Source organism: Arthrobacter sp. alpha11c (genome assembly GCF_054149985.1).
Genome location: NZ_CP196747.1, coordinates 402602 through 457813, shown reverse-complemented (window position 1 = coordinate 457813; position 55212 = coordinate 402602). Strand labels below are relative to the sequence as shown.

Genomic DNA, 55212 nt, shown 5'->3' with positions numbered 1-55212 from the left:
CGGGCGCAATGCCATACCGAGCGCCTTCGCGGCTTGATTGCTTCGCGATTGGAAGCCATCGTGGTCTGCCGGCAACCAGAGGGGAAGTGAGTCCGGCCCGGCCCAGTAGTCGACGCCTTGCTCCACCAGCCAGTCTTCGTCGGCCTGGACAGTTTCCTGGCCCAGCGCCGTGCGGCTGGATTCCGAAATGTACTCACTGAACGGAACTACATCTCCCAACGCGTTGTACGTGCCCGTCAGGTCCATCTCCGCCCCTTGAATGATCCACCTGGCGAGGTCACGGACGTCGATGATCTGGGTGGCGTCATCTGGAATGTTCGGTACCAGAACCGGCCCAGCATTGGCTGCGAAGCGCGCAGGCCAATAACCGTAACGGTCAGAGCCGTCCCCTGGCCCTCCAATGAGACCTGCCCGCACAATGTGGGCTTTCTGCCCGACCAGTGTGAGCGTCATGTGCTCGATCGCAGATTTTGATTCACCATAGGTTTCCGGAGTGCCGGCTTGTCCTTCAGGCAAAGGTTCAAGGAGCGCCGCGTTCTCGTCCGCACCAGGAACCGAATGATCCGCATACACCGAGCAACTGGACACGAAGGTCCAATGGCGCGCACTCGATCCCAACGCTTCAAGGGCATCCCAGGCCTGAACAGGATCCCTGGAAACGTCGATAACCGCGTCCCAGCTGCTGTTCACGTCCTCATAGGCTGCACTACCCAAGGCGCGGTCGCCACGGACCCAGGCCACGCCGTCGGGCGGGTTCGCCTGGGTGCCACGGGCAAGGCACGTGACGTCGTGCCCCAAGGCAAGCGCCTGCTTTGCGATTTCAGCTGACAGGAAGGCAGTACCGCCAAGGACCAGGATGCGCATACCGTCACGCTACGGCGATAGGGTTGGACGTGGACAGAGTGTTCCGCGCCCGGCGAACACGGGCCGACGACAAGGAGTTATTCCACCTTGACCTCCATCCCCCTGGCGGAAACCATCACCATCGAACCGGAGAAAATCGACTTCGTTTCGATCCTCATCACCTTGGGCGTGGGCCTGCTGGTGTGGATCGTTGCGCGATTCATCATCCTGCGCATCACGCGGCGAGTGTCCGCGGGCAGTTCATTCTTCAAGAAGCCCCACTTCAAATGGGTGCAACCGGCAATCCGCGCACTGGATCACGAACGCCGATCACAGCGCGCCGAAACCATCGGCACTTTGCTGACAAGCCTCGTGAGCGTCGTGGTTGTGGTGATCGTGATCATTTACGTCCTCAAGTTCATGAACGTGGACGTCGCGCCCCTGCTGACAAGCGTGGGAATACTGGGTGTCGCTATCGGTTTCGGTGCACAGCAGCTGATCCGTGACTTCCTCGCCGGTATCTTCATCACCATCGAAGACCAGTACGGAATAGGCGATGTGATCGTCACCAGCGAAGTGATTGGTACCGTTGAATCAGTGGGCCTGCGCATTACGCGGGTCCGCGCTGAGGACGGAGCCATCTGGTATCTGCGAAACGGTGAGATTCTGCGCGTGGGCAACCGCTCGCAGGGAGACTACGTTCCGTTGGAGTCGCCGGAAACCGACGACAATGATGCTGCCAAGAAGGCTGAGGAGAAGGCCAGTGAGTGACACGAACCCCCAGGCTGGTCCACGACGCCAGCTGATGCAGAACGATCCCTTCAGCCAACCCGCCTACACCGACAGCTTCTATGCAGCCGTGGGCGGGCACGATACTTTCGTGAAGCTGATCGACGTCTTCTACGACGGCGTTGCGCAGGATCCGCTCCTGCGGCCCATGTACCCCGAAGAAGACCTGGAACCGGCCAAACGGCGCTTCCTCATGTTCCTGGAGCAGTATTGGGGTGGTCCCACTACTTACAGTGAGGAGCGGGGCCATCCACGCCTGCGGATGCGCCACATGCCCTTCCGCGTCACGCCCGAAGCGAAGGACCGCTGGCTCTTCCATATGCGGACAGCAGTGGACTCGCTCGGGTTGTCGCCACTTCACGAGGGAACCCTTTGGGACTACATGGAGCGCGCAGCCCTGACCATGGTGAACAGCCCCTCTGCCGTCTAAGGCTAGAAGCCCAAACCCAAGCCTGCGCCCGTGCGGACCAGTACATGGCCACGAGGACCACTTAAGCGGAACCACCGTCCATTGCGGAACAGCTGCTGTTCGCCTTCGCCCAGGAATCCCAGGGCGAAGGCAGCGAAGGCCGCACCCGCAGGCAGGTCACTGAGGCCGGGGAGCTCTCGTCCCCACACGGCGGCCCGGGCTGTATTCACAACGGCAGCTCCGGCGGCAGTGGGCACCACGCCAGCCACCTCTGCAATGCCGGATTCCGCTGCTGACTTCAGGTCGGCGTCGAGCACCGTCCCCAGGATTTCCCAACCGCTCCTGGGCGCGCCGACGCCAGCCCATGACTCCGAAACCGTCGACGGCGGAATGGGCAACTCGACGTCGTCGGCACCCGAGCGGGCAAGACGGTCCATGACGGAGGCGAGCGTCACAGTGACATCGGCCTGCGCGGGTTCTGCAAGCGCCATGGTCCGTAACCCAAGGATTGTGGGAGTTGATTCGCCCAGGATGCGTGGCCTGAGCACACACACGTACGCGGCCAATACCTGGCCAGCCGCCTGAAGGCGGATGGCGCCGTCATCGATGCTCTTGGCACGCGTCACGTACGTCCGCAGGTCAACGAGGTCGCGGGGATCGGCAAAGCGGAAGGACTGGGTCAAGAGGTCTGTCACAGCATCGACTCTACCGGCATGTCCGCGGTTGAGAGGGGTCCGGGGGCCGTCTAGAGTCGAACCATGACTGACACGAACGCTGGCCTCAAGGTTGAGGCACCCGCAGAAGATCCGACGGAAGTCCTGATTGGCCTGTTGGACCTTGGTGACTTCGACGGAGCCCGGACCAATGAGGATATCTTCCTTGGACCTTCCCAAAAACAGCCCCGGCATCGTGTCTTCGGCGGCCAGGTTCTGGCCCAATCCATGATGGCTGGGATGCGAACCGTGGAACCGGATCGGGTGGCGCACTCCATGCATGGCTATTTCCTGCGTCCCGGTGACGCCAATAAGCCCATCACGTTCGGTGTGGAACGGCTGCGTGACGGTCGGTCCTTCTCGGCGAGGCGCGTTCATGCTTATCAGGACGGTGTCCCGATCCTTTCAATGATTGCCTCGTTCCAGGTTCAAGACGAGGGCCTGGATCATCAAGCGACAATGCCCGAAGGCATTCCAGACCCGGAATCCTTGCCCAGCACGGCTGAGTTGCTGGCTCAATTCGACCACCCCTTGGCACGGCACATGTCCTCGGAGCGGCCGTTCGACGTCCGTCACATCGACCCCGCACTTTACGTGTCACCGCCAACCGAGCACGTGGCCACGAATGCCGTCTGGATGAAGACGATGGGGCCATTGCCCGACGACCCCAAGCTGCACCTGGCCGCGTTGGCATACGCCAGCGACTACACCTTGTTGGAGCCCATCCTCCGCAAACACGGCCTCGCCTGGATGACACCGGGCATGAGCGTCGCAAGCCTCGATCACGCCATGTGGTGGCACCGGCCGGTCCGGGTGGACGACTGGTTGCTGTACGTCCAGGAGTCCCCCAGCGCGCAAGGGGCACGTGGGTTGGCTACCGGGCGGATATTCAACCGCGAAGGCCTGCACGTTGCAACCGTGGCACAGGAGGGGATGGTCAGGATTCCGTAGGCGGTTGGTGTGCTGAAGGGTTAAGACGCAGTGTTAAGCCAATGAGGGTTAAAGCAAAGAGGCCGGTCCCTGCTCGGACCGGCCTCTTTTGTGCCTGTGGCGACCCGGTTAGTCGCGGGTCAGGCGGCGGTGCGTCACGCGGTGCGGCTTTGCCGCATCAGCGCCGAGGCGCTCCACCTTGTTCTCCTCATAGGAGTCGAAGTTACCTTCGAACCAGTACCACTTGGAGGGGTTCTCGTCGTCACCTTCATAGGCGAGGATGTGGGTTGCTACCCTGTCAAGGAACCAACGGTCGTGCGAGACCACCACGGCGCAGCCAGGGAACTCGAGCAGGGCATTTTCCAGGCTGCTCAGGGTTTCGACGTCGAGGTCGTTAGTGGGCTCGTCGAGGAGCAGGAGGTTGCCACCCTGCTTAAGGGTCAAGGCAAGGTTGAGGCGGTTACGCTCACCACCGGAGAGGACACCAGCCTTCTTCTGCTGGTCCGGTCCCTTGAAGCCGAACGCCGAAACGTAGGCACGTGAAGGCATTTCGACCTGCCCGACCTGAATGTAGTCGTGGCCTTCGGAAACAACTTCCCAGAGAGACTTATTGGGATCGATGCCGCCACGGGACTGGTCCACGTAGGAGATCTTCACGGACTCGCCGATCTTGAGCTCACCATCGTCCAGGGGCTCCATGCCAACGATGGTCTTGAACAAGGTGGACTTGCCCACACCGTTCGGGCCGATGACGCCGACAATGCCGTTCCGGGGCAATGAGAAGGAGAGGTCCTCGATCAGGACACGATCGTCGAAGCCCTTCTTCAGGTTCTTCGCCTCGATCACCACGGAACCCAGGCGCGGGCCCGGCGGAATCTGGATCTCTTCGAAGTCGAGCTTGCGCGTGCGCTCGGCCTCTGCAGCCATTTCTTCATAGCGGGCAAGACGGGCCTTTGACTTGGTCTGACGGCCCTTGGCGTTGGAGCGCACCCATTCAAGTTCTTCGGTAAGGCGCTTGGACAGCTTTGCGTCCTTCTTACCTTGGACCTCAAGGCGGGCCTTCTTCTTCTCCAGGTAGGTGGAGTAGTTACCTTCGTACGGGTAAAGGTGGCCGCGGTCGACTTCTGCGATCCACTCAGCCACGTGATCCAGGAAGTAACGGTCGTGAGTCACGGCAAGGACGGCACCGGGGTACTGGGAGAGGTGCTGCTCAAGCCAAAGAACGCTCTCGGCGTCCAAGTGGTTGGTGGGCTCGTCAAGGAGCAGAAGGTCCGGCTTCTGGAGCAGAAGCTTGCACAACGCTACGCGGCGACGCTCACCACCGGAGAGGACAGTGACGTCGGAATCAGCTGGCGGGCATCGCAGGGCGTCCATGGCCTGCTCGAGCTGGGAATCGATATCCCAGGCATCGGCAGCGTCAATCGCTTCCTGCAACTTACCCATCTCATCCAGGAGAGTGTCGTAGTCCGCATCCGGGTTCGCCATCTCTTCGGAGATCTCGTTGAATCGCTGGATCTTGCCGTAGATCTCGCCAACGCCTTCCTGGACGTTGCCAAGGACGGTCTTTTCCTCATTCAATGGCGGTTCCTGCAAGAGGATGCCCACGGTGTAACCGGGGCTCAGGCGGGCCTCGCCGTTTGAAGGAGTGTCCAGCCCGGCCATGATCTTCAGGATGGTGGACTTGCCAGCACCGTTCGGGCCCACGACGCCAATCTTCGCGCCAGGGTAGAACGACATGCTGACGTCGTCCAAAATAAGTTTGTCGCCAACGGCCTTGCGAGCCTTGGTCATCGTGTAAATGAATTCCGCCATGCCCTTAAATCTAGTGGGTAGGCGGACAGATCTCACATTCGGTGCTATTGGGCATTGCCAGCAGCTCCTTGGGGCGGTGCTGCTGGTCTTTGGGGCGGTGCTCCTAGCGAACGCTGCCCACGAAGCATTTCCCGGTGGCAAGTACTGGCAGAACGCTCATCACGACGCCTCCATCCCGGATCTGGCCCATGACGCAACTATCCCCTGCGAGCGCCGCAGCTTCCAACGCATCGACATCAAGACCTGTGGGCGTCCGGCTGACGGACACTTCCACGTTGGCTTTGGGAATGCCCGCCGATACCAAGGCTGCGCGAACGGATTCCGTATCCGGCTTGGGGTTGGCGGCCACGATTTTCTTCAGTGCAGCCTCCACAGCCGTGCTCGTGGCCACTACTTCGGGGTCCATACTCGTTCCGCCGCCGGGCTGTTGGGATGCGGGGCTTGAAGAAGTGATGCCTGCCGTGGGTGTTTTGGGGGACGCGGCACATGCAGGCAGCGCCAGCGCAGCAACAATGACCAAGAAGGTCCCGACGGCCTTACCGTTCAACTGAAAATTTCTTGCACGACTCGGCTGCTCCACCCTGGTTCCCCTGCTCATCACAAAGCCATTCTGCCATTCCCATGGACGGCGGGCGGGCGTAGCGTGGGCCACGTGGTGGCGCGCCTGGACCGGCGGCCGCGGGAAGGAGAAAACCATGGAAGGAAAAATCCCTTATGCCGAGGCGTCGATCACCGTAGCCGCCCCGCGCGAGCAGGTATGGAAGGCCCTGACGGATCCTGGCCTCATCAAGGAATACTTCCTCGGAACCAATGTCGAAACGACGTGGCGGGTAGGCGATCCCATCACTTACTCCGGCGAGTACAACGGCAAGGCATACGAGGACAAGGGCACCATCCTGGCCTTCGAACCCTTGCAGCTCTTGAAAACCACTCACTACAGTCCTGCGTCGGGACTTCCGGATTCCCCCGGGAACTATCACACGGTCGAATACAGCCTGGCCGATGCGGACGAAGGAACATCCGTAACTATTTCGCAGGGCAACAACAAGAGCGAAGAAGAAGTGGAGCATTCCGCAGCGACGTGGCGCGTGGTGCTTCAGAACCTCAAGGAATTTCTTGAGTCGCAGCCCCAGACTTCTTGAGTCAGGGGCAAGGAGCCAGGCAGTTAAGAAAGCAGTCCCCCGGAACCCTGCAGGTTCCGGGGGATTTCTCGTGCCCCAGGAGGGAATCGAACCCCCGACCGGCGGATTAGAAGGCCGCTGCTCTATCCCCTGAGCTACTGGGGCGCACAGGCGCCAATACAAGCGTATTCCGCTGGCGCCACAAAGAGTTTACAGTGCATTCGCCACTGCAACCTGCCAGCCACGCCTACAGACACTTCCCCTCCACAACAACCCTGCGAGCCGGAGTTATTCACATAGGCCACGACCGCACTCCCCTACCTGGTTTGCATGGATGAAGCTAAGAGGGCCGGACGGGCACTTTCCTACATCGAGAAGGACCACCATGAACGACACCATTACTCTTCGAGGCTTTGTAGCCTCGGAAGTTAAGAGTTCGACCACTACACGCGGTACGTCCACTGCTTCATTTCGTCTTGGGACAACTGAACGCCGCTATGACCGGGCCAGCAATACATGGGTGGACGGCAATACCAACTGGTACACCGTGCAGTCGTTTCGCTACTTAGCCGGCCACGTCGGCTGCAGCGTGAAGAAGGGTCAACGCGTCATCGTCGTCGGAAAGCTACGCCTGCGGCAGTGGGAACATGAGGGCAGGATCTACCATGTGGCAGAAGTCGACGCGGAATCAGTCGGGCACGATCTCATGTGGGGCTCTGCGAACTTCACCCGGATGAACGGGACGTCGGCTCCAGCTGACTCGAACCCGTCCGGCGAGGCAGCCGGGAAGCTTGGAGATCCGGGGATTGAGTGGGAGTCCGGCGACAACGAACAAGCGCCCCCGGAGGAGGAGACAGAAACAATCGACGTCGATGACCCGGACGACGGTACCGGTCCGCTGGTGGTAAACACCACCACAGGTGAGTTGGTGGGTGCCGGGGCTTGAACTTCCGTGTCGGGGGACCGCGATGAAACTCGTGGGACCAGCCCCGCGGGTGGAGATTATTCTGGGTCCATGGCATACGACGCAGCAGCTCCCCAGCTGGAAGCCGCTCCTGCATCCTGGGAGGCCGTGGAAGAGCTATTCGGGGTCAAGGGCGAGCCATCCCGGTGTTGGTGCCGCTGGTTCGCCCTCCCCGGCAAGGAGTTCAGGTCCAAGGCACCAAACGAACTCAAGGAGCTCCTGCGGACACGCTTCGACGAGGATCCAGAGCCAGGGGTGCTGGCATTCCGGGGCGGTCAGGCGGTGGGCTGGTGCGCTGTGGAACCGCGGGCAAACTATCCCCGCATAGAACGGTCGCAGCTTCTTCGGGCAGCGGACCTGCCACCCGTTGACGTTGGAACTCTTTGGTCGGTGAGCTGTTTTGTGGTTTCACCGAATCATCGGCGATCAGGTGTTGCCGCGACGTTACTCCGGGCAGCCGTGAACCATGCCTTCAATAACGGGGCTACTACCCTTGAGGCGTATCCCATCGATACCGACCTTCGTCCAAAAGCTGGTCCCTCGGACTTGTATCACGGCACGGTTTCGCTGTTCATCGAAGGCGGGTTCTCTGTGGTTTCGACTCCCATTCCCGGACGCGCCATCGTTCGCCTCAACAGCAAGGCCGCATAAGAAACCCACAGAAGTAACCAGGGCAAAGTCCAAGGCGCTGCCAGGGTGGTCAACTGACTTCACAGCAGCTACGGCAGGGTGAGGATCATGGGTCCATCAGCTGTGATAGCGACGGTGTGCTCACTATGGGCGGCCTTGTTTCCGCTGGCTGAGCGCAGAGTCCACTCATCGTCATCGTGGTAGTAGTCATCCTTACCGCCCAGGATGAGCATTGGTTCGATGGCGATGACCAACCCCTCTTCAAGTTTTATACCCCTGCCCGGCCTGCCGATGTTGGGGACGGGCGGTTCAGCGTGCATTGTCCGGCCGATACCGTGGCCCCCGTGATCGGCCAACAAACCGTATCCAGCACGTTTGGCCTCGCCGCCGATTGCATAGGCGAGGTCGCCCATCTTGTTGCCCACACGGGCAGCTTCGATACCCCGGGCGAGTGCAGCGTCTGTGGCATCGATCAGTGCCTGGTCCACCGGATCTGCCGTCCCCACGATGAAGCTGATGGCAGCATCTCCACACCAGCCTTCAAGGAAGGCGCCGCAATCCACACTAAGAAGGTCCCCGTCCTGAAGGACGTAGCCATTTGGAATTCCATGCACCACCGCGTCATTGACACTGGCACAAATCACCCCGGGAAACGGGACGGCTGCCCATCGCGGGTGGTAATCCAAGAAGGCCGGTTTGGCTCCCGCGCCTTCAATAACGTACGCGGCAACCTCATCCAATTCCTTGAGGGAAACACCGACGTCCGCATGTTCCTTGACCGCTGCCAACGCCTTGGCCACCACGCTGCCGGCCTCGCGCATCACCGAGATCTGATCTGGTGTCTTCAGCATGGACATGGGATTCCTCCGTTTTTGCTGGGCGGGATCATTCGCTGTTGAGGATCATCGTGGGCCCGCTGGCCATTGGTTCCACTCTACGTGGGGCAGGTGGCTGCATGAGGTGGAGAACAAAGGGGAGTTCCCGGTTGAATAATTCCGAGGACGGCCGGTCATAGAGTTGGGGCATGGAGAACAAGGACTTGCTTGAGGCCATCCGGTCAACGCTTCGCTCCGCCGGGGACGCCGAGCGTGCCCGGGGAGCCCAGGCGTATATGAAGTCGGACATGCCCTCCTGGGGGATCCGGGTTCCTGAGGTGCGCAGGATCGCCAAGGCCGCAGCCAAGCAGTTTCCCATCTCTTCACCGGTCAGCCTTCGCGAGGCCGTTCTTGATTTGTGGCGGAATGCCCAGGCGCGCGAAGATCGATATGCAGCCATTGAATTGACGGGCCTGCCGATGGTCAAGGAAGACCTTGCCATGCTGCCGGTTTATGAGGAAATAATTCGCACTGGCGCCTGGTGGGACCTCGTCGACGGAGTGGCCCACCGTCTCTGCGCACTCCTGCTTGCCCACAGGTCCACCATGACGCCTCTTTTGCTCCAATGGTCCACGGACCAGGACATGTGGATCCGAAGGGCGTCCATCACTGCGCAATTGGCAGCCAAGGGCCTGACGGACCCGGGACTGCTGGCGGCTGTTATCAAACCCAACCTTGCCGACAAGGAGTTCTTCATCCGGAAGGCCATCGGATGGGCCTTGCGGGAGTACAGCAAGACAAACCCTGAGTGGGTCAGGGCATTCGCCGCAGAGAATGCTCCAGCCCTCAGCCCGCTCTCCACACGCGAAGCAATTCGGCTTCTTTCATCACATTAAGCATCCCGCCATGAGAGGTCAGAAGATTCAGGGAATCCTCAGATGATCGGGCGCAGGCCTGGCTCGTCGCGCTTACGGAAGAGGCTCTTCGTCTTCGGATCCACGAAGATCAAGTAGACGGCAAACAGGAGCGCGATGATGGCTGCCGCGTTCCGCGCCAGCGTCAGGGCAAGGCCAAGGTCCTCGCTCTGAAGATAGGGGAACACATCCAGTTGGTCTGAGATGGCGTAGACCATGAAGAACGACACCACGAAGTAGACCGCCTTCACCTGCCAGTCATTGCGTATGCCGGTCACAGCAAACAACGGAATAAGCCACACGACGTACCACGACTGGATCATCGGGGCCAGCAGGACGATCGCCGCAAAGGCCAGGGTGAGCCGGCGCATCAGGCGGTCGTGTTCTCCCCGGAAGACCTGCCAGGCAATGGCTCCCACCATCAGCACTTTGCCGGCGTCGTAAACCCACTTGGCCATGCCCCAGCCGTCAAGTCCAAAGACGTTGAAGATCGACGCGACAACCAGGCCAATCAGGCCGATGGGTGCGTACCAAATCCAGACGCTCCCAGGGGCAGACAGACCCTTCACCCACCCAAACCCAAATCCGTTGACCAGGCTCATCGCGTACAGGAGGCCAAAAGTCAGGGCGGCTGTCAGGAACCAGAAAAGGATCTTGCGCGGCCATGACGCACCCTTGCCCGCCCAGAGCAAGCCAATAAAGGGCAGGAAGACCACCGTAATTGGCTTGACCGAAATGGAGAGTGTCACCAGCACCAGGCCCAGGACCACCCGGCGGGTGGCGCAGTAGTACAGGCCTGCCAAGGCCAGCCCAATCATGAGGGCGTCGTTATGGACACTGGCAATGAAGTTGGTGAGAAAGAGGGGGTTGGCGGCTGTCAACCATAGTGCACGGTGCGGATTGACGCCGTGGAGTTCTGCCAGCTTGGGTACGTAGATGATGCAAAGTATGACGCCGGCAACTGCCACCAGCCTGAACAGCATGATGCAAGCCTCAGGTTGGACATTGGTTACCCAAACAACAAATTGTTCGATCCAAAGGAAGAGCTGACCGTAGGGAACGGGAGCTTCCGTCCACATCTTGTCGGCACCCAATTGGAAGTAGTTCGGGAGGGCTGAAATCCCGTTCTCGTAGGGATTCATTCCCTCAACCATGAGTCTGCCTTGCCCGATGTAGGCGTAGACGTCCCTGCTGAACAGCGGGACAGTGAACATCATGGGCAGTCCCCAGGCCACCACAGCCTGCAAGGTGGCCTTGCGGGCTTGGAGTCCCCAGACCCGGACACGTTGCCCCAGGCGCAGCCAGGCCCGGACAAGCAGCATGCCACCAACAGCCAGCAGGACGATGGACAGCGCGACGCCCACACCTTCGGTACGCATCCAGATGAAAAGCGGAAGCCGGCGAAGTTCAGACACTGGCGCGAGCCAGCCCACGCCCAGCGAGCCGAAGACAAGGAACATCGAACCAATGAAACCGGCGATCAGCGGGGACCTGGCGTTATCCACTTCGCTGGCAGCAGCATCCGCAGGCGGCGCTTCTTTCCCTGCCTTCTGGGCGGCGGGTACAGGCACCGTCATGTGGTCTTCATCCAATCGTTTGCCCGTTGCGTTCCGGGACAGAAATCTGAATCTCTGGGGGCTGTCCACGACAGGAAGAAAGGACACTGCCGTGCTCAAAAATCCTACCATCGGAGCACTTGGAACCGCCTGAACGATAGGCTAGGCGCGTGCCTATTACTAATGAACGCATCGTCTGGATTGACTGCGAAATGACCGGCTTGGACCTCAAGAACGACGCCCTGATCGAGGTTGCGGCGCTCGTGACGGACTCCGAGCTCAACATCCTGGGCGATGGCGTGGACGTCGTCATCAAGCCCGACGACGCCGCTATGGAGCAGATGAACGACTTCGTTCGCGACATGCACACCCGCTCTAAACTCCTTGACGAACTCCCCCACGGCAAGACGATGGCCGAGGCTGAGGCGCAGGTGCTTGAGTACATCGAGAAGTGGGTTCCGGACCCCCGGAAGGCCCCGTTGGGAGGCAACTCGGTGGGCACGGACAGGATGTTCCTGGCCAGGGACATGCCGAACATTGTGGAGCACCTCCACTATCGCGTCATCGATGTCAGTACCATCAAGGAACTCTCGCGCCGCTGGTTCCCGCGGGCCTACTTCCAGTCGCCGGCCAAGCATGGCGGACACCGCGCACTGGGAGACATCAAGGATTCCATCGACGAGCTCCGCTACTACAGGCAGGCCGTTTTTGTCCCAGCGCCGGGACCCGACACTGCCACGGCCCAACGCATCTCCAAGGACATCACGGCCACTGCTGAGACTCTGGGTTCAACAGAAACTATGTGATCTGCGCCATTTTTGAAGGTTTTTTCGTCGAAACCGGCAAAAGTGGACTTTTCACCCCAAAACAACAGGTAAGCTATTTGTCGTTGCCTTCACGGAATGCCGGTCATCCGGACAAACCGAAAAAGGCACATGGTGGGCGTAGCTCAGTTGGCAGAGCGCCTGGTTGTGGTCCAGGAGGTCGCGGGTTCAACCCCCGTCGCTCACCCCGCCGAGATTGGCTCAAAAGCCGGTTTCCACAAAGGCCGCACCGGTTATCCGGTGCGGCCTTTGTTTTGTTTTGGCCCGCATGCAGTCCCATGGGTTGCTTCCGGAACACAGCGATCGACTAAGGAAGAGCTGACATGACCGTCCTGCCAGTGACCATTTGGGGCGAACCCGTTTTGCACCGTCGGGCAAGTGAAGTCGAAGTATTCGATGACGATCTCCGAAAACTCATCGCGGACATGTTCGAAACCAATGAAGCCGCGAACGGAGTGGGCCTCGCCGCACCCCAGGTGGGAGTCGGGAAGCGCATCTTTGTGTATAAGTACGCCAACGACGACGACGCGCCTGAGCAAGGCGTTCTGGTCAATCCCGTCTTGACCCTCTCAAAGATCTCCGGAGCCCTCCCGGACCCGGAAGAGCACATAGAGGGCTGCCTGTCCTTTCCCGGAGAGCACTACCCTCTACAGCGCGCCGAGTGGGCCCGTGTCCAGGGCTTTGACGGTGACGGAAACCCTGTCGACTTCGAAGCTACGGGCTGGTTCGCTCGAGTCATGCAACATGAGTACGACCATTTGGACGGCAAGCTTTACGTCAACCGCCTTGTGGACCGATATGCCAGGAAGGCAATGAAGCAGGCCAAGAAGAACGGTTGGGGCGTTCCCGGATTGACATGGATGCCTGGCGTCGACCCTGATCCTTTCGGACACTGATTCGATGAGCCAAGCACGCCATGCAGAATTGTTTCAGCTCCTGGATATTAACGGCGAGGACGCCATGGAATGCGCCGCGCTCTTGGACAGAAACCCCAGCGGCCACGTCTTGGACGCATTGGAACTGCTGCAGCAACGGCTTGGCACTTTTCCAGCCGACAGTATCTCTCCCGACCAGCTTTCGCCCGACGCAGCTTCTCCCAACCAGATTTCTCCCGGCCGGCACCGCGAGACCGTCTGGATCGAAGCACTGCTCCGCTTCGCACCCAGAGTCCACGCATACCATCTGGAGTTGGGAATCAGCGTGGATGTGTCAGCAGCCACGCTGGCGGACGTGGGGCTCCAGCTTCGCATCAACCGACGCGTTCATGGACATTTCGGGCTGGACACCTGGAGTTGGCTGACGTTACATATGGCAGGAAATCTGTTCCGGCTCGGCCGGTTGCAGTTCCATTTGATCCGGAGCGGGCACAACGACGGGCCAGGGAGCAGCGTGGCATACGCATCCGCTTGGGTCCTGGGGGTCCACATTCCCGAGGACGGCGGCCTTTCCCCCGCGCTGGTAGATGCCAGCTTTGACGAGGCACGCTCGTTCTTTCCCCGCTATTTCCCGGACAAGCCTGCCACTGTGGCCACGTGCGAGTCCTGGATGCTGGATCCGTACTTGGTTGAAAGGCTTCCAAACAGCAACATCGCGTCCTTCGCCGGCCGTTTCACGCTGGATCGGTGCACCGACGCCCCCACTGATGCCGTGTACTTCACGTTTAGGCAGCGGGGGCTGGAGAACCTGGACAAACTACCCCGGGAAACTTCGCTCCAGCGCATAGTCCTTGAGAGAATCGCCGACGGCGGTACCTGGCAACTGGGACACGGTCACCTGACGCTGTAAATGGTCTGCTGATCCGGGCAAGAAGAGAGGACGCGCATCATGGCGTCCTTCTCCGCCTGCGTAACCCAGAGGTTGTAGGCTGCCTTGACGGAGATCTGCCGTGCTACGTAGTGACACCGGAAGTTCTTGTTCGGCGGGAGCCAGGTGGCGGCGTCGCCTGCGCCCTTCTTCACATTCTCGGGCCCATCAGCCGCAATCAGGTTCAAGGGATCATTTGCCAGCCTTTGACGCTGCTGCACCGTTAATTGCTTGGCACCCTTCTGCCATGCGTCGGCCAAGGCGACAATGTGGTCAATCTGAACATCAGCGCTGGTGTCCTGGCCCCGACGGAAGGTCACGTGGGCGCCCGTGTAGGGTTCGTGAAACTCTCCAGTGGCAACCTTGCATGAGGAACCACTGGTGAACTCCACTGACGACAGGTCCCTGCGCAGGATGTCGTTCCTGGTATCGCATCCGTTTCGGTCCGCATCCAGCCAGGCCTGACCGAAAGCGGTTCGCTCATAGTCTTCCTGGGATGCCCGTCCCTTAACTTCCAGCTGTCCCAGTGCCGCGCTTGCCTTCTCCGCGGGAACGGCCTCGATGCCGGTGATGGGTTTCATCCAAGCCGGATTGAATACCGGCGCATCACTGGGACCGGAGACCCATGGCTCGGCCGCGTTGAACTGGCCGGTGGTGAAGAACCAGGACAGTCCTGCCACGAGGGTGGCGGCCACTAATCCTAGAATGGCCCAGGCTTGGCGGGATCGTCTGCGCGCGCGTTTGTAGGCAGACCAGGTGATACTCAAGGGGCTCCGTCCAGTCGGGGTGGGTGGTGTCCTTCGAGCGTAGGACACGCCACCGACAGTCAGAGCCGATATCCACAGTGTGTAGGAGAAGTCACACTGCAGTAACGGGGAACTTCCCCGGGTTACTGCTCACGCATAACGCGTTGGAGGTCTTCAGCAGCCACCTCCAGCAGCGTACGCAATTGCTGGACGCGTTCGTCGCTGACGTCCCCCGCGGCGTTTGCTGCCATGGCCTGGTCCAGCAGTTTCTGCGCCTGCTTGTGGTTGGCCCGTGCTACATCCAGCGCGTGTTCCAGCGTTGTCTCGTGTTCCAAAGTCGATTCATTTTCCATGAACCCATTTTGGTCAGGTTTCCCGGCTGATACCAGTAACACAGCCGGGAAACCCGTGAATACTTCCCGGCTTAGGCGTTGGCTGCCTCAAGGACTGCAATAGGCGCCACGATGTCGCGGGCGGGGAAGGACGGTGGGTTGACGCCGGCCATTTCCTCCATGACACGGACCACCTGGCAGGAGTAACCGAATTCGTTGTCGTACCAAACGTAGAGCACGAGGTTCTTGTCGTTGGAAATAGTGGCCAGACCGTCAACGATGCCTGCGCGGCGGGAACCAACGAAGTCGGTGGAGACAACGTCCGGCGAGTCGATGTAGTCGATCTGCTTGCGCAACGGCGAGTGCAGCGACATTTCGCGGAGGTAGTCGTTGACCTCATCGCGTGTGGTGCCGTTGGCAAGGTTGAGGTTCAGGATCGCCATGGACACATCCGGGGTAGGTACGCGGATGGCGTTACCGGTGAGCTTGCCCTGAAGTTCCGGAAGCGCCTTGGCAACAGCCTTGGCTGCACCTGTCTCCGTGATAACCATGTTCAGGGCTGCCGAACGGCCGCGGCGGTCTCCCTTGTGGAAGTTGTCGATCAGGTTTTGGTCGTTCGTGAACGAGTGCACCGTTTCAACATGGCCGTGGATGATACCGAATTTGTCGTTGATGGCCTTCAGTACCGGAGTAATGGCGTTGGTTGTGCATGATGCAGCCGTGACGATCTTGTCGTCATCGGAGATGTCGGACTGGTTGATTCCGTGGACGATGTTCTTCAGATCGCCCTTGCCCGGAGCCGTCAGCAGGACGCGCGAAACGCCCTTGCTCTGCAGGTGCTGGGACAGGCCCTCCGCATCGCGCCAACGTCCGGTGTTGTCCACTACCAGGGCATCCTTGATGCCGTAGGCGGTGTAGTCCACGGTGGCGGGGTTGTCGGAGTAGATGACCTGGACCTGAACGCCGTTGGCGGTGATGGTGTTGGCTTCTTCGTCCACGCGGATGGTTCCTTCAAAGGAACCGTGTACGGAGTCGCGGCGCAGGAGGCTGGCACGCTTGACGAGGTCGTTCTCGGCGCCCTTGCGGACAACGATGGCACGCAGCCGCAGGCCATGCCCGCCACCGGCCTTTTCAATCAGGATGCGGGCAAGGAGGCGGCCGATGCGGCCAAAGCCGTACAGCACGACGTCGGTGCTGGTGCGGTCATCAGCGCCACGCTTTCCGACGATTTCGGCGAGCTCTGCCCGCAGGAACTCATCCAAGGAGGTGCCGTGGCCCTCGACGCGGAACTTCTCCGTGAGACGGGCAATGTCGATTGCAGCCGCACCGAGTTCCAGCTCAGCAAGAGCGTTCAACAGGGGTGCGGTTTCTTCGAGCAGCAGCTCGGTGTTGCTCATCCGGCGCGCAAAGCGGTGGGCCTTCAGGATGTTCATGGTCGACTTGTTAATCAGGCTCCGGCCGTGGATGCTCGTGACCACGTTGTTTTCCCGGTACAACCGGCCGATCACCGGAATCATGGCCTCGGCGAGAGCCTCCCGGCCCATCCACTTATCAAGACAAGAATCTGACGTCTGGCTCACAGAACTACCTTCCTTGGGTCAACCACATACGTCCTCGTATGCAGATGGCGGCCGCCCGGAGTAATCCTGCGGCACGGGCACTGGCCGGGCTTCGGTCCACCCACAGCGCCTTGAACGATTGCAAAGAAAAGACCGCCGGCTGCGAACGCAGTCCCGGCGGCAGAACATCTACGTTCATAACAAGTCTAAGGCGGAAGGGCGCCCTCTTGGGTGCCGGGGGGCGTGAAATCACTCACATGGCAGTCACAATGGACGTCATATGCCCGGGACCTCAGTGGCAAGTGTGGATGGGTTGACCGATACGCCGGGTTCTGTCATCCCTTGCCGTTGCCGGCAAAGGAGTGGCGGCCATCCATCTACGAACGCCGTTGCCGACGCCCTCCAGCAGCCTACCCGGACACTCGGGCGAGCAGCCCTCAAACGTGTCCTGTCTGGCCTTGCTCCGGGTGGGGTTTACCTAGCCTCCCCGGTCACCCAGGGAGCTGGTGGTCTCTTACACCACCGTTTCACCCTTACCTGCCGCGTGCTGATGCAAGCACCACCACGCGTAGGCGGTCTGTTTTCTGTGGCACTGGCCTGCGGGTTACCCCGAGTGGGCGTTACCCACCACCCTGCTCTGCGGAGCCCGGACGTTCCTCGAGCCACTTCCGTGACGCGCGACCGCCTGGTCAACCCATCCGCCGTACAGTCTACCGGCGTCGAGGGTTGCCTCGGTCCCCGGTAATATCGTCTGGTGCTGATTCTGCTGCCGCCTTCCGAAGGCAAGACCCCCGCCGTCAAAGGTCCCGCCGTCGAATGGGAGTCACTCAGCTTTCCGGAGCTTAACCCGTACCGCGCCAAGGTCCTGGAATCGTTGGGCACCGTCAGCGCGCACGAGGACGCCCTGGCATTGCTTGGCGTAGGCGCCTCGCTGAAGGACGACGTCGAACGTAATACCCGGCTGCACGCAGAACCGGCGGCTCCGGCCCACCAGGTGTACTCCGGAGTCCTGTATGACGCGCTCGGCTTCAATTCCATGACGCCGGCCCAACGACGCAAGGCAACCGAATCGATTCTGGTGGTTTCGGCACTGTGGGGTGCCATCGGTTTTGGTGACCATGTGCCGGCTTACCGGCTGTCCATGGGAACGGCACTGCCCGACGTCGGACGCCTCGCGTCCTTCTGGAAGCCGAACCTGAATGCTGCCCTCGCCAAACGGGCTGAAGGAGAATTGCTGGTTGATTGCCGTTCCAGCACGTATGCAGCGGCGTGGGCGCCCCCAGCAGCGCAGACCGTCACAGTGAATGTTTTCAACGAGGCAAACGGCAAACGCACGGTGGTCAGCCACTTCGCCAAACACACGCGGGGTGAGTTTGCCAGGCATCTGGTGAGCAGGCGCGGGAAGGCGCCCGCATCACCTGATCAACTGCTAAAAGCGGCCAAGGAGATCTGGCGGGCGGAACTGGTTCCCGGCACTGCCCGCAAGCCACATGCCCTTAACATCATTCTGGGCAGCTAGGTCAGTTCCACTCGGCCGAACGGACCAGGATGCATCCGGAGTCCGGGCAAAAAACGATGTCGTCGTCAGCCGCAGCCTTGACTTCTGCGAGGTCGCCGGGGCTGAGCATCATCCCTGAACCTTCAGATTTACCGTGGAAGAGCCTGGCGGCGCCGACACCGCGCCTGGCAATCGTCTTCTCATAGACTGCAAGCATTCCGGCGTCCAGAGCCTCCGCGAAAGCGGCACGTTGCCCGCGGACCACGGTTTCCACGGCCGCGATCTCAGCAATCGCTTCATCCAATTCGGCGCGAATGCCGGCAAATGAACCCTGGATGTCATCCACGATTGCCTGTTGCGCGGCCTGGCGTTCCCGCAGGGTGTCCAAACGCTCCAGGATTTCAAGCTCAACGTCCTCCAGGTCGGAGCGGCGCTTGTTAAGGGATGCGATGTCACTCTGAAGCGCCACCAGGTCCTTGGAGAGACCGGTTCCGCTGTTGAGCCTGGCTTCGTCACGTTCGATACGGGAGGCGACCTGCTCCACGTCCGCTTCGGAACGACGCAGTTCAGCTTCGGCGTCGTGCACTGCCATCTTGGCAGCGCCAAGTTCACCATTGGCTACGTTCAGTGCATCCTGCAGGTCAGCTATCCGCGGGTCTGTTTCCAGCACCTTCCGGCGGCCGGCCAACGATTTGAGCTTGGCATCCAGTCCCTGCAGTTCAAGCAATTTCAGTTGTTCTGCCGGTGCTGCTTTCGCCACGCTTACCTCCGCTTGTATCGCTTCCGGGCCTGGGGATCAGTTCCGGCTGGACGGCCCATGTTCATTGGGATCGTCCGTATCTTCTAGACTCTAGTCCCCGCCGGGAGTGAGTATGAAGTCCCAGGGATCGCTGTTGGTGCTGCTCACGCGGATCTCGACGTCGTAGCCCTGATCACCCAGTACATTGCCGAGCGCTTCCGCGGCTACGGGCAGCCACAGCCATTCGCTGGCAAAGTGCGAGACGTCAATGAGGTACGGACGGCCGTTGACGGCACCTTCCCGCGCCTCCGATGCCGAATGGTGCCGCATGTCCGCTGTCACATACACATCTGCGTTGCTGGCCCTGACGGCGTCGAACAAGCTGTCCCCAGCGCCACCACAGACGGCGACGCGCCGCAGCAGACCGTCCTTGTCGCCGGCCACGCGAACCCCTCCGGCCACCGCGGGGAGCATCCCAAAGACGCGGGCAGCGAAATCACCCAGGGTCATGAGCTCAGGAAGATCACCAACCCGGCCAATGCCTTCCTCGGGCAAGCCATTGGCGGCAGGGGTAAGTGGAGCAACGTTTTCCAGGCCAAAGGCGTCCGCCAACACGTCCGATACGCCCCCGACGGCGGAGTCACCGTTGGTGTGGACGGTCAGGAGTCCGGTGCCTGCTTCGATAAGCCGGTGCACGGCCAAGCCCTTCGCGGAGGTGGCCGCGACGGAGTTCACGCCTTTGAGCAGCAACGGATGATGCGTAATCAGGAGCCCGGCACCCCATTCAATGGCCTCGTCGATGACAGCCAGGGTGGGATCCACGGCAAAAAGGATTCTGGTGATCGGCGTGTTGGGGCGGCCCACCACGAGGCCTACCTCATCCCAATCCTCAGCCAAGGACTCCGGCCAGAGTTCCTCAACAGCAAGCAGCACCTGGCCAAGGGTCGGGTCCCCGCTTGCTTCCACTGTCCCGGCGTCGTCGCTGGAATCCGCATCAGAAATGGCGGTGTCTACTGCTTCCATACTCTTATTCTTACCTACTGGACCCGATGGGGCAGTTTTGGTTGCTGCCGTACCTGCCCAGCGGCGTTATTGTCCCGTAAGGTATTGCGGGAATCATCAGGCCCTCCAATCCATTGAAGAGATCATGAAAACTTTTGTACTTGGTGGTGGATGCTTCTGGTGCCTTGATGCCGTGTACCAGAAAACCCGCGGTGTCAGTTCCGTGGTCTCCGGCTACACGGGAGGCCATGTCCGCAACCCTGACTATTACGACGTCTGCTCGGGAACGACCGGTCATGCAGAGGTGGTTGCGGTGACATTCGATGAAACCGTGGTGCCGGAGGAAGTCATTCTGGACATGTTCTTCGCGTTGCACGACCCCACCACGTTGAACCGGCAAGGCTACGACACAGGCACCCAATACCGCTCGTCAATGTTCTACACCACGACGGAGGAAAAGATCCTCTTCGAAGAAGCCATCGAGCGTGCCCAAGCACTCTGGGCCGATCCGATCGTGACGGAAGTGAGCCGGCTACCTGAGTTCCATGAGGCAGAGGAAGTCCATCAGAACTATTACGCCAAATTCCCCTACCAGGGTTATTGCCAGGTCATCATCAATCCAAAACTGGCCAAAGCGCGGAAATATTACTCTGCATGGCTAACTGCTTAGCAGGGTTTCGATGCGGCTGGTTAGGCTGACCTCAGCATTCCCTCTTCAGAGATAGGCATAATCTTCATGGCAAGGATCTACGACGACGTCACCCAGTTGGTCGGCCGCACTCCGCTGGTCCGTTTGAACCGGCTGACCGAGGGCCTTGAGGCCACCGTTGCGGTCAAGCTTGAGTTCTACAACCCGGCCAACAGCGTGAAGGACCGCATCGGTGTGGCCATCATTGACGCCGCCGAAAAGTCCGGTGCCTTGAAGCCGGGTGGAACAATTGTGGAAGGCACCTCCGGTAACACCGGAATCGCGCTTGCCCTTGTCGGTGCCGCACGCGGGTACAAGGTCATCCTGACCATGCCTGAGACCATGTCCACCGAACGTCGTGTCATGCTTCGCGCTTATGGTGCAGAGATCGTCCTGACTCCGGGTTCCGAAGGCATGCGGGGCGCTGTTGAAAAGGCCCAGGAAATTGTTGCCAACACCGAGAACGCCATCTGGGCGCAGCAGTTCGCCAACCCGGCCAACCCGGAGATCCACCGCAACACCACTGCCGAGGAAATCTGGGCGGACACAGATGGCGAAGTAGACATCTTTGTTGGCGGCATCGGTACCGGCGGTACCGTGACCGGCGTCGGGCAAGTCCTTAAGGAGCGCAAGCCCGAAGTCCAGATCATTGCCGTTGAGCCCAAGGACTCCCCCGATCCTTAATGGCGGCAGCCCCGGTCCCCACAAGATCCAGGGCCTGGGCGCCAACTTCATCCCGGAAGTCCTTGACACCAACGTCTACGACGAAGTTCTCGACGCCACGCTTGAAGACTCGGTTGCCACCGCCCGCGCCCTGGGTTCCAAGGAAGGCGTCCTCGCCGGCATCTCCGGCGGCGCCGCAGTATGGGGCGCACTGGAAGTGGCCAAGCGTCCCGAGAACAAGGGCAAGCTGATCGTCGTGATCGTGCCGGACTTCGGAGAACGTTACATCTCCACTGTGCTCTTTGACGATATCCGCGGCTAACACTTCGCCCGCAAGCATTCATTTCCTGTAGAAAGGTCTTTGTGAGCTTCTTCGCAAAGGTTAAGGAAGACCTCGATGCCGCCCGGTCACATGACCCGGCGGCTCGAGGTTCTTTTGAGAACTTTTTCGCCTACTCCGGCCTGCACGCCATCTGGGCTCACCGCGTGACCCACAAGCTCTGGCAAAACCCGGCACTTCGCTTCCCTGCCCGCCTGATCTCCCAGTTGGCGAGATTCCTCACGGGCATCGAGATCCATCCCGGCGCAACCATCGGCCGGCGTTTCTTCATCGACCATGGCATGGGCGTCGTTATCGGTGAAACTGCTGAAATCGGCGAGGACGTGATGATCTACCACGGTGTGACGCTCGGCGGCCGGTCCCTTGCCAAGGTCAAGCGCCATCCCACCATCGGGGATCGTGTGACCATCGGCGCAGGCGCCAAGGTCCTGGGTCCCATTACGATCGGTGCAGACAGCGCGATTGGCGCGAACGCCGTAGTGGTGAAGAACGCTCCCCCGGAGTCGATCATCACGGGCATTCCGGCCACATGGCGGCACCGCGACGCGAAATCCGAAACCAAACCGGCGGTTGACCCGGCTGAGTACTACATCGAATACCGGATCTAGCTGAGTTAGCCGGTAAACCTCTTGTAGGAGTTCCAGAGAACGGCGTCAAAGACGCGGTCAGGAAGAACCCTCCGTAAGGCCAGGACGCTCCAGGCTCCCCTACCCACCGGGTAGCGGGTCTTGGGGCGTTTTGCCGTTGACGCGCGAACTATTGCTCTGGCCACTACCCTCGGAGGCGTAGATATCAGCTGTCCGGATGTTGACGCCAAGGCTGCTGCCATGACGTGGGCCTGCCCCTTGTATGGACCTCTACCGGACGCCGATAACAGGCCTTCCCCGGCAATGGTGCCCCATTCGGTGTCTGTTCCGGCAGGTTCAATAAGGACGACGTCGATGCCGTGCGGTTTCAACTCAAGCCGCAAGGAATCGCTCATCCCCTCCACCGCGAATTTTGTCCCGTGGTACCAAGCGCCCAAGGGCTCATAAATTCTTCCGCCGATGGACGAGACGTTGATGATCCGACCGGAACCGGCTTGCCGCATCCTGGGAATAACGAGTTGAGTCATCCTTGCCAGACCCATCACGTTCACCTCGAACTGGCGCCTGCCTTCGGCCAAGGGAACCTCTTCCAGGGAGCCGTAGGAGCCGTACCCTGCGTTGTTCACCAGGACATCTATGTGCCCGTGTGCGGCTTCAACAAGCGCCACAGCTGAGGCCATGGAGTCCTCGATGGTGACATCCAGGTGCATGACGGTGATTCCCTGTGCCTTAAGCGGATGCATCTTCTCCACCCGACGCGCGCCGGCGTAGACAATGAACCCTTCGGACCTCAGGGCACGCGCCGTCTCGAAACCAATGCCGGTAGACGCCCCCGTGACGAAAGCGATGCGTTCGGTCATGGCACTGGCTCCTTGGCTCGTGGCACCCGCGCGATGGCCCAGTACCCGTTCCGGCACGGCAAAGGCCGGCTCCTCCCAGCGTATCGGGGAAGAACCGGCCTTGCGGTGGAACTTAGTGGGTGTCGACGGCCGAGATTTCGGACTTGTCTTCGCCCCACAGCGTGTGGAACGTACCTTCGGCATCAACGCGGCCGTAGGTGTGCGCACCGAAGAGGTCGCGCTGGCCCTGGATCAGCGCAGCGGCAACGCGCTTGCGGCGCAGGCCGTCGTAGTACGCCAGCGAGGAGGAGAAGACCGGTACCGGGATGCCCAACTGGACAGCGGTGGCCACAACGCGGCGCCAAGCCGGGAGAGCCTCGGCGATGGCCTTGGTGAAAGCCGGCGCGAACAGCAGGTTGGCAGGCTTCTCCTCGGCAGCGTAGGCCTTGGTGATGTCCTTGAGCAGTTCGGCGCGAATGATGCAACCTGCACGCCACAGCGAGGCGATCTCGTCCAGCTTGAGGTCCCAGCCGTACTCCTTGGCAGCGGAGGTCAGCATGTCCAGGCCCTGGGCGTAGGAAACCAGCTTGGAGGCATACAGTGCCTGGCGGACGTCCTCAACGAACGTCTCGGGGATCTCCACGGAAGCCTCTTCGCCTGCCAGCAGTTCCTGGCCAAGCTTGCGCTGCTCGGCCTGTGAGGACAGTGCGCGGGCGAAAACGGACTCGGCGATGCCGGAAACCGGGGAGCCGAGTTCCAGGGCGGAGATGACCGTCCAGCGTCCGGTTCCCTTCTGGCCTGCGGCATCCACGACGACGTCAACGAACGGCTTGCCGGTCTTGGCGTCAACGTGGCCCAGGACCTCGGCGGAGATTTCGATCAGGAAGGAGGACAGATCGCCCTTGTTCCACTCAGCGAAAATCCTGGACTGCTCGGCGGGCTCAATGCCGGCGCCGGAGCGGAGGAGATCGAATGCTTCACCGATGACCTGCATGTCGGCGTATTCGATGCCGTTGTGGACCATCTTGACGAAGTGGCCGGCGCCGTCGGTGCCGATCCACGCGCAGCACGGTTCGCCGTCGACCTTTGCCGCAATCTTCTCCAGCAGCGGGCCGAGGGCGTCATAGGACTCCCTGGAGCCGCCGGGCATGATCGAAGGACCGTTCAGGGCACCTTCTTCGCCACCGGAAACGCCGACGCCAACGAAGTGCAGGTCCTTCTTGGCCAGCGCGGCTTCCCGACGGTGGGTGTCCTCATAGTGCGAGTTACCGGCATCGATGATGATGTCCCCGGCCTCGAGCAGCGGTTCGAGCTGCTCGATCACGTTGTCAACGGGAGCACCTGCCTTGACCATGATCAGGACACGGCGCGGCTTTTCGAGGGAATCGACGAGTTCCTGCAGCGTTTCCGTGCGGATGAAGTCGCCGTCCGTGCCGTGCTTTTCCAGCAGGGCGTCGGTCTTTTCCACGGAGCGGTTGTGGAGAGCCACGGTGAAGCCGTTGCGGGCGAGGTTGCGGGCCAGGTTGGCGCCCATCACCGCAAGGCCGGTGACACCGATGTGTGCTGACATCAAAACTCCAATTCGATCGTGTACAACGTGTACAAACAGTCCTGCGGGCACGCAGGAAGCGATTTCAAAACCAGGGGCTGTAATAAACCATACGTATTTAAGCCATGAGCAGGAAAGCGGCGCCCACGTTTTGGAACGGCGCCGCGTCATAAACAGTCTAAGATGTGCGGGACTTCCGCGGGCTCCGACGGGTGCCGAAAGGCATCAGATGCTACACGCGGAATGTCTTCGCCCCACTATGCTTACGTCTATGTCAACCAGCCTCCACCACCGCGCCGTAGAGCATCTGGGAACCCGGATTGTGGGCGGCGCCCTTCCCACCGGCCACGTCATGCTGGCCGAACATTTGGAAGACGAGCTCAACGTTTCGCGCTCGGTGGTCCGGGAGGCCGTCCGCGTCCTGCAGTCGCTGGGCTTGGTGGAGACCATCAAGCGTGTCGGAATCCGCGTCCTCCCGGCACATCGTTGGAATCCCTTTGATCCGTTGGTCATTCGCTGGCGCTTGGCTGGCGAGGGCCGCGGCGCCCAACTGAGGTCGCTCGCGGAGCTGCGTTCCGCCGTCGAGCCTGTTGCTGCGGAACTCGCAGCTGGAAACGCTCCGGAAACCCTGCGCCGGGAACTCGTGGATATTTCGCTGGCGATGAAGGAAGCCGGCGACGCCGGAGACATGCCTCGCTTCCTTGACCTCGATATCCGGTTCCATGCACTGGTGCTGTCAGGCTCTGGAAACGAAATGTTTGCCAACCTGATTGGCCAGGTAACAGAGACCCTCACGGGACGTACGGTGCACGGACTCATGCCGGAGCACCCGCAGAAGCAGGCGCTGCAGTGGCATATCGACGTCGCCCACGCCATCGACGCCGGTGACGGCCAGCAGGCCAGGGATGCGGCCGGAAAAATAATGCGCCAAACGATCGCGGAGCTGGCCCCCAGCTGGAACGACCAGCCCCGCGTCTTCGTACCGGTGGCGAAAAACTAATCCTGGAAGTTCAGCAGGACTTTGCCGGACTCGGCTGAGTTCCTGGCTACTTCGAATGCCTCGAGGCCGTGCGCGAGGTCGAATTCGTGCGTTATCACTGGGTCCACGAACAGGGACCCGTCGGCCAACGCTGCGATGACGTCGTCGATTTCGTTGTTGAACCGGAAGGATCCCAACAGTTCCAGTTCGCGGGTGATGGCCAGGGAGATGAAGACCGGCTGCGGGCCCGAGGGCAGCAGCCCCACCATCACCACTTTCCCGCCGCGCGTGGCTCCCTTGATCGCCGAGGCAAGACCGTGATGGCTGCCGGAGGACTCAATGACGACGTCGGCGTCCACCGCTGCGATGGCGTCCGCTTCGTCACCCTTGAGGACCGCATCGGCTCCGACGGCTTGGGCGATTTCCAGCGGTTTGTCATGCATGTCGACGGCAACAATCCGGGCCGCGCCGGCGCGCTTCAGGACGGCGACGGTCAAGGCACCGATCGGGCCGCTGCCGATCACGAGGGCCGTCTTTCCCGCCACGTCGCCAGCCCGGGCAACCGCATGCCAGGCCACGCTGGCCGGTTCCACCAGCGCCGCGGTCCGCAGATCCAGGGTTTCCGGAAGGGCACGGAGCATCCTTGAGGGAAGGGTGGCGTAGCGGCTAAAGGCGCCGTCGGTGTGCGGAAACCGTGCCGCACTGCCCAAATACGTGCAGCCCGGAGAAAGGTTGGGCCGCTCTTCCGGGTAGCGTGCCCCGCCCGGGCCCGGCGTCGCCGGGTGCACGGCCACCGGGGTGCCGGCCACAGGGCCGCTGCCATCGGGCGCCTGCTCGAGGACGACCCCGACAATTTCATGGCCCAGGACCAGCGGGGCCTTCAGGATCGACTCCCCCGCGGCACCATGCAACCAATAGTGCAGGTCCGAACCGCAGATCCCCCCGTAAGCGATCTCCACGATCGACTCATCCGGCGCCGGGGTCCTCAGCGGGACGTCTTCGATCCGCAGGTCCCCCTTGGCATGGGCGACGACCGCGGGGCCGGAGGCTGGGAGGGTGATGCCCATCAGACCACCACCGTCATTCCGCCATCGACGAAGATCGTCTGGCCATTGACAAAATTGGACCCCTGGGACGCAAGCCACACAACAGGCCCGGCCAGGTCAGCGACCGTGCCCCATCGGTGGGCAGGCGTCCTGCCGAGGATCCAGGAATTAAACGCTTCGTCATCAACCAGGTTCTGCGTCATTTCCGTGTGGATGTACCCCGGAGCGATGCCGTTGATCTGCAACCCCGAAGCGGCCCATTCAGCAGTCATCGCGCGGGTCAGGTTACGCAGCCCGCCCTTCGCCGCCACATACGGGGCAATCGTAGGGCGGGCAAGGTCCGTCTGGACCGAGCAGATGTTAATGATCTTCCCCCGGCCCCTGGGAATCATATGCCGGGCCGCTTCCCGGCCCACCAAGAAGGCGCTGGTCAAATCCGTGTTGATCACCCGGTCCCAGTCCCTGACATCCAGGTCAAGCATGGGAACCCGGTGCTGGATCCCGGCATTATTGACCAGGATGTCCAGCGGGCCAACGTTGGCCTCGATCCACGCCACTCCTTCGGCAGCCGAAGCCGCGTCCGTCACATCAAACGCCCGGCTGTGGACCCTCCGCGCAGGGTAGTCAGCCGCCAGAGCTTCACACGCCGCTTCCAAGCGTTCGGGGTTGATCCCGTTCAATACCACCGTCGCACCAGCATCAGCCAGGCCCCGGGCCAACGCGTTACCAATCCCCCGGCTCGAACCCGTCACCAACGCCACGCGCCCACTCAGATCAAACAATCCACTCATGTTTCTTTAGCATTCCTTCTTGTCTGGACAGGTTTCTTTGGCCGGCATTTAGTTGGCAGCCGAGGACATGGCAAGATTGGCTATCGCTTGGCGAACGACGGCGAGGTCCTGATCGCCAAGTCCTTGGCGTTCAAGCTCGCCGTAAAGCTCGATGGCCGCAGAGGCCATGGGTACCGGGGAGCCCACACTTTCGGCGCTTTGGATCACGAAGGCCAAATCCTTGTGCATGAACTTGGCCGGTCCGGTGGGGGCATAGTCCTTGGCCGCCAAGCGTGGCCCGACTATCTCCAGCACCCGGCTTCCGGCCAAGCCCCCTGCGAGGACCTCATACAGGGCGGCAACATCCATTCCGGAGCGCTCGGCAAGTTCAGCAGCCTCGGCAAGTGCCGCCGTCGTAGTCCCGACGATCAGTTGATTACAAGCCTTGGCGAGCGAGCCTGATCCCAGTGGGCCCATCCGGCGGACTGTTGTCCCCATGGTTTCCAAGAGTGGCTGAAGCCGTTCAAAGTCCGCTTCGGACGCTCCTGCCATAATGGCCAAGGTTCCGTTTTCGGCGCCTATCGTCCCGCCGCTTACTGGCGCATCAACCACCACGGCATTTCCGCCGCTGGCCTGATGGACTCTTTCGCCGAACTGCCGGACATCCGTTGGCGAAACGCTGCTCATAATCACGACGGCGGTCCCCGGCTGGGGCGGTTCCGACCGCCACGCATCGAGCAAGCCTTCTGCTGCAGATTCAATGAAGGGCAAATCGGGGAGCATGAAAACGATCGCCGGTTCGTCCCGGAGTTGGGCAACGGTCCCCACCCGGCTGATGCCGGCAAGGCCTTCAAAAACAGCCTCGGAACGGTTCCACGCCTTGACAACCCATCCTGCTTCAGCGATGTTGGCCGCCATGGGAGCTCCCATGAGTCCCAAGCCTACGAAACCCACACGTTTGCTGGTCATGCCGTGAAGAACCTCACTTCTTTGTGTCCATCAAAAGTTTGTCCCAATCAAAATCAACTGTTCAATATCCTAGCCTCCATTCAGTATGATGAACACTATGACGACTGATGAACTTACCATCGCGATCGCTGTACCGCTCGAAGTTGAGCATGTGGAGCGTATTCGCGCCGTGGATCCTGCCGTAACTGTCCTGTACGAACCAGATCTCCTTCCGCCCGAGCGCTTCCCTGCCGACCACAGCGGGGACCCGGATTTCAAGCGGACGCCAGAGCAGGAAGAACGCTACTGGGCCATGCTCAACCGGGCCCAGGTTCTGTACGGCTTCCCTAACGAAAGCCCCGCCGGCCTTGCCCGGATTGCCCGGAGCAATCCCCACCTTCAATGGATTCACGCCATGGCCGCTGGGGCCGGCGGAGCCGTTAAGGCTTCGGGGCTGGATACTGAGACGCTCCGAAAATTCCGCGTCACTACGTCGGCCGGAGTCCACGCGTTGCCGCTCGCGGAATTCTCCGCCTTTGGCATCCTTAACGGCTTCAAGCGCAGCGCCGAAATGGCCCAGGACCAAGCGGCCAAGGTTTGGCCCGAGTTGCGAACACCCACCAAGTTGGTCAACGGATCCAAGGTGGTCATTGCCGGGCTTGGCGAGATCGGCATGGAAACCGCACGTATTGCCCGTGCCCTGGGGATGAAGGTCAGCGGCACCAAACGCAACGTAGAGGCCATAGAAGGCATCGACAAGGTCACCAACAATGACGGCCTTGCGGGTCTGGTTGCCGACGCTGACGCTGTAGTGAACACCCTTCCCGGCACTCCGTACACGGAGAAGCTGTTCAGCACCGACATCTTCTCCGCAATGAAGCCGGGTACCGTGTTCGTCAACGTTGGCCGTGGCACAGTGGTGGACGAGGACGCCCTTCTTGAGGCCCTCAACAGCGGCCAGGTTGGCTATGCCTGCCTGGACGTCTTTGCCGTCGAGCCGCTCCCGCAGGACAGCCCCCTGTGGAACCACCCCAAGGTGCTGGTATCGCCGCACACGTCTGCACTGAGCTCCGCCGAAAACCGCCTCATCGCGGAACGCTTCTGCGGCAACCTCCGCACGTTCCTGGACGGTGGCGACCTTCCCCACCTGGTGGATCCGGTCCACTTCTACTAGGCCCGTTAAGCTCTGATGCAAAAGGCTCCGACCCCAAGGGGTCGGAGCCTTTCTTGCGCCGATGTTTTTCTGCGCCAATGCTTGGCAGCTGCCAGTGGGCTACTTCGCGTCCTCAAGGGAAAGAAGGTCCCGCCCAGCTGTTTCAGGCGTAAAGAATGTGGTGATGAAGGAAATCAGCGCCAACACGAGCGAGTAGACCGCGAGAACAACCCAGGAGTTATGCGTGGCTGCCAGGAGGATGGCGCCGAGCAGGGGCACAAGGCCGCCGGCCAGCACTGCGGAGATTTCCCGGCTGAGCGCAACTCCGGTGAAGCGGTACTGGGAACCAAACAGTTCAGGTAGCAACGGGCACTGCGGGCCAAGCATGGACTGGACCCCCAGCGCGATACCAACCACCATGACTGCCCATACGAGGGTCACGTTTCCGAGAGTCACCAGATAGAAAGCGGGGATGGCAAAGACCGCCTGGAACAAGGCACCATAGCGGTAAACCCGCACGCGGCCAAAGCGGTCAGACAGTGCTCCGAAAGTCACCACCATGACGGCTGCGAATCCAGCCGCAATCAGAAGTCCCACAGGACCAATGAACTTGTCTCCAGGGAAGACACCTTCCTTGACCGACATGAAGGAGATCAGCAGAGCCGAATAGATGGAAGAGTTGCCGTTCTCTCCCATACGGAGTCCTATACCAACCAGCACGTTCCTTCTGGAGTGCTTCCAAAGTTGACCGACAGGGTTCTTGACCACATTCTTGTGCTTCTCCAATTCCTGAAATACCGGGGTTTCCTTCAACCTCAGGCGAATGAAGACGGCAACAATGATCAGGACAAAGCTGGCAAGGAACGGCACCCTCCAGAGCCACGCCTCGAAAGCATCCCTATCCGCCAACTGCAACAGTGCGAAAGTTCCGGCGCCCAGGAGCGTGCCGAGCTGAATGCCCACGAATGGCAGCGACGCGAAGTACCCGCGACGCTTCGGCGGAGCCACTTCTGATATCAGGGTTGTGGCTCCAGCCTGTTCCGCTCCGGCACCCAAGCCCTGGATGATGCGCAACGTCACCAGGAGTACAGCGCCGAGCATTCCGGCCTGCTCAAAGGTGGGCAGCAGGCCGATGGCAAAGCTTGCGAGTCCCATCATGCCAATTGTCAGCAGGAGGACCATTTTGCGGCCAAACCTGTCTCCGATGAATCCGAAGAAAATACCGCCGAACGGCCTGGCCGCAAATCCCACGCCGTAGGTGGCAAAGGACGCGATCAAAGCCCCACTCTCACCCAAGGGTTTGAAGAACAGAGGCCCGAAGATCAAGGCCGAGGCCAGGCCATAAATGTAGAAATCGTAGTACTCCAGGGCAGAACCCACGGAGCTGGCCAGCGTCGCCCTGCGAAGCTGTTCCGGCTCAACCACTGCATCGTCAGCCTCAGCTGCGAGCTTTGCATTAGTACGAGTTGTCACAAGCACTCCCTCAAAATCACCCCAGGCCCCCGTTGGCCCGGCGAGATAGCGATGGCATCACCGCCAAGATCACTATGGTGAACAGAGTACAGCTTGTTGAACGCAGCGCCAAGATTGAAATCAGATTTATTCAAAACCCGACGATTGTGACGTGCAGCACCGCATCAACCCATCGGATTCCCCAGGGAACGGGCCAGTTCCTTGAGTTCCTTGACCATGAGCGCACCCTGCTCCTCTGAATACGTCGCTTTCAGTGCAGTGACTGAGAGCCCCAGGCTGGGACCATGTGCACCGTGGGTGGGCACCGGAACGGCAAGGCACACCACGCCTACGGTGGATTCTTCGTCTTCAAAGGCAAAACCCTGCTTGCGGATCGTGGCGATCTGCGCCTTCAGTTCCTCGGCAGTGCGCAGTGAGTTGGGCGTCATGACCGGAAGTTCCATGCCATCCGGGAACATGGCATCGATGTCGTGATCATGCAATTGCGCCAGGAGCGCCTTTCCTACACTGCAGAGGGAGACCGGCATCTTGTCGCCTATGTTGGAGGTCAGTCGAACTGCAGGATGACCCTCATAGCGGGCAAGGTAAATGACATGGTCCCCGTCCAACATGGCAATGCGGACAGTTTCTCCGGACAGCGTGGGTGCCTGTTCACAGTACTTGTAGAACTCCTGCACTTCGTCCAAACGGCTCAAGTAGGCTGCGCCCAGCTCCACGAGCTTTCGCCCCAAGCCAAAGTCCGCGCCCTGCCTGGTAATAAGCCGCGCTTCTTCCAGTGCCAGCAGCAGATTGGACGTGGACGATTTAGGGATTCCCAACTCCCTGGACAGATCACTCAGGGTGAGGCGGCCCGACGGCGATTCTGCCAATGCTTCCAGAACGGCCGCGGCGCGGGTGACCGCAGGTGCCGGCGATGAGGCGCCCAGTCCTTCGGACCGGGCAGTGCGGGAATCGGCCATGATTCTCCTTCGTCATATCAAACCGGACGTCGTGTCTAACGGCTGTTCATTCAGCTGAACACTACCCATCATAGTGTGATTGCCTGCTGTCCTGCCGGGAGGAATGGGGACTTTATCGACACACAAGGCCTTAAGGAGGGCTTTACTTTCCAAACCGAAAAGTTCGCTGTATATTCATTTTCGAGCTCTCCACCGCGGCATCCCCCAATAGTCGTGGTGGAGAGCTCATCCATTTCCCGGCGCGAATCCTACGCAGCCGCCCGCTCCTCGCCACGCAGGTACCAGCCGCCACCGCTTCCGTCCCGCACGAGTTCCCAGGTTGCCAGGCTGGACATGGCGTTGCTTCCCAGCCGCACCTGGACTTGCAAGACCTCAACATCCACGCGGCCCTGCCCCCGGGGCATTCGCTTGGAGCTCTCCCACCACGGCACCCTCTCGAACCATCGGAATGGCTCTTCGGCAATCTGCCATTCCCGGCCGCCCCGGACCACTGTAGTTGCCGTGCCGCCCCCTGTAGTGCGGATGTATACCTGTTCCATAAGCCAGACATTAGGCGTGGGCACTGACTTTTTTGTCAGGTGCCTTTTTCGGAAAAGGAAAACCCCGCCATCTTCGAACCTTGCGGTCCTGGATGACGGGGTTTCTTGGTGGGTCCTACCGGGATCGAACCGATGACATCCACGGTGTAAACGTGGCGCTCTACCAGCTGAGCTAAAGACCCAAAGTTCAGTATCAGTGCCTTAGCGCTTCAACCAACGAACAATGACTCTACATGATCATTCGGGCGAAACACCAATCGAGTCCTCCGCTACAGGAAGGTCAGGCAAATTCCGCGCGAGATAATCCAGGGCGCCGCTCACTCCCACTTCAAGTTTCAGCGCGGCAAATTCGTCACCTCGCGTGATTCCCCTGTTGATGATGACCACCGGCTTGCTTGCCTTCGCCGCATGGCGCACGAACCTCAACCCACTCATCACCGTGAGCGAGGAGCCGGCAACCAAGAGAGCTTCGCCTGCGTCCACCATGGCATAAGCCCGTTCGACGCGGGTTTTAGGAACATTTTCGCCAAAGTAGACGAAGTCAGGCTTCAGCGTGCCGCCGCAGACAGGACAGACTGCCACCACGAATGACTTGATAAGTTCGGGATCTTCCACGGTGGCGTCAGCGTCGGGTGCCATCTCCACCACACCCGCCTCAAGCGCGGCTGCTACGAACCCCGGATTCAGCTCCTCAAGGATGGCGGCGAGCAGCTTTCTGGAAAAAATGTGTCCGTTCTCAAGGCAAATCACCTGATCGAAGCGCCCATGCAGATCCACAACATTAGTGCTCCCGGCGTCCTCATGGAGTCTGTCGACGTTTTGGGTGATGAGGCCGGTCAGCAGACCTCGCCGTTCCATGAGGGCGACGGCGGCGTGGCCGGTATTTGGATCAGCATGCCGCAGGTGGGACCAGCCGATATGGTTCCGGGCCCAATACCGCCGTCGATTGGCAGCACTGCCGATGAATTCCTGATAGGTCATGGGGCTCCGTGGCGCTGAACCAGGTCCCCGGTAGTCCGGAATACCCGAATCGGTGCTCAGTCCGGCCCCGGTGAGCATGGCCAGGCGCTTGCCGCCAAGGATGTCCAGGGCCTCCTTCAACGCCGCCTCTTCCCCGGCCTCCAAGGTGGCCGCGATAGCCGGCTCCATGCTGGCGAAGCCGGTCATACCAACACCGGGCCGCACTTGGTTCACCCCTGCTGCACACTCAATTCAGAGAGCGCCTGGCGGTAGCCAGCGAGGTCCCTCGCCTGTCCGCGCGGATTGACCACCACGTAACGGATCAATCCTTCGGCATCAATGATGAACGTTCCCCTAAGAGCCATCCCGCTCCGGGGATCAAAGACACCGTAAGCCTGTGCCGCAGCTCCATGTGGCCAGAAATCAGCCAAAAGATCGAACTCGTAGCGTTCCTGCTCCGCGTACGCGCGCAAAGCAAATTTGCTGTCTACGGAGATCGCAAGGACCGTGGCGTTCGAGTCTTCGAAGGCGCCGATATTGTCGCGAATCTCACACAGTTCTCCCGTGCAGATGCCGGAGAAAGCGAACGGATAGAACACCACCACAACGTTGCGACCCCTGAAATCCGACAAACGGACCGGCTCGCCATATTGATTCAGCAGTTCAAAGTCAGGCGCTACCTCTCCGATCCCGGGAACGAGCACGGGGGCCGGCGCTTGCTGGACTTCCGTCACTTGTTCTTCTTCGGCACCAGGCGGGTGGCGCTCCAGTCCTTGGATACCGGGGCAGAAGTGGTCAGGTGCAGCCCCGAGGTGGGCGCCGCGTCCTGGATGTCCGCCGGAGAGACGTAGTTGTCGCGGCCGGATTTGGGGGTAAGAACCCACACCACGCCGCCCTCTTTCAAGGTGGTGAGCGAATCCATCAGAGCATCGACCAGGTCACCATCGCCGTCCCGCCACCAGCAAATAACAGCGTCTACGACGTCATGATCATCTTCATCCAACAGCTCAGAGCCCGTGACATCTTCAATGTCGTCACGCAAGTCGAAATCGACGTCGTCGTCGTAGCCGCGTTCCTGAATCAGATCCCCGTCTTTGAAACCCAATCTTTCCGCCACATTTACCGATGTGGCGGCGTCGGCCTCGCTCACGTTTCCTCCTTTTGAAGTGACTTCCATTACTAACAGCCAACACCCTTTGGGCGTGTGCTTCAAGCCATTGTCCCTGCGATGACGCATATTCCGCACTACCTAGGGTGTTTCGAGGCTGTGACAATCACGTGGCATCCGTCACGGAGAGCACCAAGATGTGACATACAACGCCCCTGAAGCCCCACGGCTACGCATCCCAGCGCTGTCAAAGCTAGAGTGGCCATGAGCGCTTTGGCTGCAGGGCGATCGCCCCGAGGAATTCTACTGGGCAGCCATGCGCTCACAAGACCTGCCCGGCGCATCCGACCGGGCTGTTGAAACCGAGATGTCGCACACGACGCGTTCATGACGGGCAGTTACCCTGCCAGACCTGAGGCGCCGATGCATGCGCCTAAAGGAAGGTTGGACGTGGCTGCAGGAGAAGAGACCTCACACATCCTCAGCGGGTTGACTGCCCAGCTGCCTGATCGTGATCCGGAAGAGACCGCAGAGTGGATTGAGTCCCTTGATGCGTTGATCGCGGAGCAGGGCACGGAGCGTGCCCAGTACATTATGCGTTCGTTGTTGCAGCGTGCCGGTGCCCGGTCGGTGGGTGTGCCGATGGTGACGACCACTGATTATGTGAACACGATCCCGGTGGACCAGGAAGCAGAATTCCCGGGGAACGAGGAGTTCGAGCGCCGGTACCGTGCGTACATGCGCTGGAACGCCGCGGTCATGGTCCACCGCGCGCAGCGGGCCGATATCGGGGTGGGCGGGCATATTTCCACCTATGCCGGCGCGGCGACCCTGTACGAGGTCGGATTCAACCATTTCTTCCGCGGCAAGGACCACCCCTCGGGCGGGGACCAGGTGTTCTTCCAGGGACACGCGTCCCCGGGCATGTACGCCCGGGCGTTCATGGAAGGCCGTCTCTCCGAGGAGGACCTGGACGGGTTCCGTCAGGAAAAGTCCAAGCAGGGCCATGCCCTGTCCTCGTACCCGCACCCGCGCCTGATGCCGGACTTCTGGGAATTCCCCACCGTGTCGATGGGCATCGGTCCGATGAACGCGATCTACCAGGCCCAGTCCAACCGGTACCTGCACAACCGCGGCATCAAGGACACTTCCGAGCAGCAGGTCTGGGCGTTCCTGGGCGACGGGGAAATGGACGAGCCCGAGTCCCGCGGGTTGCTGCAGCTGGCAGCGAACGAGAACCTGGACAACCTGAACTTCGTGATCAACTGCAACCTCCAGCGCCTGGACGGGCCCGTGCGCGGCAACGGCAAAATCATGCAGGAACTGGAGGCGTTCTTCCGCGGTGCGGGCTGGAACGTGATCAAGGTCGTCTGGGGCCGGGAATGGGACACCCTCCTGGAAAACGACACCGACGGGGCGTTGGTGAAAATCATGAACGAAACCCCCGATGGTGACTACCAGACCTACAAGGCCGAGTCCGGCGGGTTCGTCAGGGACCACTTCTTCGGCAAGTCCCCGCAGACCAAGGACATGGTCGCTGACCTGACCGATGAGCAGATCTGGGGCCTCAAACGCGGCGGGCACGATTACCGCAAGGTCTACGCCGCCTATAAGGCAGCGGTGGAGTTCAAGGGCAAACCCACCGTGATCCTGGCCAAAACCGTCAAGGGCTACGGCCTGGGCCCGCACTTCGAGGGCCGCAACGCGACCCACCAGATGAAGAAGCTGACCATGGAAGACCTCAAGGCCTTCCGTGACCACCTGCGCATCCCCATCAGCGATGACCAGCTCGACGCGGACCTCTACCGGCCCCCGTACTACCACCCCGGCATGGACGCCCCCGAAATCAAATACCTGATGGAACGCCGGGCAGAACTCGGCGGGTTCGTCCCCGAACGCCGCCGCACCCACACCCCCGTCACCCTGCCCGAGGCCAAATCCTACGAGGTCGCCAAACGCGGCTCCGGCAAACAACAAGCCGCGACCACCATGGCCTTCGTCAGGCTCCTCAAAGACCTCATGCGGGACAAGAACTTCGGGGCCCGGTTCGTGCCCGTCGTCCCGGACGAATCCCGGACCTTCGGCATGGACGCGTTCTTCCCGACCGCGAAAATCTACAACCCCAAAGGCCAGAACTACCTCTCCGTGGACCGGGACCTCGTCCTTGCCTACAAGGAATCCCCCGCCGGGCAACTGATCCACCCCGGCATCAACGAAGCCGGCGCCGTCGCAGCGTTCACCGCCGCCGGAACCGCGTACGCCACCCACGGCGAACCCCTGGTCCCGATCTACGTGTTCTACTCCATGTTCGGCTTCCAACGCACCGGAGATTCCTTCTGGGCCGCCGCGGACCAAATGACCCGCGGCTTCATCATCGGCGCCACCGCAGGACGAACCACCCTCACCGGCGAAGGACTCCAACACGCCGACGGGCACTCCCCCATCCTGGCCTCCACCAACCCCGCCGTGAAAACCTACGACCCCGCCTACGGCTACGAAATCGGCCACATCATCCGCCACGGCCTCGAAGAAATGTACGGCCCCGACAACGACGGCACCGGCACAGCATCCGATAAAAACGTGATGTACTACCTCACCGTCTACAACGAACCCATCACCCAACCCGCCGAACCCGAAAACCTGGACATCAACGGGCTCCTCAAAGGCATCTACCGCCTCGCGCCCGCCCCGGAAAACACCACCGGAGACACCAGGCCCACCGCGAACATCCTCGCCTCCGGCGTGTCCGTGCCCTGGGCCCTCGAAGCCGCCCGGATCCTCGCCGAGGACTGGGGAGTCGCCGCCGAAGTCTGGTCCGTGACGTCCTGGAACGAACTCCGACGCGACGGACTCGCCGCCGAAGAACACGCCTTCCTCAACCCCGGCCAACCCGCCCGCACCCCGTTCATCACCGAACAACTCGCCGGCACCACCGGACCCGTCATCGCCGTGTCCGACTACATGAAAGCCGTCCCCGACCAAATCCGCCAATTCATCCCCAACGACTTCGCCTCCCTCGGAGCAGACGGCTTCGGCTTCTCCGACACCCGCCAAGCCGCCCGCCGCTACTTCAAAAACGACACCCACTCCATCGTCGCCAAAACCCTCCAACTCCTCGCCGCCAAGGGAGAAGTCGAAGAAGGTGCGCTGGAAAAGGCAATCGATAAGTACCGGCTACTGGATGTGAACGCCGGCACCACCGGCGGAGCAGGCGGCGACGCCTAACAAGCCAGGAACCGAAGGACAACCGGGGCAACAGTCCAGGTTGTACCAACTCAAGCAGTAACCGCGACGGCGGCTTCCATCGGAAGGTGGGGGCCGCCGTCGGGCATTTAACAAAGGCTTTTCACCGCTCACCATGACGTGACCAGCGACAACATAAGTTGTAGCCTTCGCACAAATGGAGCTTGCCTGAGATGCACCGTATGCTCGTTCCATGGCAGAGCCCAGCAAAATCACTACAAAGCGCAAAGCAACAACCCAGGCATTGTCGCCGGAAAAGGCGGAGACCCTGCGGCAGCTCCGTGCAAATGTGGGGCAATTGTCCACCAGCACCATGCGGCAGCTTGAGAAATCGCTGCCTTGGTACGGCCGGCTGAGCTCTGATGAACGCTCTGCTTTGGGGCTCGTGGCCCAAAATGGCATTGCCGCGTTCGTGACCTGGTACGAGCGCCCCAGTTCGCCGTCGTGGATCCTGACCGACGTCTTTGGTAATGCGCCCACTGAACTGACCCGCTCCATCAGCCTGCAGAAGGCCTTGCAGCTGATCCGGATTGTGGTGGAGGTCGTCGAGGACCAAGTTCCTGTGATCGCCCCTGAGTCGGACCAGCCTTCGCTGCGCGAGGCGGTGCTTCGCTACTCCCGGGAAGTGGCTTTCGCGGCCGCGGATGTCTATGCCCGCGCAGCGGAATCACGGGGATCCTGGGACACCCGGCTTGAGGCGTTGATCGTGGACGCAATCCTGCGGGGCGAAAACACGGACGCCCTTCGTTCAAGGATCGCGGCCCTGGGCTGGAAAGCTCAGGAGCGGTTCACCGTCATGGTGGGCAACTCGCCATCGGAGCCCAGCGCCAGCTACGTCAGCGACTTACGGCGAACTGCCGGCCGTTTCGCAGAAGACGCGCTTGTAGGAATCCAGGGTGACCGCCTCATCCTCATCCTCGGCGGGGTCCAGGACCGCGATACGGCGTACATAAAACTCAGTGAATTGTTTGCTCCGGGCCCCGTTGTCTACGGCCCGGAGGCCGGCTCGTTGCTGGAAGCCAGCACTTCGGCCCAGGCCGCCTTCGCTGGCCTTACCGCCGCCCGCGCCTGGCCCTCGGCGCCTCGACCTGTTGCAGCGGACGATCTCCTCCCGGAACGCGTTGTTTCCGGGGATGATGCGGCCCGGCGGTCACTCATCAAGAATATTTACCGCCCGCTGCTGGCAGCCTCAAACGGCTTGGTGGAAACCTTGGGAACCTACCTTGAGTTGGGGCATTCATTGGAGGCCACAGCGCGTGAATTGTTCGTCCATGCCAACACTGTGCGCTACCGTTTGAAGCGTGTCTGCGATGTGACAGGCTGGGATCCGCTCCTCCCAAGGGAAGCTTTCGTACTTCAAACTGCCCTGGTGGTGGGCCGGCTTTCGGCCCAGCCCAAAGCCGCCCCCGAGCGTCACGCATCGCGTTCACAGAACTGAACCGTTGTAGACTTCCTACAAACTGACCCAGTGAGCTTGGTGTACGAAAACACCAGTGGATCACGTGGCAATTTGGAAAGCTGGATACGTGCTTGCAATCGTCTGCCCTGGACAGGGCTCCCAGACCCCTGGATTTTTGGCCCCTTGGCTGGAACTCCCCTCCGTCGAAGGCCAATTGGCCACCCTGAGCGAGATCGCAGGCATCGACCTCAAGGCCCACGGAACCACGTCCGATGAAGAAACCATCAAAGACACCGCGGTAGCCCAACCCCTGATCGTGGCCGCGGGCTTGGTGGCAGCCAAGTCTTTGTTCGACGTCGAACTCAACACACTTCCGGTTGTCCTCGCAGGGCACTCCGTCGGTGAAATCACGGCTTCAGCCCTTGCCGGCGTCCTCACTGAGCAGGAAGCCATGACTTTCGTCCGTGAGCGGGCCAACAGCATGGCTGCTGCAGCGGCGGTTACCCCGACAGGCATGAGTGCAGTCGTCGGTGGCGACCCCGCGGAGGTCCTTGCCGCCATCGAGGCATCGGGCGCCACTCCCGCCAATGTGAACGGAGCCGGCCAGACAGTGGCCGCAGGAACGTTCGAGCAGCTTAAGGCCTTGGCGGACAACCCGCCGGCCAAGGCACGCGTCATTCCCCTGAAGGTCGCCGGCGCCTTCCACACCTCGCACATGGCTCCCGCCGTCAGTGCACTGGAAGCCCTGAAACCTTCCTTGTCCCCGCAGGACCCGACTGTCCCCCTGCTGTCCAACTATGACGGCAAGGAAGTTACGGCAGGCTCTGCCGCCGTCGACAGCATGATTGCGCAGGTCTCCAGGCCCGTCCGGTGGGACCAGTGCATGGAGACCCTCTCGGCCCGCGGAGTTACCGGTGTGATCGAACTGGCTCCCGCCGGCACGCTCGCTGGTTTGGCCAAGCGTGGAATGCCAGGCGTCAAGACAGTTGCTGTCAAAACCCCGGATGATTTGTCCGCGGCCCTGGCACTTTTCGCAGAATTGGAGGGACAAGCGTGAGCACCCCCGTCCTCAAGAAAGCTACGGTCAACGAGAACGCCCGCATCCTGGGCATCGGCGCTTATCGCCCCGATGTCATCGTCACCAACGACGACGTCTGCCAGTGGATCGACTCCTCCGATGAATGGATCCGGCAGCGCACCGGCATCATCACCCGCCACCGCGCGGCCGCTGACGTCAGCGTCATCGACATGGCCGAAGGTGCCGCCCGCGAAGCCATCCAGCAGGCCGGGATCGAACCATCCCAGCTGGGTGCTGTCATCGTGTCCACCGTGACCCACCCGTACGCAACGCCCTCGGCCGCCGCTGCCCTTACGGAGCGTTTGGGCGCGACGCCGGCACCCGCCTTCGACATCTCCGCCGCCTGTGCAGGGTACTGCTACGGAGTGGCCCAGGCAGATGCGCTGGTGCGCTCCGGTTCTGCCGAATATGTTCTGGTGGTTGGCGCCGAGAAACTCTCGGACGTCATCGACAACCACGAACGCACCATCTCGTTCCTGCTCGGCGACGGCGCCGGCGCAGTAGTGGTGGGTCCCTCTGACACTCCCGGCATCGGACCTTCAGTGTGGGGCTCGGATGGCAGCAAGTGGGACGCGATCGGAATGACCCACTCTCTGGAAGACGTCAAGAAGCTGGGTGAATCGGCTCGCCACTCCGACGAAACAGACGACCTCGCAATCATCTCTGCAACACAGGATGTTTGGCCTACGCTGCGTCAGGACGGCCAGACTGTTTTCCGTTGGGCCGTGTGGGAAATGGCGAAGGTGGCCCAGCAAGCTCTCGACGCTGCCGGCATCGAAGCCAGCGACCTCGCCGCTTTTGTTCCCCACCAGGCGAACATGCGCATCATCGATGAGATGGTGAAGAAGCTGAAGCTTCCCGAGACAGTCCTCATTGGCCGCGACATCGCCCAAGCCGGCAATACGTCAGCTGCTTCCATCCCCCTGGCCACGCACCGCCTGCTTCAGGAGAACCCTGAACTCAGCGGTGGGCTGGCATTGCAGATCGGTTTCGGCGCCGGATTGGTGTTTGGCGCCCAGGTTGTCGTTCTGCCATAGACCTGGACTGGCCCCGTGGCCTCCAGCCAACTGAATATGACTTACAAACCCAAACCGTAACCGCGGTTTGCCCCCTTTCCGGCATAGCCGGCACAACAAGAAAAGGAGCCAACAATGGCTAGCAACGAAGAAATCCTGGCCGGCCTGGCTGAAATCGTCAACGAAGAAACGGGCCTGGCTACCGAAGCCGTCGAGCTGGACAAGTCCTTCACCGAGGACCTGGACATCGACTCCATCTCCATGATGACCATCGTCGTGAACGCCGAAGAGAAGTTCGGCGTACGCATCCCGGACGAAGAGGTCAAGAACCTTAAGACCGTCGGCGACGCCGTCAGCTTCATCGCAAACGCCCAGGCCTAAGCCTGGTACCAGCTGTGCCGGGCCAGGATGCTTGATCCTGGCCCGGCACAGCCGCAGTAACGCCCAAAGCTTTTCCTGCCGCCCCTGCAAAAACTGCAGATGGGACGGCTGATCCGACAGAGAGTGATCGCATGGCACGCAAAGTAGTCATAACCGGTCTGGGGGCCACCACTCCCATCGGCGGCGACGTCCCCACAATGTGGCAGAACGCGCTGAAAGGGGTCTCAGGTGCCCGCACGCTCGAAGACGAGTGGGTGGCCAAGTACGACCTCCCCGTCCACTTTGCTGCCCGGTGCTCGACGCCGGCCCTGGAAGTCCTGAGCCGGGTGGAAGCCAAGCGTATGGACCCGTCCACTCAGTTTGGTGTCATCGCTGCCCGGGAGGCATGGGCTGATTCGGGCATCGAGGACATCGACCACGACCGCCTGGCGGTGGCGTTTGCAACGGGCATCGGCGGCGTATGGACGCTCCTTGATGCATGGGACACGCTCAGGGACAAGGGTCCCCGTAGGGTCCTGCCCATGACCGTCCCCATGCTTATGCCCAATGGCGTAGCCGCTGCCGTCAGCCTTGACCTCGGCGCCCGGGCCGGAGCCCACACTCCTGTTTCGGCCTGCGCATCCGGTACTGAGGCCCTGCACCTTGGCTTGGACCTGATCCGCTCAGGCAAGGCAGATGTAGTCATGTGCGGCGGAGCCGAAGCTGCGATTCACCCCATGCCCTTGGCGGCTTTCTCGTCCATGCAGGCACTCTCCCGCCGCAATGACGATCCCCAGCGCGCTTCCCGCCCGTACGACATAGACCGTGACGGCTTTGTCATGGGTGAAGGTGCCGGCGCCCTGGTACTTGAAGCAGAAGAGCACGCGATCGCCCGCGGCGCCCGCATCTATGCTGAGCTTGCCGGAACCTCGGTCACGGCTGACGCGTACCACATCACAGCCCCGGACCCCGAAGGTCTGGGCGCCACCCGTGCACTCAAGGCCGCGATGTTTGACGGCAGGATCCAGGCTGAGGACGTAGTCCATGTCAATGCCCACGCCACCTCCACTCCCGTAGGTGACAGGCCGGAGTACACGGCCCTGCGTGCCGCACTGGGGGCTCACGTGGACAACGTCGCCGTATCTGCCACCAAGTCCCAGATGGGGCACCTCCTGGGCGCCTCCGGGGCTGTAGAGGCTGTCCTCACCGTCCTGGCCGTCTATGAGCGCAAGGCACCTGTCACCATCAACCTCGAGAACCAGGATCCCGAGATCCCCCTCGACGTCGTAACCTCCGCGCGTGACCTGCCTTCGGGCGACATCGTCGCACTGAGCAACTCCTTCGGCTTTGGCGGACACAACGCTGTCATAGCCGTCCGCAACGTCTAAGACCTGCGTTCGCCGGATGCCGTGAGGTGAAGAGAAGCGAAGGGCCCACCATCAGGTGGGCCCTTCGCTGTTGCTATGGGGATGTTTTGGCGGTCAGGAGTTGCTGCTACCCGACTTGATGCAGCCAGCGGACCGGCGCGCCCTCAGCTGCGTGGCGGAAGGGCTCCAGTTCCTCGTCCCAGGCTTCACCCAGGGCCAACGACAGCTCATGGTAAACGGCCGACGGATCTCCGGCTCCTGACTCATAGGCATAGCGGATGCGGTCCTCGCTGACCATGATGTTGCCGTGAACATCCGTGACAGCATGGAAGATTCCCAATTCCGGTGTGTGCGACCAGCGTGCGCCATCCACGCCTTGGCTCGGTTCTTCAGTAACCTCGTACCGCAAATGTGCCCAACCCCGAAGAGCAGACGCCAACTGGGCGCCGGTGCCGGGCGTACCTGTCCAGGACAGTTCGGCACGGAACATTCCGGGCGCAGCTGGCTGAGGGGTCCACTCAAGATCGGTTCGCTTGTCCACGACCGATCCGATGGCCCACTCAACGTGCGGGCACAATGCCGTAGGGGCCGAGTGCACGAACAGGACACCGCGGGTTGTTGCAACAGACATTCCATCCTCCATAGCTGTAGGTACGTCTTCCCCAACGACCTCTGCGACGGATGTTTACTGTTGCTGCCCGGCCCTGTCATTCTTACGGACCCTGCAGGCTATTCAATTAGCTAAGACTCTTTGATTGTGACACGAAACGAACCCTCAACCCTAAATTGAAGGTTCGGCCGTGGTGCTTTCATTTTGCCGTACCCTTCCCTTTTCCGCCAGTGCAACTCTTTGGGCGTCATTTTCAGGCCCGCGGATGTGCCTGCTGGTAGCTCTTCCGAAGCCTGTCCACGGAAACGTGGGTGTATATCTGGGTAGTGGCAAGGCTGCTGTGACCAAGAATTTCCTGCACTGCCCGAAGATCAGCCCCACCATCCAGCAGATGGGTTGCGGCGCTATGCCTCAAGGCGTGGGGCCCCGTTGCAGCGGTATCGCCCAGTTCCTGCAGCAGGACGGCTACAACCGCACGGACCTGGCGTGGGTCAACGCGCTTTCCCCTCACACCCAGGAACAGAGCCGGACCGCTCGTGGCAGTTGCCAGCGCCGGGCGTCCCCGGCGAAGCCAATCGTCGATGGCAAGGGCAGCTGGAACTCCGAAAGGAACGGTACGCTCCTTGTTTCCCTTGCCAATGACGCGGAGGGTCCTTCTATCCGGATTCATGTCATCGATGTCCAGCCCGGCCAGCTCCCCAACGCGCACTCCAGTTGCGTAAAGCAACTCCACCATTGCACGATCCCGGAGTGCCAGAGGACCTCCATCTGCCGCAGCAGCGTCAAGGCTATCCACGACCCTGAGAATTTGCTGCTGCTGGAGCACTCCAGGCAACGATTTCCCCCGTTTAGGAGCTTGCAGGCGAATGGCCGGATCCGTGGCGATGAGTTCCTCCCTCAGAGCCCACTTGGTAAACGACCTGGCCGTGGCGGCACGGCGGGCAAGAGTTGACCGGGCCATCCCGGCTTCACTTTGTGCACCCAGCCATCGGCGGAGCGAACCCAACTCCAATTGATCGAGATCGCGTATTCCCTCCTGGACCGCGAATCCGAGAAGGCTGTACACATCTGCCAGATATGCGCGGACAGTATGTGCCGACCTCGCGCGTTCACCGTGGAGGTAGCGTTCGAAACCCTCCACTGCGCTCTTTAGCGATGCTGGCAATGATTCTGAGTCCACCCTTCCAACTTTGCCAGCAATATGGACCGTCGCTGCGTATCAACATGCTTCGCTGCTCGTCCGCCTAGGCATTCTTGGTGCGCTTCCAGGCTCCCCGTTCAGCGGATGCGAGACCCAGCAGTCCTAATCGGCCCAAGCCCGCACGCACAGAGTCCGGGCTGAGGCCTGCAACCACCGTGAGTTTCTCCACGGAACTTGCCGATCGAAGCGGCAAGGCGTCCAGGAGTATCAGGTCTTCCAAGGACAAGCCATCATGGGGTTCGGCCGGCGAATCCTTCTCGGAGACCATCACCTCCCCGTTCCGGCCGGCCAGTTCAGCAATTTCTCCGACGTCCGTCACACAGATCGCCCCGCCATCCCGGAGCAGCCTATGGCAACCAGCCGAATTCGCACTGTGAATGGATCCGGGAACAGTTGCCACTACCCTCCCTATGCTCTCGGCGTGATGGGCTGTGTTCAGTGCGCCTGAGCGCCATCGTGCTTCCACCACCACCGTGACAGCCGCAAGCGCAGCAATGAGGCGGTTTCGCTGCAGGAATCGGTACCTTGTAGGGGCAGATCCGGGTGGAACCTCGGAAATCACGGCTCCTTGGTTGGCCACAGCACGAAGAAGATCCTCGTTCCCGGAGGGATAGAAGCGGTCCACTCCCCCAGCCATGACTGCAATGGTCGGTACGTTTGCGACCCCACCACGGAGGGCACCACGATGGGCGTGGGCGTCAATGCCATACGCTCCCCCGGAAACAACGCAGTACCCACGTTGGGCCAAACCGTAGGCAAGGTCCCCAGTCACAGATGCTCCATAGCTCGTGCTGTCCCTGGACCCCACCAGCGCGATGGTCTGCCGCGTTGAGGGAAGGGGCTGCTCGTGTCCCCGCCACCACAGGCACAAAGGCTCCTGAAGGCCGAGGTCCGACAACTGCTCAGGCCATAGCTCGTCGCCGGGAACGATCAGGCGGCCACCGAGCCTCTTCATCGTCTCCAGGTCACGGTCCGGCGCGAGGTCCGGTACACGTGGAGCCCATCGTCGTTTGCTGGTCGTGAGCCCCGGCCAGGAAGCCGGGCCTCCGCTTTCGGTCAGTAAGCTGGAAATCTCCTGTTCCAAGCGTGGGCCGGCAGCGAGTTCGCCTGTCGCGATACCCAGCGCGTCAACGGCTCCAACAGCATGAACCAAGGCGAGCCCCACGGAATCCTGTGGTTCCATCAGACGCGACAATGCTGCCCGTGCAAGCCTTTCCTTTTCCTGTTTTCCCAACACGGCTGCGCTTGTGCCGTCCGTTGTCACTTCGTCCTTCGTCACGTTGTCCTTCATGCCGTCGCCGTTGCTTGCCGGAGGCCGAGCGCTTGTCCGATGTGGTCTGCAGTGGGAATTTTGCTATGGTCCAGGTCTGCCAGTGTCCACGCCAAGCGAAGGACGCGGTCGTAGCCTCGGGCAGTGAGAATGCCTCGCTCCAGGGCCGTGTCCAGGATGCGGGTGGTGCCCGGTGCCAGCCTCAGTTCCCCGCGCAGGGTGCGTCCCGGCACTTGGGAATTGGTCTCAATGCCGAACGCCCCCAGGCGCTCGGCCTGCCTCTGCCTCGCAGCCAGCACCCGTCCTGCGACGGCGACCGTCCCCTCTTCAGTACCGGCTTGTCCAAAATCGGCAAGGGAGACGCGTTCCACCTGGAGTTGTATGTCGACGCGATCCAGGAGAGGACCCGATATTCGGCCGAAGTACCGCCTGCGCATTATTGCGGTGCAGGTACAGTCCATCCCCTTGCCCGAGGCTTTGCCGCAGGGGCAAGGATTGGCCGCCAGGACCAGTTGAAACCGAGCGGGGTAAGCTGCTGTCCCTGCCGAACGGTGAATGACCAGTTCGCCGCTCTCCAAGGGCTGCCGGAGGGCATCCAGGACGCGTCGTTCATACTCGGGAGCCTCGTCAAGGAAGAGGACCCCACGGTGTGCCCGCGAGGCAGCACCCGGACGGGGAAGTCCCGAGCCTCCGCCGATGATGGCAGCTGCAGTAGCACTGTGGTGGGGATTCTCGAACGGGGGCCTCCGGAGCAACGTGCCGGTTGATGAACGGACCGCTGCGAGGGAGTGAATGGCGGTAACCTCCATTGCTGCTTTGTCCGCCAGATCCGGCAAGAGCCCCGGCAAACGCTCTGCGAGCATCGTCTTACCGGCACCCGGTGGACCGGTCAGGAGCATATGGTGGCTGCCTGCAGCCGCGACTTCCAGCGCGCGCCGGGCTTCTGATTGCCCGGAAACGTCGGAAAGATCAGGCGCGATGCCAACGGCGTCATCATTCTCATCCCCGGGATCACCCGCGGGCGGGTCGTAATCCAGGGCGAGTTCCTTGGGGTCCGCACCGAAGTCGTAGGCGAGCCGGGCGAGAGTCCGGTATCCCCTGACGTGAGCCCCCGGAACCAACGTTGCCTCGGCAACGTTTGCTTCGGCTACGACGATCTCCGGATACCCCGCCTGGACGGCAGCCATCACTGCCGGGAGGATGCCCCTCACCGGCCGAAGCCGGCCATCCAAACCAAGCTCGGCAATGAAGACTGTTCCATCGATCGAACGAATGTCCTCGGCAGCACGGAGAACAGCCATGGTGATGGCCAAGTCAAAGCCTGAACCACGTTTGGGCAAGGATGCTGGAATGAGATTTGCGGTGATCTTCCTACGGCTCAGAGGAATTCCCGAGTTTTGTGCCGCAGAGCGTATTCGTTCTTTGGCCTCGTTAAGGGCGGCATCGGGTAGTCCCAGGATCACGAATGCCGGGAGCGTCTGGCCAATGTCGGCTTCTACCTCCACGATGTAACCGTTGAGTCCAACCAGGGCAATGCAGTAGCTGCGCCCGACCCCCATCAGCCAACACCCCGCAGGTGTTCCAGTTGGGGATCCCCGATGCCGTCGTGGATGACCGACACCACATCAATACGCTTTCGTGGAGCATTCACTTCATGCTCCCGGCACCACGACGAAGCGAGCCGGTGCAGGCGTGCCAGCTTGGCCGGACCTACTGCCTCAAAGGGATGTCCATAATCCAGGCTGCTGCGGGTCTTTACTTCCGCAACCACCAGGGTGTCACCCTCCAATGCGACGATGTCGATTTCACCATCGGCGCACCGCCAATTGCGATCGACGATCCGCATGCCCTGGTGTTCCAGGAATCCTGCCGCCAACGCCTCGCCGTTACGGCCAAGTATGTCTTTTGCTCTCATGAGCATCACCTCCGCTATCCAGCTTTGACGCTGGCAGCGGCTAGTGACAGACAGCCCTGATGCTATGTGGGTAAACCCGTCACATCATTGGCTTGTGGAGGAAGAGTACCCGCAGGCTGCAGGTGCTAGTTACCGAGGTCTCCCAGATCCCCGAGGCCACCATCCTTGGGCAACGCAAGATCTTCATTGCGTGGAAGTTCCTCGACGTTGACGTCCTTGAACGTTATGACCCGGACATTTTTCACGAAGCGGGCTGAACGATAAACGTCCCAAACCCACGCATCCTGCAGGGTTAGATCGAAATAGACTTCGCCGTCTGCGCTGCGGGCTTGTAGATCAACATGGTTGGCCAGGTAGAAACGCCGCTCAGTTTCGACAACGTAGCTGAACAAACCGACAACGTCCCGGTATTCACGGTAGAGCTGCAGCTCCATGTCGGTTTCATAGTTCTCAAGGTCCTCGGCGCTCATAGTTCCATCTTGCACCATCTGCCGCGCACCGGACGCCATCAGCAGGACTGACGCTGCCAAGCAAGCTGTCAGACAACGTCCGGCCCGGTCAGGTTCCAGCTTGTCCGGTGATAGGCGCTGGGGCCCTGCAGCCTGATCACTTCGCGATGCGCTGCTGTGGCGTAACCCTTGTTTTCGTTCCAGCCGTAGGCCGGTACTTCAGAGTGGAGATCAACCATGATTCGATCGCGGGCTACTTTTGCCAAAACACTCGCAGCAGCCACGCTGAGGCAGCTCATATCTGCTTTTACCTTTGTGTGGACCGGAGCTTCACACCAGGGCCCTGTGGGTGCGGTGTCGAACAGTGAGGCTTGAACTTCCGGAGAAAGCCAGTTATGGCTGCCGTCCAACAACACCACGTCAGGCGTGATGCCACCGGCCAGAATCTCACACCACGCCCGCGTTCCCGCCAAGCGCAGGGCAGCTATGATACCGACGTCATCGATTTCCCGGGCGGACGCATGTCCAACTGCGGACGCTACAGCCCAGTCACGGACCAAAGGCTCCAACCTGTCGCGGTCCTCGGGCTTGAGCAACTTGCTGTCCCGGACGTCGGCCAGAAGGGCGTGATCCTCGAGATTGACCACAGCGATTCCCACACTGACGGGGCCAGCCAGGGCTCCCCTGCCAACCTCGTCCACACCGGCCAGCAACCGCACCCGGGGAGACAGGAAGGAATGCTCGACGTCCAGGGTCGGAACTTCGGTTGGTGTCTTGGTTTTCAGCCGGGTGCTTGCCATGGCCGTTACTTTCCTGACGTGCCCGCAGGAACGTTCTTGAAGACATCCGGGTAATTGTCCAGCACCGTCCACCGGTTGACGGGCCAGGCGATGACCGTGGCTTTACCTTCAACGTCCTCGATATTAATGAAACCACCATTGACTTCCTGGTGCGCCCGGGAATCGGCCGAGTGGTTGCGGTTGTCTCCCATCACCCAGACCTTGCCCTCTGGAACGACGATGTCAAACGAGTTGGGCTGGGGCACTTCCGCGGGGTTGACGTATGTTTCGTCCACCGGTGTGCCATTGATGCTGACCCGGCCCTGCGCGTCACAGCAGGAAACGTGATCACCCGGAAGCCCAATCACGCGTTTGACCAGGTGCTGCTCATTGTCGTCGGCCGCCAACCCCACGAATTCCAAAGTGTCGCCTACCCAATCAAGGGGGCCCGCCGGTTTTTTCAGAACTGCGGGCAGCCAACCTTGCGAATCCTTAAAGACCACGACGTCGCCCCGTTCCAAGGCGAAGGGCTCCGGCACCAGCAGATTGATGAAGATGCGGTCATTCACGTCCAAGGTGCTTTCCATGGACTCAGAAGGAATGTAGAACGCCCGGAAAAGGAACGTCTTGATAAGGAAGGAGAGCACTACGGCAATCGCCACAACCGTGACGATTTCCTTCAGCCATCCAAGGACAGGGTTCCTGCGGGGCTTTTCGCCCTCGTCGGTTTTGTTGCCGGCATCGGCAGCAGCGTCAGCGACCGGGGTGGGCTCAGCCACTCCGGCGACGCCAGCCGTTCCGTCCGAGAGCCGCGCGTCGTCGTCGTGCCGCTCGGGATTCTCGGGAACTTTGTCCGGCATTTATTGTCCGTTCTTTGATGGTTCGGCCTGCGCGGAGCGAGGCACCTCTGCAAATCTATCAAGGGGCCAGATAATCTGGACGGGTCTGCCGATCACCCGGTCAACCGGGACCATTCCCCCACCGGGTGCTCCCAGCAATCCGCGGGAATCAGCAGAGCGGGATCGGTGGTCACCCATCAGCCAGAGCCGGCCCTCGGGAACCACGACGTCGAACTTCTGTTTGCTGGGTTCGTCCCCGGGGTACACATAGGGTTCCTCAAGTACCTGACCGTTCACTGTGAGGCTCCCTTCGGAGGAGCAGCACTGAACGTGGTCACCCGGAACCCCAATGACCCGCTTCACATATGTGGTGTCGCTTCCAGTGAGCCCGAACCACTGACTCGCTGCAGCAGCCGCGTCAACAAGGGGACCCCTACCGCTGGTGAGCGGGGCGAACGATCCGCGCCCATCAAAGACAACGACGTCTCCACGCTGGATGGTCTCGGCGGTGAACGCCGTGCGCGAAACCAGGATCCTGTCCCCGGTGCCCAGCAGCGGCTCCATGGACTCGGAAGGAATGTAGTAGACGTCGATCCACAAGGAGCGGACCAGGCCGCTGATTGCGACGGCAAGGACCAATGCCAGTAAAACAAAACGCCAGCCCTGTTTCCGGGGCTGGCGTTCTGATGTGTCCATGACTCGTATCCCTGTTGCGTTGCGGATTGCTCCGGAACGAACCGGGCACGAATCCTGGACCCGTTGCGTAAGTCGTTGGACTTACTTGGCGAAGTCGCGCTTTTCCTTGATCTTCGCAGCCTTACCGCGCAGTGCGCGCATGTAGTAAAGCTTGGCACGACGGACGTCACCCTTGGTGACGACCTCGATCTTGTCGATGATCGGGGAGTGTACCGGGAAGGTACGCTCTACGCCGACGCCGAAGGAAACCTTACGCACGGTGAAGGTTTCGCGAACGCCGTCACCCTGGCGGCCCAGGACGAAGCCCTGGAATACCTGGACACGGGAGTTCTTGCCTTCGATGATGTTGACGTGAACCTTGAGGGTGTCACCCGCGCGGAACTCGGGAACATCGTTACGCAGCGAGGCTGCATCTACGCTATCGAGGATATGCGTTAATCCACTCCTGGTGGACGCCACAGGTCATCCACTTTGGGTTACGGCAGACAAGCCCGCGGCACAAAGCCAACCGGAAATCTCCGCCGAAGTTTCATAGTGTCCGGTTCCACCACTGATTGGCGGCACCGGATTGTCCGGCTGTTGGCTTCGCTCCCCCTGTGGCAGGTGCTGGCCCAGCAGACACAAGGGTTAATTCTGCCACATGCCGCAGCATCCGGCCAACTAAGCGGACTCGCAATGCCCGACGGCGGATGGCGGGTACTACAGTCGCGTTTATGAGGTGTCGCGTTCCGTGCGGCGGCGCAGGCGACCATCCACGACGTCGTAACCCAGGTCTGCGAGTGCGTTGCGGTCCGCTCGACTCAGCTGACCGGCGTCGAAGTGTTCAAGGAGATCCGGACGGCGCTCGGCAGTGCGGCGGAACTGTTCGTGACGCCGCCACTGCGCGATCTTCCCGTGATTGCCGCTGAGCAGGACCGGAGGCACTTCGTTCTCCCGCCATGAGGATGGCTTGGTATAAACGGGATACTCCAGAAGGCCGTCCGAGTGGGATTCTTCAATGAGCGATTCGGGATTGCCCACCACGCCTGGAAGCAAACGACCGATTGCTTCGACCATGGCCAGGACAGCAACTTCGCCGCCATTGAGAACGTAGTCGCCAAGGCTGACAGGCCGCACTGTGAAGTGCTCCTGGGCCCAGTCGATGACGCGCTCGTCAATTCCCTCATACCGCCCGCAGGCGAAGACCAGCTGATCCTCTTCGGCGAGCTCGTAGGCAAGGGCCTGGGTGAACCTCTCCCCTGCCGGGGAAGGCACGATCAGCACAGGTTTGGTGCCCTCACGAACCCCAGCAACCGACTCAAGCGCCTGTGCCCACGGCTCGGGTTTCATCACCATTCCGGCGCCGCCCCCATAAGGGGTGTCGTCCACGGTGCGGTGCTTGTCAGTGGTGAACGTCCGGAGGTCGTGGACGTTAAGTTCCAGGAGCCCATCCTGGCGGGCCTTGCCTATCAGCGAAAGTTCAAGCGGGGCAAGGTACTCAGGGAAGATGCTGACGACATCGATCCTCATTCAGGCATCATCCCCGGCGCCGTCCTTGGACTCCTCGGCCGTGTCATCGTTGATTTCGAAGAGACCAGCAGGCGGTGTGATGAGAATGAAGCCGTCCTCGACGTTGACCTCAGGCACGATTTCATCGACGAAGGGAACCAGAATTTCCTTCCCGTCCTCCGTTTTGACCGTCAACAGGTCCTGAACCGGCAGTGTGGTCAGTGCGGCAACTTTGCCCACAACCTGTGAGCCAACCCGGGCCTCCAGCCCAACGAGTTCGTGCTCATACCAGCCTTCGTCGTCGTCTTCGTCATCGAGTTCTTCGGTTTCGATGAAGAGCTTCGCACCACGGATTGCCTCGGCGGCGTTGCGATCTGCAATCTCTTCAAAGCCGAGCAGGAGGATGTCTTTGTTCCATCTGGCGCTGCGGATGGTCAGCGGGCCCGCAGAGGCCGGCTCCACGACGAATTCGGTTCCAGCGACGAAGCGCTCGGAGGGGGCGTCGGTGAGCACTTGCACCGTCACCTCGCCGCGTATGCCATGGGGTTTGCCGATCCGGGCCACCTGGAGCTGCATGGGTTCCTCTGAATTCTCGTTGTGCCCGCGCTGCCGGGCAGCAACGGAAGTGAAATGATCGATAAAGCAATCCGGCCCCTCCACCATATTCGGTGAAGGGGCCGGATCTAAGACAAGTATTGCTGAGCGCGTTACCGGCGACGATCGGTGTCGACGACGTCGACCCTGACCTGCTCGCCACCTGCCAGGGCTGCAACCACAGTGCGCAATGCGCGTGCGGTACGTCCCTGACGGCCGATCACCCGTCCGAGGTCCTCCTGGTGAACGCGCACCTCAAGGGATTCCCCGCGGCGGTTGTTCCTGGCACTGACCTTGACATCCTCAGGGCTGTCAACGATCCCACGGACCAAGTGCTCGAGCGCTTCTGCCAGCAATTTACTCAGCCTCGGTGGTCTCTGCTTCAGCCTCGGCCGGAGCTTCGGCTTCGTCCTTCTTGGCCTTCTTGGTGATGGCTTCCGGAATGATGACGGAACCCTTCTCCGGGGCTACGAAGGCTTCCTTCGGAGCTTTGGTCTTCAGGGTGCCTTCCTGGCCCGGCAGGCCCTTGAACTTCTGCCAGTCACCGGTGATCTTGAGGATCGCGGCAACCTGCTCGGTCGGCTGGGCGCCAACGGAAAGCCAGTACTGGGCGCGCTCGGAAGCGACCTCGATGTACGACGGCTCCTCGGTGGGGTGGTACTTGCCGATTTCTTCAATGGCACGGCCATCGCGCTTGGCGCGGGCATCCATGACGACAATGCGGTAGTACGGTGCGCGCATCTTACCGAAGCGCTTAAGGCGAATCTTTACGGCCACTTTTGTGGTCACTCCTGTTTCTGAAACGGGGTTGAACCCGACGTTCTGCACCCGTGGGGCGGGCCATACTAGGGGGTTCCAAAGGACAAGATTTGGGCACGGAGAGAGGGGCCGCGCCAATCAAGTACCTGACCATTGTGCCAGATGCCGGAAGTAATTACGACTTTCGCCACTCCCGGCCCCAACGGTCAGACAGACCAGACGTAGAGTCCTGACCGCTCCGCCTTCTCCACGTCGGTGGCCAAGGAGGCCAACTGCTGCACGTACTCACGCGATTCGTCCGCGCCAAAAGGCATGTCGTCCTGCGCTGCCCACGCCGCAGCGACGTCGTCAAGAACGTTCCCGTCGCCTTCGCTTTCATACGTCAGCAGCTCGGCAAGCGCCCTCACCATCGCCTCCGGAACACCAAGGAGTGCATCGCTGGTGACGTCCACAAGCGCCAGCTCGTAGTCTGCGCCGGCAGCGTGGACGGCTTTGCCCGCAAGGTCCCCCAGTTGCTCGACCTCAAAGTCGGTGATGCCATCAATCCTGACGGCGGGCCCGGTAACGTCGGCGCCCCGGTCCAAGGCAGCTGCCCTCTTGAGTGCTTCATCGTGGGTGGCTACAAAAATTTCGGCAAAGCCCATGGAGAGTGCTCTCATTCGTTCGTGCTGACGGGGCGGCGGCAACGGCCCAAGGGGCGAATACCGTCAATGCCCAGCCTAGTGCAGTCACGGCCCCTGCATTCGGAAGCCAGCGCGAGGGCGCTTCCCGCGAGGGTGCTTAGCGCACTGCCACGCGCAGCTTGTTGCGCCAGGGGTCTTCGAACTGCAGTTCCAGGCCCGTATGGTGGTTCGCCACGGACGCAACTTTCAGCCGGTCAGCCAGCGCGGCGACGTCATCGGCAGATGGAACCTCGATCAGGACTTCGCCCAAGCCCAGGGTATCCCTGCGGGGCCCGGCCCCGCGGCTGTTCCACACGTTCATCGCCATGTGGTGGTGGTAGCCGCCCGCAGAAACAAACAACGCCTGCCCATGCCAGCCCGCTGTCCTCTCAAAACCCAGCGTGTCCACATAAAAATCCTGGGCGGTCTGCACGTCACCTACCTGAAGGTGCACGTGTCCGACGCCGGCAGCGGCTTCCCGCTGGCCTGTCACGGCAGCCTCACTCAAGTGTTGCTGGAGGAAGCGCTGGGGCGGCAAAGCAACGTTGTCCATCACCACATTCTTGCCATCCCACTGCCAGAGATCGCGCGGCTTGTCGTAATAGAGCTCAATGCCGTTGCCTTCCGGATCAGTGAAGTAGAAGGCTTCGCTCACCAAATGATCGGCACTGCCCACAAAGGCGCGCGGTTCATACTCTGCCGCGGTGGCAATGGTGGCCGCCAGGGAAGGCTGGTCCCGGAACAGGATGGCTGTATGGAAAAGCCCGGCTTCGCCACGGCCTGGAATCTGCAGGCCGGCGGCGGGAGCGAGGTGGACTACAGGCTTGCCCAGGCGCCCCAGGTACAGCCCGCCATCCTGCTCAGCCACGATCTCAAGGCCCAGGGCA

Annotated in this window: 59 protein-coding genes, 3 tRNA genes, 1 other RNA gene and 1 pseudogene (2 of these 64 only partly in view); 23 read left to right on the top strand and 41 right to left on the bottom strand. The window is 61.1% G+C overall.

All coding sequences use genetic code 11. The features are described from left to right. Positions 1-864: the 5' portion of an NAD-dependent epimerase/dehydratase family protein gene (locus ACTAQJ_RS02120; protein ID WP_498700385.1), read on the bottom strand. Its footprint begins 129 nt before the window's first position; the window shows 864 of its 993 coding nt (coding positions 1-864); its start codon is at positions 862-864; its stop codon lies off the left edge, out of view. A gap of 87 nt (positions 865-951) precedes the next feature. On the opposite strand from ACTAQJ_RS02120, the gene ACTAQJ_RS02115 reads away from it, so the two are divergent. After that, positions 952-1614, top strand: a complete 663-nt coding sequence (locus ACTAQJ_RS02115; protein WP_309929868.1) for a mechanosensitive ion channel family protein — start codon at positions 952-954, stop codon at positions 1612-1614. A gap of 34 nt (positions 1615-1648) precedes the next feature. Next, the gene (locus ACTAQJ_RS02110; protein WP_223949302.1) at positions 1649-2062 is read left to right on the top strand and encodes a globin; all 414 of its coding nucleotides are present in this window, start codon (positions 1649-1651) and stop codon (positions 2060-2062) included. Positions 2063-2064: 2 nt separating this feature from the next. Here ACTAQJ_RS02110 and ACTAQJ_RS02105 read toward each other — a convergent pair whose 3' ends face one another. Continuing rightward, the gene (locus ACTAQJ_RS02105; protein ID WP_477516324.1) at positions 2065-2736 is read right to left on the bottom strand and encodes a DUF8185 domain-containing protein; all 672 of its coding nucleotides are present in this window, start codon (positions 2734-2736) and stop codon (positions 2065-2067) included. Between the two features lie 63 nt (positions 2737-2799). On the opposite strand from ACTAQJ_RS02105, the gene ACTAQJ_RS02100 reads away from it, so the two are divergent. Further along, positions 2800-3705 (top strand): acyl-CoA thioesterase, encoded by a 906-nt coding sequence (locus ACTAQJ_RS02100; RefSeq protein ID WP_498700383.1) that lies wholly within the window; start codon positions 2800-2802, stop codon positions 3703-3705. A gap of 108 nt (positions 3706-3813) precedes the next feature. Here ACTAQJ_RS02100 and ettA read toward each other — a convergent pair whose 3' ends face one another. Both ettA and ACTAQJ_RS02090 read right to left on the bottom strand, forming a co-directional pair. After that, positions 3814-5496 carry an energy-dependent translational throttle protein EttA gene (gene ettA, locus ACTAQJ_RS02095; protein ID WP_224164549.1) on the bottom strand — a complete coding sequence of 561 codons (1683 nt, stop codon included), beginning with the start codon at positions 5494-5496 and terminating at the stop codon, positions 3814-3816. 103 nt (positions 5497-5599) lie between these two features. Continuing rightward, complete coding sequence (locus ACTAQJ_RS02090) at positions 5600-6193, bottom strand: DUF6993 domain-containing protein (protein ID WP_498700381.1); 594 nt, start codon at positions 6191-6193, stop codon at positions 5600-5602. On the opposite strand from ACTAQJ_RS02090, the gene ACTAQJ_RS02085 reads away from it, so the two are divergent. Next, a complete protein-coding gene (locus tag ACTAQJ_RS02085; protein ID WP_498700380.1) occupies positions 6192-6638 on the top strand; it encodes an SRPBCC family protein in 447 nt (148 codons plus the stop codon). The two genes, ACTAQJ_RS02090 and ACTAQJ_RS02085, sit on opposite strands and share 2 nt — an antisense overlap. Before the next feature lie 71 nt (positions 6639-6709). Here ACTAQJ_RS02085 and ACTAQJ_RS02080 read toward each other — a convergent pair. Next, a tRNA-Arg gene (locus tag ACTAQJ_RS02080) sits at positions 6710-6782 on the bottom strand. 220 nt (positions 6783-7002) lie between these two features. On the opposite strand from ACTAQJ_RS02080, the gene ACTAQJ_RS02075 reads away from it, so the two are divergent. Together ACTAQJ_RS02075 and ACTAQJ_RS02070 are read left to right on the top strand one after the other, a co-directional pair. Then, complete coding sequence (locus ACTAQJ_RS02075; protein ID WP_498700378.1) at positions 7003-7563, top strand: single-stranded DNA-binding protein; 561 nt, start codon at positions 7003-7005, stop codon at positions 7561-7563. Positions 7564-7632: 69 nt separating this feature from the next. Next, positions 7633-8232, top strand: a complete 600-nt coding sequence (locus tag ACTAQJ_RS02070; RefSeq protein ID WP_498700376.1) for a GNAT family N-acetyltransferase — start codon at positions 7633-7635, stop codon at positions 8230-8232. A 68-nt stretch (positions 8233-8300) separates the two neighbouring features. Here the strand turns inward: ACTAQJ_RS02070 and map are convergent, their stop codons facing one another. After that, the gene (map, locus tag ACTAQJ_RS02065) at positions 8301-9068 is read right to left on the bottom strand and encodes a type I methionyl aminopeptidase (RefSeq protein ID WP_498700374.1); all 768 of its coding nucleotides are present in this window, start codon (positions 9066-9068) and stop codon (positions 8301-8303) included. A 167-nt stretch (positions 9069-9235) separates the two neighbouring features. On the opposite strand from map, the gene ACTAQJ_RS02060 reads away from it, so the two are divergent. After that, positions 9236-9922 (top strand): DNA alkylation repair protein, encoded by a 687-nt coding sequence (locus tag ACTAQJ_RS02060; RefSeq protein ID WP_498700372.1) that lies wholly within the window; start codon positions 9236-9238, stop codon positions 9920-9922. Between the two features lie 38 nt (positions 9923-9960). Here ACTAQJ_RS02060 and mptB read toward each other — a convergent pair whose 3' ends face one another. Then, the gene (gene mptB, locus ACTAQJ_RS02055) at positions 9961-11517 is read right to left on the bottom strand and encodes a polyprenol phosphomannose-dependent alpha 1,6 mannosyltransferase MptB (RefSeq protein ID WP_431115488.1); all 1557 of its coding nucleotides are present in this window, start codon (positions 11515-11517) and stop codon (positions 9961-9963) included. Positions 11518-11708: 191 nt separating this feature from the next. Here mptB and orn point away from each other — a divergent pair, with 191 nt between their 5' ends. From orn to ACTAQJ_RS02035, 4 genes are all read left to right on the top strand, one after another. Next, positions 11709-12302: an oligoribonuclease gene (orn, locus tag ACTAQJ_RS02050; protein WP_498702140.1), complete on the top strand. Its 594-nt coding sequence runs from the start codon at positions 11709-11711 to the stop codon at positions 12300-12302. Positions 12303-12434: 132 nt separating this feature from the next. After that, positions 12435-12507, top strand: a tRNA-His gene (locus tag ACTAQJ_RS02045). 136 nt (positions 12508-12643) lie between these two features. Then, positions 12644-13216, top strand: a complete 573-nt coding sequence (gene def, locus ACTAQJ_RS02040) for a peptide deformylase (protein ID WP_431115490.1) — start codon at positions 12644-12646, stop codon at positions 13214-13216. Between the two features lie 4 nt (positions 13217-13220). After that, positions 13221-14105 carry an acyltransferase domain-containing protein gene (locus ACTAQJ_RS02035; protein WP_498700368.1) on the top strand — a complete coding sequence of 295 codons (885 nt, stop codon included), beginning with the start codon at positions 13221-13223 and terminating at the stop codon, positions 14103-14105. Here the strand turns inward: ACTAQJ_RS02035 and ACTAQJ_RS02030 are convergent. From ACTAQJ_RS02030 to rnpB, 4 genes are all read right to left on the bottom strand, one after another. Continuing rightward, complete coding sequence (locus ACTAQJ_RS02030) at positions 14090-14890, bottom strand: HNH endonuclease family protein (protein ID WP_431115492.1); 801 nt, start codon at positions 14888-14890, stop codon at positions 14090-14092. The genes ACTAQJ_RS02035 and ACTAQJ_RS02030 overlap by 16 nt on opposite strands. A 122-nt stretch (positions 14891-15012) precedes the next feature. Further along, positions 15013-15222: a hypothetical protein gene (locus ACTAQJ_RS02025; RefSeq protein WP_477516314.1), complete on the bottom strand. Its 210-nt coding sequence runs from the start codon at positions 15220-15222 to the stop codon at positions 15013-15015. A 71-nt stretch (positions 15223-15293) separates the two neighbouring features. Further along, positions 15294-16745 (bottom strand): glyceraldehyde-3-phosphate dehydrogenase, encoded by a 1452-nt coding sequence (locus ACTAQJ_RS02020; protein WP_498702139.1) that lies wholly within the window; start codon positions 16743-16745, stop codon positions 15294-15296. A 320-nt stretch (positions 16746-17065) separates the two neighbouring features. Further along, an RNA gene (gene rnpB, locus ACTAQJ_RS02015) (RNase P RNA component class A) lies at positions 17066-17457 on the bottom strand. Between the two features lie 57 nt (positions 17458-17514). Here rnpB and ACTAQJ_RS02010 point away from each other — a divergent pair. Then, positions 17515-18279, top strand: coding sequence for a YaaA family protein (locus ACTAQJ_RS02010; RefSeq protein ID WP_498700363.1), 765 nt, complete (start codon positions 17515-17517; stop codon positions 18277-18279). 1 nt (position 18280) lies between these two features. Here the strand turns inward: ACTAQJ_RS02010 and ACTAQJ_RS02005 are convergent, their stop codons facing one another. After that, complete coding sequence (locus ACTAQJ_RS02005) at positions 18281-19018, bottom strand: zinc ribbon domain-containing protein (protein WP_498700360.1); 738 nt, start codon at positions 19016-19018, stop codon at positions 18281-18283. A 90-nt stretch (positions 19019-19108) separates the two neighbouring features. Then, positions 19109-20020, bottom strand: coding sequence for a Nif3-like dinuclear metal center hexameric protein (locus ACTAQJ_RS02000; protein WP_498700358.1), 912 nt, complete (start codon positions 20018-20020; stop codon positions 19109-19111). 124 nt (positions 20021-20144) lie between these two features. Between ACTAQJ_RS02000 and msrA the strand changes: the two genes are divergently transcribed. From msrA to epsC, 3 genes and pseudogenes are all read left to right on the top strand, one after another. After that, entirely contained in the window at positions 20145-20669 is a 525-nt protein-coding gene (gene msrA / locus ACTAQJ_RS01995; protein WP_431115499.1) for a peptide-methionine (S)-S-oxide reductase MsrA, read from the top strand. 66 nt (positions 20670-20735) lie between these two features. Then, positions 20736-21672 (top strand): annotated as a pseudogene (cysK, locus tag ACTAQJ_RS01990) (cysteine synthase A). A 41-nt stretch (positions 21673-21713) separates the two neighbouring features. Further along, on the top strand, positions 21714-22298 hold the full coding sequence (epsC, locus tag ACTAQJ_RS01985) for a serine O-acetyltransferase EpsC (RefSeq protein ID WP_498700354.1): 585 nt from the start codon (positions 21714-21716) through the stop codon (positions 22296-22298). A gap of 5 nt (positions 22299-22303) precedes the next feature. Here the strand turns inward: epsC and ACTAQJ_RS01980 are convergent, their stop codons facing one another. Together ACTAQJ_RS01980 and gnd are read right to left on the bottom strand one after the other, a co-directional pair. Further along, on the bottom strand, positions 22304-23137 hold the full coding sequence (locus tag ACTAQJ_RS01980) for an oxidoreductase (RefSeq protein WP_477516310.1): 834 nt from the start codon (positions 23135-23137) through the stop codon (positions 22304-22306). A 112-nt stretch (positions 23138-23249) separates the two neighbouring features. Continuing rightward, positions 23250-24686, bottom strand: a complete 1437-nt coding sequence (gnd, locus tag ACTAQJ_RS01975; RefSeq protein WP_498700350.1) for an NADP-dependent phosphogluconate dehydrogenase — start codon at positions 24684-24686, stop codon at positions 23250-23252. Positions 24687-24936: 250 nt separating this feature from the next. Here gnd and ACTAQJ_RS01970 point away from each other — a divergent pair, with 250 nt between their 5' ends. After that, the gene (locus ACTAQJ_RS01970; RefSeq protein WP_216925444.1) at positions 24937-25665 is read left to right on the top strand and encodes a FadR/GntR family transcriptional regulator; all 729 of its coding nucleotides are present in this window, start codon (positions 24937-24939) and stop codon (positions 25663-25665) included. Here the strand turns inward: ACTAQJ_RS01970 and ACTAQJ_RS01965 are convergent. Genes ACTAQJ_RS01965 through ACTAQJ_RS01955 form a run of 3 tightly spaced genes read right to left on the bottom strand, consistent with a single transcriptional unit; the run spans position 25662 to position 28429 of the window. After that, entirely contained in the window at positions 25662-26711 is a 1050-nt protein-coding gene (locus ACTAQJ_RS01965) for an L-idonate 5-dehydrogenase (RefSeq protein ID WP_431115503.1), read from the bottom strand. The two genes, ACTAQJ_RS01970 and ACTAQJ_RS01965, sit on opposite strands and share 4 nt — an antisense overlap. Beyond that, positions 26711-27481 (bottom strand): SDR family oxidoreductase, encoded by a 771-nt coding sequence (locus tag ACTAQJ_RS01960; RefSeq protein WP_498700347.1) that lies wholly within the window; start codon positions 27479-27481, stop codon positions 26711-26713. Before ACTAQJ_RS01960 ends, ACTAQJ_RS01965 begins: the two co-directional genes overlap by 1 nt. Before the next feature lie 48 nt (positions 27482-27529). Further along, positions 27530-28429, bottom strand: a complete 900-nt coding sequence (locus tag ACTAQJ_RS01955) for an NAD(P)-dependent oxidoreductase (protein WP_498700345.1) — start codon at positions 28427-28429, stop codon at positions 27530-27532. Between the two features lie 85 nt (positions 28430-28514). On the opposite strand from ACTAQJ_RS01955, the gene ACTAQJ_RS01950 reads away from it, so the two are divergent. Beyond that, positions 28515-29582: a D-2-hydroxyacid dehydrogenase gene (locus ACTAQJ_RS01950; protein ID WP_498700343.1), complete on the top strand. Its 1068-nt coding sequence runs from the start codon at positions 28515-28517 to the stop codon at positions 29580-29582. 99 nt (positions 29583-29681) lie between these two features. Here ACTAQJ_RS01950 and ACTAQJ_RS01945 read toward each other — a convergent pair whose 3' ends face one another. From ACTAQJ_RS01945 to ACTAQJ_RS01915, 7 genes are all read right to left on the bottom strand, one after another. Continuing rightward, positions 29682-31040 carry an MFS transporter gene (locus ACTAQJ_RS01945; RefSeq protein ID WP_498700341.1) on the bottom strand — a complete coding sequence of 453 codons (1359 nt, stop codon included), beginning with the start codon at positions 31038-31040 and terminating at the stop codon, positions 29682-29684. A 158-nt stretch (positions 31041-31198) separates the two neighbouring features. Further along, entirely contained in the window at positions 31199-31993 is a 795-nt protein-coding gene (locus ACTAQJ_RS01940; RefSeq protein WP_431115508.1) for an IclR family transcriptional regulator, read from the bottom strand. A gap of 248 nt (positions 31994-32241) precedes the next feature. Beyond that, entirely contained in the window at positions 32242-32532 is a 291-nt protein-coding gene (locus ACTAQJ_RS01935) for a hypothetical protein (RefSeq protein ID WP_477516305.1), read from the bottom strand. A gap of 106 nt (positions 32533-32638) precedes the next feature. Continuing rightward, a tRNA-Val gene (locus ACTAQJ_RS01930) sits at positions 32639-32714 on the bottom strand. Positions 32715-32769: 55 nt separating this feature from the next. Continuing rightward, positions 32770-33699, bottom strand: coding sequence for an NAD-dependent protein deacetylase (locus tag ACTAQJ_RS01925; protein WP_498700338.1), 930 nt, complete (start codon positions 33697-33699; stop codon positions 32770-32772). 23 nt (positions 33700-33722) lie between these two features. Then, on the bottom strand, positions 33723-34226 hold the full coding sequence (locus ACTAQJ_RS01920; protein ID WP_498700336.1) for a peroxiredoxin: 504 nt from the start codon (positions 34224-34226) through the stop codon (positions 33723-33725). Next, positions 34223-34642 (bottom strand): DUF3052 domain-containing protein, encoded by a 420-nt coding sequence (locus tag ACTAQJ_RS01915; RefSeq protein ID WP_431115512.1) that lies wholly within the window; start codon positions 34640-34642, stop codon positions 34223-34225. Before ACTAQJ_RS01915 ends, ACTAQJ_RS01920 begins: the two co-directional genes overlap by 4 nt. Positions 34643-35023: 381 nt before the next feature. Between ACTAQJ_RS01915 and aceE the strand changes: the two genes are divergently transcribed. From aceE to ACTAQJ_RS01885, 6 genes are all read left to right on the top strand, one after another. Further along, a complete protein-coding gene (aceE, locus tag ACTAQJ_RS01910; protein ID WP_498702138.1) occupies positions 35024-37825 on the top strand; it encodes a pyruvate dehydrogenase (acetyl-transferring), homodimeric type in 2802 nt (933 codons plus the stop codon). A 211-nt stretch (positions 37826-38036) separates the two neighbouring features. Then, positions 38037-39281 carry a PucR family transcriptional regulator gene (locus tag ACTAQJ_RS01905; protein ID WP_498700335.1) on the top strand — a complete coding sequence of 415 codons (1245 nt, stop codon included), beginning with the start codon at positions 38037-38039 and terminating at the stop codon, positions 39279-39281. Positions 39282-39369: 88 nt separating this feature from the next. Further along, a complete protein-coding gene (locus ACTAQJ_RS01900; RefSeq protein ID WP_431115514.1) occupies positions 39370-40299 on the top strand; it encodes an ACP S-malonyltransferase in 930 nt (309 codons plus the stop codon). Next, positions 40296-41357, top strand: coding sequence for a beta-ketoacyl-ACP synthase III (locus tag ACTAQJ_RS01895; RefSeq protein WP_498700333.1), 1062 nt, complete (start codon positions 40296-40298; stop codon positions 41355-41357). The genes ACTAQJ_RS01900 and ACTAQJ_RS01895 overlap by 4 nt, the downstream gene beginning before the upstream one ends. A gap of 114 nt (positions 41358-41471) precedes the next feature. After that, positions 41472-41717 carry an acyl carrier protein gene (locus tag ACTAQJ_RS01890; protein ID WP_011692310.1) on the top strand — a complete coding sequence of 82 codons (246 nt, stop codon included), beginning with the start codon at positions 41472-41474 and terminating at the stop codon, positions 41715-41717. Between the two features lie 131 nt (positions 41718-41848). Then, the gene (locus ACTAQJ_RS01885) at positions 41849-43084 is read left to right on the top strand and encodes a beta-ketoacyl-[acyl-carrier-protein] synthase family protein (protein ID WP_431115517.1); all 1236 of its coding nucleotides are present in this window, start codon (positions 41849-41851) and stop codon (positions 43082-43084) included. A 106-nt stretch (positions 43085-43190) separates the two neighbouring features. Here ACTAQJ_RS01885 and ACTAQJ_RS01880 read toward each other — a convergent pair whose 3' ends face one another. The 16 genes from ACTAQJ_RS01880 to ACTAQJ_RS01805 form a co-directional block, all read right to left on the bottom strand. Then, positions 43191-43694 (bottom strand): DUF3145 domain-containing protein, encoded by a 504-nt coding sequence (locus ACTAQJ_RS01880; RefSeq protein WP_216923837.1) that lies wholly within the window; start codon positions 43692-43694, stop codon positions 43191-43193. A 232-nt stretch (positions 43695-43926) separates the two neighbouring features. Further along, positions 43927-44853, bottom strand: coding sequence for a tyrosine recombinase XerC (locus ACTAQJ_RS01875; RefSeq protein WP_431115518.1), 927 nt, complete (start codon positions 44851-44853; stop codon positions 43927-43929). Positions 44854-44917: 64 nt separating this feature from the next. Further along, the gene (gene dprA, locus ACTAQJ_RS01870; protein WP_498700329.1) at positions 44918-46165 is read right to left on the bottom strand and encodes a DNA-processing protein DprA; all 1248 of its coding nucleotides are present in this window, start codon (positions 46163-46165) and stop codon (positions 44918-44920) included. After that, a complete protein-coding gene (locus ACTAQJ_RS01865; RefSeq protein ID WP_498700327.1) occupies positions 46162-47703 on the bottom strand; it encodes a YifB family Mg chelatase-like AAA ATPase in 1542 nt (513 codons plus the stop codon). The genes dprA and ACTAQJ_RS01865 overlap by 4 nt, the downstream gene beginning before the upstream one ends. After that, positions 47703-48068, bottom strand: coding sequence for a YraN family protein (locus ACTAQJ_RS01860; protein ID WP_477515165.1), 366 nt, complete (start codon positions 48066-48068; stop codon positions 47703-47705). Before ACTAQJ_RS01860 ends, ACTAQJ_RS01865 begins: the two co-directional genes overlap by 1 nt. A 116-nt stretch (positions 48069-48184) precedes the next feature. Further along, complete coding sequence (locus ACTAQJ_RS01855) at positions 48185-48529, bottom strand: DUF2469 domain-containing protein (RefSeq protein ID WP_216923842.1); 345 nt, start codon at positions 48527-48529, stop codon at positions 48185-48187. A gap of 68 nt (positions 48530-48597) precedes the next feature. After that, entirely contained in the window at positions 48598-49308 is a 711-nt protein-coding gene (gene rnhB / locus ACTAQJ_RS01850; protein WP_477515164.1) for a ribonuclease HII, read from the bottom strand. Between the two features lie 5 nt (positions 49309-49313). Beyond that, the gene (gene lepB / locus ACTAQJ_RS01845; protein WP_477515163.1) at positions 49314-50147 is read right to left on the bottom strand and encodes a signal peptidase I; all 834 of its coding nucleotides are present in this window, start codon (positions 50145-50147) and stop codon (positions 49314-49316) included. Then, positions 50148-50822: a signal peptidase I gene (lepB, locus tag ACTAQJ_RS01840; RefSeq protein WP_477515162.1), complete on the bottom strand. Its 675-nt coding sequence runs from the start codon at positions 50820-50822 to the stop codon at positions 50148-50150. 81 nt (positions 50823-50903) lie between these two features. Then, positions 50904-51281, bottom strand: a complete 378-nt coding sequence (gene rplS / locus ACTAQJ_RS01835) for a 50S ribosomal protein L19 (RefSeq protein ID WP_498700323.1) — start codon at positions 51279-51281, stop codon at positions 50904-50906. A gap of 252 nt (positions 51282-51533) precedes the next feature. Then, positions 51534-52331: a tRNA (guanosine(37)-N1)-methyltransferase TrmD gene (gene trmD / locus ACTAQJ_RS01830; RefSeq protein WP_477515161.1), complete on the bottom strand. Its 798-nt coding sequence runs from the start codon at positions 52329-52331 to the stop codon at positions 51534-51536. Beyond that, positions 52332-52886, bottom strand: coding sequence for a ribosome maturation factor RimM (rimM, locus tag ACTAQJ_RS01825; RefSeq protein ID WP_498700320.1), 555 nt, complete (start codon positions 52884-52886; stop codon positions 52332-52334). It abuts the gene before it with no gap. 131 nt (positions 52887-53017) lie between these two features. Beyond that, positions 53018-53260: an RNA-binding protein gene (locus ACTAQJ_RS01820; protein ID WP_144659985.1), complete on the bottom strand. Its 243-nt coding sequence runs from the start codon at positions 53258-53260 to the stop codon at positions 53018-53020. Between the two features lies 1 nt (position 53261). Continuing rightward, a complete protein-coding gene (gene rpsP / locus ACTAQJ_RS01815; RefSeq protein WP_017199647.1) occupies positions 53262-53681 on the bottom strand; it encodes a 30S ribosomal protein S16 in 420 nt (139 codons plus the stop codon). A 188-nt stretch (positions 53682-53869) separates the two neighbouring features. After that, entirely contained in the window at positions 53870-54322 is a 453-nt protein-coding gene (locus ACTAQJ_RS01810) for a hypothetical protein (RefSeq protein WP_498700317.1), read from the bottom strand. Between the two features lie 121 nt (positions 54323-54443). Next, positions 54444-55212: the 3' portion of a VOC family protein gene (locus ACTAQJ_RS01805; RefSeq protein WP_498700316.1), read on the bottom strand. The gene runs 104 nt beyond the window's last position; the window shows 769 of its 873 coding nt (coding positions 105-873); its start codon lies beyond the right edge, outside the window — the gene reads right to left on this strand; it ends in the stop codon at positions 54444-54446.

Excerpts from the sequence above, each read along its gene's own strand:
- ACTAQJ_RS02110 (WP_223949302.1), top strand. The coding sequence starts at position 1,649 with ATGCAGAACGATCCCTTCAGCCAACCCGCCTACACCGACAGCTTCTAT.
- ACTAQJ_RS02100 (WP_498700383.1), top strand. The coding sequence starts at position 2,800 with ATGACTGACACGAACGCTGGCCTCAAGGTTGAGGCACCCGCAGAAGAT.
- ettA (WP_224164549.1), bottom strand. The coding sequence starts at position 5,496 with ATGGCGGAATTCATTTACACGATGACCAAGGCTCGCAAGGCCGTTGGC.
- ACTAQJ_RS02085 (WP_498700380.1), top strand. The coding sequence starts at position 6,192 with ATGGAAGGAAAAATCCCTTATGCCGAGGCGTCGATCACCGTAGCCGCC.
- ACTAQJ_RS02090 (WP_498700381.1), bottom strand. The coding sequence starts at position 6,193 with ATGGTTTTCTCCTTCCCGCGGCCGCCGGTCCAGGCGCGCCACCACGTG.
- ACTAQJ_RS02075 (WP_498700378.1), top strand. The coding sequence starts at position 7,003 with ATGAACGACACCATTACTCTTCGAGGCTTTGTAGCCTCGGAAGTTAAG.
- ACTAQJ_RS02070 (WP_498700376.1), top strand. The coding sequence starts at position 7,633 with ATGGCATACGACGCAGCAGCTCCCCAGCTGGAAGCCGCTCCTGCATCC.
- map (WP_498700374.1), bottom strand. The coding sequence starts at position 9,068 with ATGTCCATGCTGAAGACACCAGATCAGATCTCGGTGATGCGCGAGGCC.
- ACTAQJ_RS02060 (WP_498700372.1), top strand. The coding sequence starts at position 9,236 with ATGGAGAACAAGGACTTGCTTGAGGCCATCCGGTCAACGCTTCGCTCC.
- mptB (WP_431115488.1), bottom strand. The coding sequence starts at position 11,517 with ATGACGGTGCCTGTACCCGCCGCCCAGAAGGCAGGGAAAGAAGCGCCG.
- orn (WP_498702140.1), top strand. The coding sequence starts at position 11,709 with ATGACCGGCTTGGACCTCAAGAACGACGCCCTGATCGAGGTTGCGGCG.
- def (WP_431115490.1), top strand. The coding sequence starts at position 12,644 with ATGACCGTCCTGCCAGTGACCATTTGGGGCGAACCCGTTTTGCACCGT.
- ACTAQJ_RS02035 (WP_498700368.1), top strand. The coding sequence starts at position 13,221 with ATGAGCCAAGCACGCCATGCAGAATTGTTTCAGCTCCTGGATATTAAC.
- ACTAQJ_RS02025 (WP_477516314.1), bottom strand. The coding sequence starts at position 15,222 with ATGGAAAATGAATCGACTTTGGAACACGAGACAACGCTGGAACACGCG.
- ACTAQJ_RS02020 (WP_498702139.1), bottom strand. The coding sequence starts at position 16,745 with ATGGGCCGGGAGGCTCTCGCCGAGGCCATGATTCCGGTGATCGGCCGG.
- ACTAQJ_RS02000 (WP_498700358.1), bottom strand. The coding sequence starts at position 20,020 with ATGGAAGCAGTAGACACCGCCATTTCTGATGCGGATTCCAGCGACGAC.
- msrA (WP_431115499.1), top strand. The coding sequence starts at position 20,145 with ATGAAAACTTTTGTACTTGGTGGTGGATGCTTCTGGTGCCTTGATGCC.
- ACTAQJ_RS01980 (WP_477516310.1), bottom strand. The coding sequence starts at position 23,137 with ATGACCGAACGCATCGCTTTCGTCACGGGGGCGTCTACCGGCATTGGT.
- gnd (WP_498700350.1), bottom strand. The coding sequence starts at position 24,686 with ATGTCAGCACACATCGGTGTCACCGGCCTTGCGGTGATGGGCGCCAAC.
- ACTAQJ_RS01970 (WP_216925444.1), top strand. The coding sequence starts at position 24,937 with ATGTCAACCAGCCTCCACCACCGCGCCGTAGAGCATCTGGGAACCCGG.
- ACTAQJ_RS01965 (WP_431115503.1), bottom strand. The coding sequence starts at position 26,711 with ATGGGCATCACCCTCCCAGCCTCCGGCCCCGCGGTCGTCGCCCATGCC.
- ACTAQJ_RS01960 (WP_498700347.1), bottom strand. The coding sequence starts at position 27,481 with ATGAGTGGATTGTTTGATCTGAGTGGGCGCGTGGCGTTGGTGACGGGT.
- ACTAQJ_RS01955 (WP_498700345.1), bottom strand. The coding sequence starts at position 28,429 with ATGACCAGCAAACGTGTGGGTTTCGTAGGCTTGGGACTCATGGGAGCT.
- ACTAQJ_RS01950 (WP_498700343.1), top strand. The coding sequence starts at position 28,515 with ATGATGAACACTATGACGACTGATGAACTTACCATCGCGATCGCTGTA.
- ACTAQJ_RS01940 (WP_431115508.1), bottom strand. The coding sequence starts at position 31,993 with ATGGCCGATTCCCGCACTGCCCGGTCCGAAGGACTGGGCGCCTCATCG.
- ACTAQJ_RS01935 (WP_477516305.1), bottom strand. The coding sequence starts at position 32,532 with ATGGAACAGGTATACATCCGCACTACAGGGGGCGGCACGGCAACTACA.
- ACTAQJ_RS01925 (WP_498700338.1), bottom strand. The coding sequence starts at position 33,699 with ATGACCGGCTTCGCCAGCATGGAGCCGGCTATCGCGGCCACCTTGGAG.
- aceE (WP_498702138.1), top strand. The coding sequence starts at position 35,024 with ATGCATGCGCCTAAAGGAAGGTTGGACGTGGCTGCAGGAGAAGAGACC.
- ACTAQJ_RS01905 (WP_498700335.1), top strand. The coding sequence starts at position 38,037 with ATGGCAGAGCCCAGCAAAATCACTACAAAGCGCAAAGCAACAACCCAG.
- ACTAQJ_RS01890 (WP_011692310.1), top strand. The coding sequence starts at position 41,472 with ATGGCTAGCAACGAAGAAATCCTGGCCGGCCTGGCTGAAATCGTCAAC.
- ACTAQJ_RS01885 (WP_431115517.1), top strand. The coding sequence starts at position 41,849 with ATGGCACGCAAAGTAGTCATAACCGGTCTGGGGGCCACCACTCCCATC.
- ACTAQJ_RS01880 (WP_216923837.1), bottom strand. The coding sequence starts at position 43,694 with ATGTCTGTTGCAACAACCCGCGGTGTCCTGTTCGTGCACTCGGCCCCT.
- dprA (WP_498700329.1), bottom strand. The coding sequence starts at position 46,165 with ATGAAGGACAACGTGACGAAGGACGAAGTGACAACGGACGGCACAAGC.
- ACTAQJ_RS01865 (WP_498700327.1), bottom strand. The coding sequence starts at position 47,703 with ATGGGGGTCGGGCGCAGCTACTGCATTGCCCTGGTTGGACTCAACGGT.
- ACTAQJ_RS01855 (WP_216923842.1), bottom strand. The coding sequence starts at position 48,529 with ATGAGCGCCGAGGACCTTGAGAACTATGAAACCGACATGGAGCTGCAG.
- rnhB (WP_477515164.1), bottom strand. The coding sequence starts at position 49,308 with ATGGCAAGCACCCGGCTGAAAACCAAGACACCAACCGAAGTTCCGACC.
- lepB (WP_477515163.1), bottom strand. The coding sequence starts at position 50,147 with ATGCCGGACAAAGTTCCCGAGAATCCCGAGCGGCACGACGACGACGCG.
- lepB (WP_477515162.1), bottom strand. The coding sequence starts at position 50,822 with ATGGACACATCAGAACGCCAGCCCCGGAAACAGGGCTGGCGTTTTGTT.
- trmD (WP_477515161.1), bottom strand. The coding sequence starts at position 52,331 with ATGAGGATCGATGTCGTCAGCATCTTCCCTGAGTACCTTGCCCCGCTT.
- rimM (WP_498700320.1), bottom strand. The coding sequence starts at position 52,886 with ATGCAGCTCCAGGTGGCCCGGATCGGCAAACCCCATGGCATACGCGGC.
- ACTAQJ_RS01810 (WP_498700317.1), bottom strand. The coding sequence starts at position 54,322 with ATGAGAGCACTCTCCATGGGCTTTGCCGAAATTTTTGTAGCCACCCAC.